Source organism: Rhodobacteraceae bacterium M385, from assembly GCA_025141835.1.
Classification (GTDB): domain Bacteria; phylum Pseudomonadota; class Alphaproteobacteria; order Rhodobacterales; family Rhodobacteraceae; genus Gymnodinialimonas.
Genome location: CP081102.1, coordinates 3012836 through 3069104, shown reverse-complemented (window position 1 = coordinate 3069104; position 56269 = coordinate 3012836). Strand labels below are relative to the sequence as shown.

The following is a 56269-nucleotide window of genomic DNA, read 5'->3' as shown; positions in this document are numbered from 1 at the left end:
TGTCTGCCAGGGTGATGCCTCAAAGACTTCAACCGTTCCGATGACCAAAAACAGGGTCACAGCCGCTCCCCAGAGCAGGGAAAGCGCGAGCCAAGCCTTAAGCAGCCCGCGCTTCCAGTGTTGCATTGAAGCGGCCATTACCAGGTGAGGGTATCCTCGCCGAACCATTCCACCAGGAGCGCGTTGAGGGAGCCGTCTTCCTTCATCGAGGTGATGGCAGCATCAAAGACGGCGATCAGCTCATCGCCTTCACGCAGGCCCATGCCAACGCCTTGGCCGAGGGTCACGGGATCGAGGATGATCATCAGGTCATCGTCTTCAGCCGCAACCTGCAAGAGGAAGTCGTTGTCGGCAAACACGGCATCGGCCTCGCCGTTGCGCACGGCGGCGACGGTTTCATCGGGGGTGGCGAATTCGATCAGTGTCACCCCTTCGAGGGTCGCCAGATAGCCCGACTGGATCGTGTTTGTTTGCGCGGCAATAACGGCGCCATCCAGTTCAAGATCTTCGTCCATGCCCATGAAAAGCGTTGGCGCGTTGGGGATATAGGCTTGGGTGAAGTCGATGACTTCGTCACGCTCATCGGTAATCGACATGCCGGCAATGATCGTGTCGTAGTTGCCGGAAGTCAGGTTGGGGATGATGCTGTCCCATTCGTTGGTGACCCATTCGCAGGTCAGTTCGGCACGGGCGCAGAGTTCATCACCCAGGGCGCGTTCCAGACCGTCCACTTCGCCATCATCGTTGATGAAGTTATAGGGAGGGTAGGCGCCTTCGGTGCCCATGCGCACGACGGAATGGCCATCGGCCAGCGCCATGCCCGCAGTCATTGTCAGTGCCGTTGTGGCTAGGATCAGTTTTTTCATTTTGGGATACTCCCTGTTGGTTAGCTTATTGGTAGGCCAATGTCGCATAGTGCGATTGGGTCGTCTACGCCCGCCCCGGTCCAGCGGGTTGTCAGGCGCGTAATGGTTCCATCACGGGATAGGTTTACCAGCTGCGCGTCAACCTCTGCCGCGAGGTCGGGACGCAACGGCGTCACGGCGATAGAGGTGCCGCCGCTTTCAATAGCCATCCCGCCCGAGGCGGTAAGAAGGCCGCGATTGGGGTAAGTCTCCACCGCCGGATCGGCGCCGAAATAGGCGGGAATGTCGCCCGCGACGACGGCATCAAGCGCGGTGTGATCGTCGGAAAACGGACGTGCCTCCAGCCCGGCAAGAGCCAGCGCGGTGGCGTGCAGCGTTTCGCGCAGCACTGCAATCGGGCCGCTGCGAGGGTCATGGGAGGGATCGAGCACATAGAACGTCCCCTGAGCGCCATCGGCTGAGCCGGGGCGATAGGGGCAGGTCATATGCACCCGCGCCGCCCGGGCCGCGGTATAGCCAAGGGAATTGGCTGCGATGTCGATCTCGCCTGCCTCCAGCGCCACAAAGATCGCATCAAAGGGCATGATTTCCCACTGGCAATCCCACCCGGCGCGGGCGCATAGGGCGGCCAGCAGATCCCCCTCGAGCCCGCTGACGGGCGACGCGCCGTTGTGGATGATCATCGGCGGATAGGCAGCTGAGGTGGCAATGCGCAGGGTTTCCGCCTTGGCGCAAAGGGGCGCGATTGCCACCAGAAGAAGGGCCAGAAAGCGCGTCATTCAGGCGGCGTCGGAATGGCTGAGGAACTGTCGCAGCCGCGCGGACTTGGCGTGGCCGAACAGCTCGGACGGGGCGCCTTGTTCCTCGATCAGCCCTTGGTGCAGGAACACAACGTGAGAGGAAATATCGCGCGCCATGCGCATGTCGTGGGTCACGAGAATCATCGTGCGGCCTTCCTCGGCCAGATCACGGATGACGCGGATCACCTCTTGCTCCAACTCAGGGTCGAGGGCCGATGTCGGCTCATCAAACAGCAGGGCACGCGGCTCCATACACAAGGCCCGCGCGATGGCGGCGCGTTGCTGTTGTCCGCCCGACAGCTCCGACGGCCAAGCGTCGCATTTCGCACCGATGCCTACCTTGTCGAGCAGGCGGCGCGCGCGGTCTTCGACCTCGGCCTTATCCTCGCCCAGAACGGTGACGGGCGCTTCCATCACGTTCTGCAAAATGGTCATGTGGGACCATAGATTAAAGCTTTGAAACACCATCGATAAATTGGTGCGGATCAGTCGGACCTGCTCGGCATCGGCGGGGCGGCGGTTGTCGCCTGTGCCCTTCCAGCGGATCGGATCGCCTTCAAAAATGATCTCGCCCTGCTGGCTGTCTTCCAGAAGGTTTGCGCAGCGCAGAAGCGTGGATTTCCCCGACCCGGAAGAGCCGATCAGCGACACCACATCGCCCGCTTGGGCCGAGAGGTCGACGCCTTTCAGCACGTCGAGCGCGCCGAAACTTTTGTGCAATCCGTTGATCTCGATCACGGGGGGGGAGGCGGTTGTCACGTGGTCTTGTCCCTGATGTTTCGCCTGAGTTGTGCCGAAATGGCCAAGAAATGCAACGGGCAAGGGGTGGGTGCCGCAGGGGAAAGAGAGGGATTCAGGCCCTGTGCCGCGCCGCCGTGCCGATTGGCGCGGCATCGGGCAGGGCCATGGCGTGGTAGGCCGCATCGGGCAGAGACACGAGGCCGCGCAGCATCAGCGTTTCACGGTGCGCAGGCGAAAGCGCCGTAAGGGCCGCGATCACGGCAAGGCGCAGGGGGGCGGGGTCTTTGCCGCGCGCGGTAATCAGGGTTTGGCCCGGCGACGTGGCGCTTTGGGCGATGATCCGCAGGCGTGGCGCGGTGTCATCGTAGCGCTCGATCATCTGCCAACTGATCGCGTCGATGCAGGCGATGTCGGCCTGTCCCGCCACAAGGGCCCGGGCCGAGGCGCTATGGGCCCCGGTCAGAACCCCACGAGAAAAGGCGAAGCCATGGGCACGGGCGTAGCTCCAGGCGGCCCCCCAACCGGAGTGGCTGTCGACCTCATTCACCGCAAGGCGCGCATTGGCGAAGGCCGCGGGCGTGTCACGGGGATCATCGGCGCGCACCACGAAATAGGAGAAGTAATGCCCCGCAGGCGCGCCCGGCAGGCCGTAGTCACAGGTGCCGATGCGGGTGGTGAGGGTATGGGCGTGGGTGCGGTAGGGCAGGTTGCAGATTTGCCCCAGCAGCAGATCGGGCCGGGTCCATGTTTGGGTATGGGGCGTGTCGTGATCCAAAGCGTCGGGGGCGAGATGGCCGTGGTCACGCAGGGCATCGCGGATCAGGGCGTAGAACGCATCATGGGCCGCCCGCGTTTGCGCACGCAGATACATCGGGAGGGTGGCGAGCATGGGGATTGGCCTTTGCGGGTAGGCGGAAAAGGCCGGGGGTGAGGGCGCGTGGAGACCTTTGGTGGAGGCCCTTAAAGGTTCGCCTCAACCCGGCGACGGGCCAAATTGCTGTCGCGGTCATTGATGCCAAGCATCGGGGCGACAAGGCGCATCAGGGCGTTTTCATCCTCGTCCCGTTCGCCATCGGCAAGGGCGATATCCCAAAGCGCCTCGACCACATCAAGGCGGTCGTCATGGTCAACCGAATCCTTGATGGCACGGGTGAAGCGGACAGTATCGGGGGCCTGAGCCTCCAGCGCCTCGGCCTGAGCGCGCAGGGTCTTGGCCTGGCCCGGCAGAAGGCCGTAGCGATCGGCCAAAAGCGCATCAATGCGGGCGATTTCTACAGCAGCGTAATCGCCATCGGAGCGGGCAACACGCACCAGAAGGGCGGCAAGCGCAAGGCGGGCATCAGCTTGGGGAAGCGGTTCAGGGGCGGGGGCCAGAAGGCGGCTGAGCAGGTCTGAAATCATAGGAAGACTATAGGCACGGCTTTGTTCAGTTGGAAGACCCCGGAGCACGCTAAAGAATTGCCCTGCGGTGCAGGACGACATTTTTTGGGCGGCGCTGGTTGAGGGGACAGCTCCGAGGAGGGGGCGGCAGCGCCCGAGGAGGCGCTTCAGGGGATACGGATTTGGCCGGAGGCCACGGGAACCGCTTGCCCCGCGACCCGAACGGCGGTGAGGGCGTTGGCTGCCGTGTCGATGGTCAGCCGAAGGTCCGAGGGGCGGCCCATTTCGACCCCTTGGCGCAGGGTGAAAGTGGTTGTGCCGGTCTCGGGCAAGCGTCCGGTCGCGTGCAGGTGGCCCGCCAGAAGGGCCGTGGCGGAGCCTGTGGCGGGGTCTTCCGCGATGCCTGCGGGGGGATCGAACATCCGACCCTGGATCGCATTGGGCCCCGTGGGCACATAGGCATAGATCGCGCCGGTGTCGCCAGCAGTCTTGCGGGTCTCCGAGAAGGCGGGTTCGGAGATTTTGCAGCGCGACAGCGCGTCGAGCGTGGTGAGTTCGACATAGAGGAAGGAGGGCCCGCCCTCAAAATTCCCCAACGCGGTGGGCGCGAGATCGTGTTCAGCCAGCCCAAGCGAGGCGGCCATGGTGGCGCGATCTGGGGTGGCCTCCAGCGCTCGGGGGATTTTCGGGGCGGTGAATTCGGCCATGCCATCGGAGATGGTAACAGGCACGAGGCCTGCGACTTCCTCTAGGGTGACGGTGGGGGCGCCCTTGGCCAGATGCAGGGCGCAGCCGATGGTGGGATGGCCCGCGAAGGGGATTTCTGCCGTGGGAAAGAAGATACGCACCTTGGCAGTGTGGGAGGGATCGTTGGGCGTTTGGATAAAGATGGTTTCCGACAGGTTGAACTGCCGCGCGATGGTTTGCATCTGCGCTGTGGTCAGGCCGTCTGCCCCTTCGACGATGGCCAAAGGATTGCCGGTAAATGGCGTGTCGGTGAAGACGTCGTAGATATGGAAATTGAGCATAAGTCCCCCTGCGCTTTGGGCACAGGATTACGCGCTTGGGCGGATGGCACAAGGGCGGGGGCCATGACCATCTGTGATGGGGGTCATTGCCGGGACGCTCTGTCTGGCGGGCGCTGCGGATTTGGTGGCAGCTGTAGTGCGGCGTAAAGAAAAGCGGGCCCGCTTTGAAACGGGATTGCCCCCACCAGCGTCACCCGGCGGGTCGGAGGAATGCGCGATCCGAGCCGTGCGCCTGCGCCCAATGAGGGGGCGGTCTGGGGCGGCACGGCCACAGGGCCGTAGAGTGGGGCGGGTGTTAACCCACGCCCGGTGAAGATCTTCGGGAGCTTCTATAGCGCAGAAAAATGGGGTGTTGCGCCAAAGGCTTATGGTGCGCGCGGTGGGGATGAGGGCATGAGGGCCCCAATATCCTTTGACTCGAGCGCGGGGGCTGTGTCATTAAATGAACAAGCGTTCAATTACCGGGAGAGATGGGCGATGTTTCTGGGTTCGATGAGTTTTGATCTGGGCGAGGATGTGAATGCCTTGCGCGACATGGTGCATGCTTGGGCGCAGGAGCGGGTGAAGCCCATGGCCGCCGCCGTCGATGCCGACAATGCTTTCCCCAACGAGTTGTGGCCCGAGATGGGCGAGCTGGGCCTTCTGGGCGTGACCGTGGAGGAGCAATTCGGCGGCGCTGGCATGGGATACTTGGCGCATCTGGTGGCGGTGGAAGAGATCAGCCGGGTCTCAGCCTCGGTCGGGTTGTCTTACGGGGCGCATTCGAACCTTTGCGTGAACCAGATTAAGTTGAACGGCTCGGTCGAGCAGAAGGAAAAGTACCTTCCGCGACTGGTGTCCGGGGAACATGTGGGTGCCTTGGCGATGTCCGAGGCGGGCGCGGGATCGGACGTGGTGTCGATGTCGTTGCGGGCCGAGAAGCGCAACGATCGCTATGTGCTCAATGGCACCAAATACTGGATCACCAACGGGCCCGATGCCGACACTTTGGTCGTTTATGCCAAGACGGACCCGGAGGCGGGCAGCAAGGGCATGACCGCCTTTATCATTGAAAAAGAGATGGTTGGCTTCAGCACCAGCGCGCATTTCGACAAGATGGGGATGCGAGGCTCGAACACGGCGGAGCTGGTGTTCGAGGACGTGGAAGTGCCATTCGAGAATGTGCTTGGCGAAGAAGGACGCGGTGTCCGCGTGCTGATGAGCGGGTTGGATTATGAGCGTGTGGTGCTGTCGGGCGTGAACATCGGCATCATGGCGGGCTGTCTGGATGAGGTCATGCCTTACATGAAGGAGCGCAAGCAGTTCGGGCAATCGATCGGGGATTTCCAACTGATGCAGGGCAAGATTGCGGATATGTATACCTCGATGAATTCGGCGCGCGCTTACGCCTATGAGGTCGCCAAGGCCTGTGACCGGGGGCAGGTCACACGCCAAGATGCGGCGGCTTGTGTGCTATACGCGAGCGAAGAGGGGATGAAGGTGGCCCATCAGGCGGTGCAGGCCATGGGGGGCGCGGGGTTTATGAACGACGCGCCCGTGAGCCGGATGTTCCGCGATGCCAAGCTGATGGAGATCGGGGCCGGAACGTCGGAGATCCGGCGCATGTTGGTCGGGCGGGAACTTATGGGAATGATGTAAGTGTGGCAGCTGTTGCGATGAGTTGTATGGCCAAGGTGAACGGGGGCGTTGTGTCTGGTTTGCGGGCTTTGCGCTTGCGGGCAGGGGAGGAAAGGCGCGCGTGATGACAAGGGGGATGATCTTGCCGTTGGCGGCGGCGCTGGCTTTGGCGGGGGCGCTCGGGTTGTACTTGGGTGTTCAGTCGGCGCCGGTCACGGAGGGGGAGATCATCGCGCGGCATGGGGCCGTCTATGTGGCGGAAACCGGGGGTGATCTGAACGATTGCTATGGTGTGCCGGCGGGTGTGGACGGTGTGAGGTTGATGGTGATCTGCGAGGCCGAGGGATCGGAGGCGTGGTTCGTGGCGGTCGATGCCCGAGGGGAGCCAGTGGATGAGGCGTTGATCTTTGGGGAGGATGCTACGTGAGGTTGTGGCTGTTGATCTGCGGGGTTCTAGCGCTGGGCACCGGGGCTGGCGCGGCGCAGTCGTGGGGAGACGGGGCACCAGAGACGCCAAGGTTCGGGGTCTGTTTGCCGGGGGCGATGGCGGAGTTTGAAAGGGCGTTGCAGGGCCCCGGATATGGGGCGGACTGGGAGATTGGGGCGATGAATGCCCATTGGGTGCAGCATTGCGGCTATCTGGCGATGGGGATTTGTGAGGTCTCGACCGATGGGCTGGCGTGTCAGCGCAGGTTGAGGGCGGCGTTTGAGGCGAGGGGCGCGCAGATGCGGGCGCTATTGCCGGAGCCGGAAGCCGTGGGAGGCGCCGGGTTGGCGGCTTTGTACGAGAGGGTTTGGGCCTTGGCCCTTGGCCGGGACGCGGGGGATTCCTGCGCGGGTTGGGACGCCCGCCGCGCCTTATGGTGCGAGAGTTTTCAGGCCGCGTTGAAGTTTGAAGAGGCGGTGCATGCCTGGCAGGTGGCGCGGTTGATGGGGGTCATGGGGCCGTTGGATTGGGCCTTGTTGAGCGACCTCGACGCCACGCAATAGCGGCGCGGCGCGGACACGGCGCAAAAGGATTTGGATTAGGAGCTGCCTTGGATCGGGCGGGCGAAAGGGAATGAAACTGTGAAACTGAACTCTCAATTCATCGGCGGCTCGGAGCAGGCCAAAGTCAACCGTGCGGCGCATTTGGAAGCGTTGAATGTGATCTCGGAGGCGGCCGGATTGGCGGCGGCGGGGGGCGGAGCGCGGTCTCGGGAAAGGCATGTGGGCCGGGGCAAGATGTTGCCGCGAGAGCGGGTGGCGAACCTGTTGGATGCGGGATCGCCGTTCCTGGAGGTTGGGGCGCTGGCGGGTCATGGGCTTTATGACGGGGCGGCACCTTGCGGCGGCGTGATTGCCGGTGTGGGGCGGGTGCATGGGCGCGACGTGATGGTGATCTGCAACGATGCCACGGTGAAGGGCGGCACGTATTACCCGATCACCGTAAAGAAGCATTTGCGCGCCCAGGAAATTGCCGAGGAATGCGGGCTGCCTTGCGTCTACCTTGTGGATAGTGGCGGGGCGAACCTGCCTAATCAGGATGAGGTGTTTCCCGATCGCGATCACTTTGGGCGGATTTTCTACAACCAAGCGCGGATGAGCGCGAAGGGGATTGCGCAGATCGCCGTGGTCATGGGCTCTTGCACCGCGGGGGGGGCCTATGTGCCTGCGATGGCCGATGTGTCGATCATCGTGAAAGAGCAGGGCACGATCTTTCTGGCCGGACCGCCTTTGGTGAAAGCGGCCACGGGAGAGGTGGTCTCGGCCGAGGATCTGGGCGGAGGCGACGTGCATACGCGCCTGTCTGGTGTGGCGGATTATTTGGCAGAGGACGACGCCCATGCGCTGGCTTTGGCGCGGCGCGCGGTGGGGTCGTTGAAAGGTGCGAGCGGCCCCGGGCCAAGGCCCGGTCTACGGGGGCGCGATCCGGCCTATGACCCGGAGGAATTGCTGGGTGTGGTACCGGCATCTCTGACGACGCCTTATGACATTCGGGAGGTCATCGCACGGGTCGTGGACGACAGTTATTTCGACGAGTTCAAGGCGCGTTTCGGAGAAACGATTGTCTGCGGTTTCGCCGAGGTCATGGGCCTGCCTGTGGGCATTATCGCCAACAATGGCGTGTTGTTCAGCGAGGCGGCGCAGAAGGCGGCGCATTTTGTGGAATTGTGCTCGGCCCGGAAGATCCCCTTGGTGTTCTTGCAGAATATCACCGGTTTCATGGTCGGGCGGAAGTATGAGAACGAAGGGATTGCACGGCACGGGGCGAAGATGGTGACAGCTGTGGCGACGACCTCGGTGCCGAAGGTGACGATGTTGGTGGGCGGCTCGTTCGGGGCGGGAAACTACGGGATGGCGGGGCGGGCTTATTCGCCACGGTTCCTGTGGTCCTGGCCGAATTCGAGGATTTCCGTGATGGGCGGGCCGCAAGCGGCGGGGGTTCTGGCCACGGTCAAGCGCGACGCGATGGAGCGCGCCGGGGAGGAATGGTCTGCGGAGGCGGAGGCCGCGTTCAAGCAGCCCACGATCGATATGTTCGAGGAGCAGTCGCATCCTTTGTATGCCAGCGCGAGGCTGTGGGATGACGGGGTTGTTGACCCGCGCAAGTCTCGGGAAGTGTTGGGCCTATCGCTGGCGGCGGCGTTGAATGCGCCGATTGAGGAGACGAAGTTTGGCTTGTTCCGGATGTAGGCGCGGGCTGAGGGTTCGGGATTGAGTTGTATGGGCCAAGGTGAAGGGGGAGCGTTGGGCGTTCCTTTGGGCCGGGCGCGGGGGCGCCGGGTCGGATTGGCGGGGATTGAGTGCTCGGAAAGGGCTGAGGATGTTTAAGAAGGTATTAATCGCGAACCGCGGTGAGATTGCGTGTCGGGTGATGGACACGGCGCGGGCCATGGGTGTGCGGACGGTGGCGGTTTACTCCGATGCGGACGCGGGCGCGCGGCATGTGCAGATGGCCGATGAGGCGGTGCATATTGGCGGGGCGGCGCCCAAGGAAAGCTATCTGCGCGGTGAGGTGATCATCGAGGCGGCGCTGCGCACGGGCGCGCAGGCGGTGCATCCGGGCTACGGGTTTTTGTCGGAGAACCCGGAGTTTGTCGATGCGGTCGAGGCGGCGGGTTTGGTGTTTATCGGGCCGTCTGCCAAGGCGATCCGGGCGATGGGTCTGAAGGATGCGGCGAAGGCCTTGATGGTGGAGGCGGGCGTGCCCGTGGTGCCGGGTTATCATGGCGCGTCGCAGGAAGGATTGGCCGAGAGGGCCAGTGAAATCGGCTATCCGGTGTTGATCAAGGCCGTGGCCGGTGGCGGCGGCAAGGGGATGCGCCGTGTCGATGCGCCGGAAGACTTCGCCGACGCGCTGGCCAGTGCCCAAGGAGAGGCGGCAACGGCCTTTGGCAACGAGGCGGTGTTGATCGAGAAATACGTCTCGACCCCACGGCACATTGAGGTGCAGGTCTTTGGTGACGGTGAAAAGGCGGTGCATTTGTTCGAGCGAGATTGCTCGCTGCAGCGCCGCCACCAGAAGGTGATTGAGGAAGCGCCGGCCCCCGGGATGACCGAAGAAATGCGCGAAGCGATGGGTGCGGCGGCCGTCCGTGCGGCGGAAGCGATTGGCTACAAGGGCGCGGGCACGGTGGAGTTCATCGTGGATGCCAGCGACGGGTTACAGGCGGATCGGTTCTATTTCATGGAGATGAACACGCGCTTGCAGGTGGAGCATCCGGTGACGGAGGCGATCACGGGCGTGGACTTGGTGGAATGGCAATTGCGCGTGGCCAGCGGAGAGGCTTTGCCCAAGGCGCAGGAAGACCTGTCGATTGATGGGCATTCCTTTGAGGCGCGCCTTTACGCAGAGGACGTGCCGAAGGGCTTTTTGCCCGCCACGGGGACGCTTACCCATCTGGCCTTCCCTGAAGGGGCCCGCGCCGACACCGGCGTGAGGGAGGGAGATGAGATCAGCCCGTGGTATGATCCGATGATCGCCAAGCTGATTGTCCATGGCCCCACACGCGCCATCGCCTTGGCGCGGTTGGAGCAGGCTTTGGCAAGCACGCAGGTGGCGGGTTCTGTCACCAACCTCAGCTTTCTGAGGGCCTTGGCAAGGCACGAAGGTTTCGGGCGCGGAGAGGTGGATACCGGCCTGATCGACCGAGAGGTCGAGGCTTTGTCGAAAGCGCCCGTGCCCTGTACGCGCTGCCGGTCCGTGGCGGCGGTGGGCGCGATGGACATGGCAGATAACGCCGTGCAGGGGTTCAGCCTATGGGCGTCGTTGGAGCATTCCGTCGTGCTCGCGTTCGAGGGGGAGCCTGAGACCCTGAAGGTTGCGATTTCGGGGCCCGGGCGGGCGGTGGTCACGTCGGAAAAAGCCAGCCATGAGGTCACTTGGTCCAAGGAAGGCAACGACACCCAATGGGCCGTAGACGGCACGCCGGTGGCGGCTGAAGTCGTGCGCCACGGGGCTGGATTGTCGGTCTTTTGGGGCAACAACTACCACTTCACGTTGCCCGATCCGTTGGATGTGACGACGGGGCCGGGGGCCTCGGCGGGGCATATCGTGGCCCCGATGCCGGGCCTTGTGAAAGCTGTCTTCGTGGAAGCAGGCGCGCAGGTAAGCGCGGGCGACCGTTTGGCCGTGCTGGAGGCGATGAAGATGGAGCATGTGTTGACCGCCGGACGAGATGGCACCGTGGCCGAGGTGATGGCTGTGGCCGGCGCGCAGGTGGACGCGGGTGCGGCCCTGATCGTGCTGGAAGACGAGGCATGAGCGACGCGGGTTTGGTCCGCCTGCATCACGTTCCGTGGGGACGCTCTTTCCGGGTGCTGTGGTTGTTGCAAGAGATGGGGATCACGCCCGAGATTGTGACCTATCAGATTGGCACCAAGGGGATGCGCGCGCCGGGATTTCTGGAGCATTCGCCGGCGGGGCGTATCCCGGCTTTGGAAATTGACGGGATCACCGTTTTCGAATCCGCCGCGATCCTGCAATACCTCTGTGAAAGCCGCCCCGAGCATGGGTTTGGCCGTGCGCCGGGCCACGCCGATCGGGTGGCCTATCTGGAGGCGATGGGGTTTGCGGAAACGATGGCCTCGCTCATCGAGCAGCTCAACCTGAACCACCTTTTCCTGCGGCCTCCGGCCAAGCCCTCGGGCACCGTAGTCAAGCTGAACACCCTGCGGTTGGCCGACACGCTGAGGGCGCTGGATGGGATGATTGCGGGGGAGTATCTTCTGCCCTCGGGCTTTTCGGCCGCCGATGCGATGTTGGGGTTCAACCTTTTTGCGGCGCCCTACTACGTGCGTCTTGATCCCTGGCCGAACCTGCAAGCCTATTGGGCACGCCTGCAAGCCCGCCCCGGTTTTCAGGCCACAGCCCAGATCGAGGGACCGCAGGCATTCTATGCAAAGGACTTCTACGAGGTGCCCCAAGATGACTGACCGCGCAGAGATATTCGAGGTCGGCCCCCGCGACGGGTTGCAGAATGAGGCGCGCATGATCTCGACCGCCGATAAGGTGGCGTTGGTCGACATGCTGTCGCGTGCGGGGTTCATCCGCATCGAGGTGGCGTCGTTCGTGTCGCCCAAGTGGGTGCCGCAGATGGCGGACGGGGCGCAGGTTTTGGCCGGGATCACGCGCGCCGAAGGGGTCAGCTATGCGGCGCTTACGCCGAATATGCGCGGCTACGGTGGGGCAGTGGCGGCGAAAGCGGATGAGATCGCGATTTTCGCCAGTGCCTCGGAAGGGTTCTCCAAGGCGAACCTGAACGCGACCATTGATGAAAGCCTTGCGCGTTTTGCCGATGTGGCCGAGGCCGCGAAGGCCGACGGGATGCGGATGCGGGGCTATGTGTCTTGCGTCACCGATTGCCCGTTTGACGGCGAAACCGAGCCCGGTGATGTGGCCCGCGTGGTGGCGGCGTTGCGCGAGATGGGGGCCTATGAGGTCTCTCTCGGGGATACGATCGGGCGCGGTCTTCCGGAACGGATGGACAAGATGCTGGACGCGGTGGTGCAGGAGATGCCCGCCGAGAAGCTGGCGGGACACTTTCACGACACCAGCGGACGCGCGTTAGAGAATGTGGACGTGGCGCTGGCCCATGGCGTGCGAGTTTTTGACGCCGCCGTGGGCGGCCTTGGCGGTTGCCCTTATGCGCCCGGCGCAGCGGGAAATGTCGCCACGGAAAAGCTGGAGGCGCATTTGCGCGGGCGCGGCTATGAGACTGGACTGAATGCCGAGATCATCGCGCAAGCCGCTGATTTCGCAAGAACACTGAGGGAGGGCTGAAAATGGAAACGTTGCAGATAAGCGTTGATGAACGAGGCGTGGCGACGCTGAGGCTGAACCGCCCGGATGTCCACAACGCCATGAACGCCGCGATGATCGCAGAGCTGACGCAGGCCGCCGCACGTTTAGGCAAAGATCCTGCCGTAAGGGTCGTTGTCCTGACCGGCACGGGCGCGAGTTTCTGCGCCGGAGGCGACCTAGGCTGGATGCGCGACCAGATGGCCGCCGATGCCCCCACAAGGGCGCGGGAGGCGCGGGCGCTGGCGGAAATGCTCGGCGCTTTGGACCGCCTGCCCAAGCCCCTGATCGGACGTATTCAGGGGCAATCTTTTGGCGGCGGGATCGGCATGATGTCGGTTTGTGATGTGGCAATCGGCGTGGAAGGGGCGAAGTTCGGCCTGACCGAGGTGCGCCTTGGGCTGATCCCGGCGACAATCGGGCCCTATGTGGTGGCCCGTATGGGCGCGGCACGGGCACGGCGGGTGTTCTTCTCGGGCCGCCGGTTCGGCGCGGCAGAGGCGGTGGACTTGGGGCTGCTGGCAAAAGTCGTGGCCGAGGACGATCTGGACACCGCGATTGAGGCCGAAGTGAAGCCCTATCTATCCGCAGCCCCCGGTGCGGTCGCGGAAAGCAAGGCGCTGGTTGCGACCCTTGGCGGACAAGTCTCTGATGCCGATATCACAGCGACGATTGACGCTTTGGTGGGCCGTTGGGAAAGCCAAGAAGCCGCTGACGGGATCGAGGCGTTCTTTGCCAAGCGCAAGCCGCGTTGGATGGAAAGCTAGCCACGCCCCTAGTCCCGCAAGCTTGCGAGCAGCGTGTGCGGCGACAAAGCCCAGTTTCGAGGCGTGGGCGCGCGCAAAACTATAGACAGGGTGCGCATTGATCGCCCATCGTAGGCCCTTACTGGCGCCAAAAGAGCTGCCGGAATGGGAGGAAGACGATGGCCATTTTCAAGAGCCGCTACGCCGATATCTCGGTGCCGGACCAATCGGTGACGCAACTTTTGTTCGAGGGCCTTTCGGGGCGAGAAGACAAGGTTGCGGTGATCGACGGCCCCTCGGGCAAGGAAACCACCGCCGGGGAATTGATGGCGCGGATCAAATCCGTGGCAGGCGGTTTGACCGCCAAGGGCGTTTTGCCCGGCGGCACGGTCGCAATTCTGGCCCCCAACATTCCCGAATATCCGGTGTTGTTCCACGGCGTGGCTTGGGGCGGCGGCACTGTCACGACGATCAACCCCACCTATACGGCCCCCGAAATCAAGCACCAGCTCAACGATGCGGGCGCGGTGATGCTTGTCACCATCAGCGCCTTTGAGGAGGCCGCCCGCACCGCCATGGTCGGCACCAACTGCCGCGATCTGGTGGTGCTGGACGGCGACGGCAAGAACGGCGCCTTGAGCGGGGCCGATATCATGGGGACAGAATTGCCCGAGCAAGTCCCCGGCAATTGGGCCGAAGACGTGGTCGTGCTGCCCTATTCCAGCGGCACCACGGGCAAGCCCAAGGGCGTGATGCTGACCCATCGAAACCTGGTGGCGAATGTTGTGCAAGCGGCCTCGATGGCGGGAATAACCGAGAAGGATAAGGCGATTGCCTTCCTGCCGTTCTTCCACATCTACGGCATGACGGTGATGATGAACCTGTTCCTGAACCAGCGCGCAGTCATTATCACCATGCCAAGGTTCGATCTGGAAATGTATCTGCGGCTGATTCAGGACCATCAGGCAACGCGCCTCTATATCGTGCCGCCGGTCGCCTTGGGCTTGGCGAAACATCCGATGGTGGAGGAATACGATGTCTCCTCGGTCACCGAAGTCTTCTCGGGCGCAGCCCCCTTGGGCGCCGAGATCGAGGCCGCCGTGGGCATGCGGTTTGGGGCGCATTCGGTGCAGGGCTACGGCATGACGGAGATGAGCCCGATCAGCCACATGACCAAGGGCGACTCGATTCGCCACGGCTCAAGCGGGCAGGCGGTGCCCTCGACCGAGTGCCGGATCGTGGACCCCGACACGCTGGAGGATTTGCCCGCAGGCCTGGAAGGGGAGCTTTGGGTGCGCGGGCCACAGGTGATGAAAGGCTACCTCAACAATGCGGAGGCGACGGCGGAATCACTGACGGAAGACGGCTGGCTGCGCACGGGCGATCTGGCAGAGATCGACGATGATGGCTTCATGTTCATCCGAGATCGTCTGAAAGAGTTGATTAAATACAAAGGTTTTCAGGTCGCCCCCGCCGAAGTGGAAGCCGCCCTTTGCGGCTGCGAAGGGGTCACCGATGCCGCCGTCATTGGCCGCACGGACGCGGAGGCAGGAGAGCTGCCGATTGCTTTTGTCGTGACCTCAGGCGCGGTGAAAGAATCCGATTTGCGCAACCATTGCGAGGGATGCCTGGCCCACTACAAGCACCCGGTGGAGTACCGTTTCGTTGATAGCGTGCCTAAAAGCGCCAGCGGCAAAATCCTGCGTCGGGAGCTGCGAGAGATATTGTAGCGCAGGCCCAAAACGGCAAATGGCGGGTGGCGCGGATGGCGCGCCCTCCCATTTCGTCGCACCGAGCGGCGTTGACCGCCTCCAATGCGCGGCGTAAACCACCCCTCGTACCGCATCCATGGAGCGACCATGTCCGAGCTGCTTACTGAATACGCCCCGATCCTGATTTTCCTTGGGTTGGCCATTGGCCTGTCCGTGGTGTTGATCCTAGCGGCAGTGGTTGTAGCGGTCAGCAACCCGGACCCTGAAAAGGTCAGCGCCTATGAGTGCGGGTTCAACGCCTTCGACGATGCGCGGATGAAGTTCGACGTACGGTTCTATCTGGTGGCGATCTTGTTCATCATCTTTGACCTCGAAATCGCGTTTCTGTTCCCTTGGGCCACGGCCTTCCCAGACCTGACGGATTTGGGCTTCTGGTCGATGATGGTGTTCCTCGCGGTTCTGACCATCGGCTTCGCCTATGAGTGGAAAAAAGGCGCGTTGGACTGGGAGTAAGCCAGTTTGGCTGCTTCCGTCATAACGCTAAGCCTTTGACGGTGCTTTCATGAGTTCAGGCGGCTCCTCCGCCAAAGGCGTCCTCGCCAGCGTGCTATTTGCGGGTGCGGCGTTTGCTGCACTGGTGCTGAGTGTCCCTGAAGCGCCCTTGCCTGAAAAATACGACAACGCGCCAGAGCCAGGCATCATCGGCCGCGACGACCGCGTGCCGCTGGCCCGATTCACCCCCGATAGCCCAGAGGACTTTCCCGGCTGGGAAGAGGTCCAAAACGCCGTTGTGCGGGTCAGTTGCAATGGCGGCGGCACCGGGGGCGGGGTGTTGATTGGCGACGGCACAAGAATGCTGACGGCGGCCCATGTGTTCTATCACGACTATGGCGATCCTGATTGGTCTCGGATCAATTGCATGGTGCTGCACCCAAGGGGCGATGCGGTCGCGATCAGACCCCAAGGGATGAAATCGGGCCGCTTTAGTATTCCTGAGGCGCTTGGCGGGCATTTCTCGATCGGGATTACCCGCCACGATTGGGCTGTTGTGCCCCTTGCGCGGGCGCCCCACGGCGCGGAGCCGTTGCCGCTGGCGGATCGTGACACGATGGCGTTGGAGCAGGGCGCAAGGGTGATCAACATCGCGGGACCGCAGGATAACCTAGAGCTTGCGGGCTTTAACGCGCAGGTCTGTCGTTATTTCGGGGTGCCGCCCACGGCCTCGCATTTGGTGGGGGACGAGATCATTGGCCGCTTGGCCGAGCCCGGAGATGAATGGCATGTGGCGCGGTACGATTGCGATTTGGGCCGCGGTGGGTCTGGGTCGGGGATCATCGGATGGCACCAGGGCACTCCCTACGTCTGGGGCATTGTCACCGATAGCTTGCGCGGCGCGGATCGTTGCCCAGAGGTGGGCTATTCATCGTGCTACAGCGCGGGGCCGTTGGTTACCACGATGGATATCCTTCCCTGAAGGGGCTGGCACAGGGCGGCCATTAACCCGGAAGTAGCGGGTAGGGTGCGACAAGGTCACGCCGACCAATTTACGCACCTGCGTTGACCCCGGCGCGTTGCAGCCGTATCTCCGAGGGCGAACGATACTGAGGGATGAGCCACGATGGGCGTAGCAACTACTCCGAACCATGCCGGTGCTGACCGTGAGGTCGCCACACAGGCCCTGAATGCAGAGCTTCAGGACAAGGGCTTCCTCGTCACGTCCTCGGAAGACATCATCAACTGGGCGCGCACAGGTTCGCTGCACTGGATGACCTTTGGCCTCGCCTGCTGCGCGGTGGAGATGATGCACACCTCCATGCCGCGTTATGACGCTGAGCGTTTCGGGATCGCGCCGCGCGCCTCCCCCCGTCAATCGGACGTGATGATTGTGGCCGGTACGCTGACCAACAAGATGGCGCCTGCGCTGCGCAAGGTTTACGACCAGATGCCCGAGCCGCGCTACGTGATCTCTATGGGGTCCTGCGCCAATGGCGGCGGCTATTATCATTACAGCTATAGCGTCGTGCGCGGCTGTGACCGGATCGTGCCTGTAGACATCTACGTGCCCGGTTGCCCGCCTACAGCCGAAGCGCTGTTGTACGGCATCTTGCAGTTGCAGCGGAAAATCCGCCGCACTGGCACCATCGCGCGCTGAGGGGAAAGACATGACCGCAGCTTTGCAAGAACTGGCAGATTTCCTGACCGAAAAACGCGGCGACGACGTGTTGTCCACGGACATCAACGCCGTGGGCGAGTTGAGCGTGACGGTGGCGCCCGCCAATCTGGTGGATTTCATCGACTTCCTGAAAACGGACCGGACCTGCCGATTCTCGACCCTGATCGACATCACGGGCGTGGATTACCCCAGCCGGGATCGCCGCTTTGACGTGGTTTACCACTTCCTGAGCATGTACCAGAATCACCGCATCCGCCTGAAAGTGGCGATCCGGGAAGAGGACACGCTGCCCTCGATCTCGTCGGTGCATCCAGGTGCGGGTTGGTATGAGCGTGAAGTCTACGACATGTTCGGTATCTTGTTCACCGGCCACGCTGATTTGCGTCGCCTGCTGACGGATTACGGTTTCCGCGGGCACCCTCTGCGCAAGGATTTCCCGACAACGGGCTACACCGAAGTGCGCTACGACGAAGAGCTCAAGCGCGTGGTCTATGAGCCGGTGAGCTTGGTCCAAGAATACCGCCAGTTCGATTTCATGTCCCCGTGGGAAGGCGCGCAATATGTGCTGCCCGGTGACGAGAAAGCGGACGAGAAGGCCGCAGATTAATGACTGACGGTGGCCAGACCCTGGCCACCGCGCCTGCCTGACCATGGCGACGCGCCCGACGTTACTGTTTGGTCTGGGTGCCCAGAAGGCCGGAACGACATGGCTGCACGCCTACTTCCGCCAACACCCTCAAATTCACGTCCCTGCCTGCAAGGAAATGCACTATTTCGATGCGCTTTGGCTGCCGCGCAGTGCCGGGTTCGCTGATCGCAGGCGAGAGCGTTTGCGGGAGCTGGAGGCGCAAGACAGCCCCGATCTTGCGGAATTGCGGGCTTTGGTGCGGATGTATGACGCGCCGGCGGGCGACCACTCGGCCTATCTGGAGGCGCTGACACAAGGGCGCACCGATGAAGCCTGCGTCGCTGATCTGACGCCGTCTTACTGCAACTTGAAAGCGGAACATTTGCAGCGCCTGTTAACGGATTTCGCCCCGGCCAAGCTGCTGTTCGTGATGCGCGACCCGGTGCAACGCATGTGGTCGCAGATCAGGATGCATTGCGAGGCGGGCTCGGCCGAGGCGACACGTGCTGCGGCGGACCGGATGATTGCGCAGATGATCAAAGGGCGGGGTCAGGTGATCTGGCAGCGGAGCGACATGGCCGCGACCCTCAAGCGCTTACGGGCCTTGCCCGCCGAGCAGGTGAAGGTGATGTATTTTGAGACTCTGTTCGAGAAGGCGCAGATAAAAGCGCTTTGCGACTTTATGCAGGTGGACTATGTGGAAGCGCCGTTGGAAAAGCGGGTGCGTGCGGGAAAGACGCTCATGATGACGCAGGCGCAGCATGCGACGCTTCGCTGGTTGAATGGGCCGACATATCGGGCGATACACGGGCTTGAAGGCGCGGCCATTCCCGAGGCTTGGGATATGGACGCGCAAACCGCGATACGGCCGGAGGCTCTGATGGGCTCCGAGATAGACGAACAGAACTTGCAAGGGCGCACGAGATGATGGACGGCGATATCCGCGTGAACACCTACGATGACGGCTCCACCGATTTCGAGACCGGTGAACAGAAGATCAGGAACTTCAACCTGAACTTCGGCCCTCAGCATCCCGCGGCCCACGGCGTGTTGCGTCTGGTGTTGGAACTGGACGGCGAGATTTGCGAACGCTGCGACCCGCATATCGGCCTGCTGCACCGTGGCACCGAAAAGCTGATGGAAAGCCGCACGTACCTGCAAAACCTGCCCTACTTCGACCGGCTCGATTATGTCGGCACGATGAACCAGGAGCACGCTTGGTGCCTGGCGATTGAGCGGATGACAGGCACCGAAGTGCCCCGCCGCGCCCAGTTGATCCGGGTTTTGTACTGCGAAATCGGCCGCATCCTGAACCACCTGCTGAACGTGACGACGCAGGCCTTGGACGTGGGCGCGTTGACACCGCCGCTTTGGGGCTTTGAAGAGCGCGAAAAGCTGATGATTTTCTACGAGCGGGCATCGGGGGCGCGTCTGCACGCGGCCTATTTCCGCCCCGGTGGTGTGCACCAAGACCTGCCACCAGAGCTGATCGAAGACATCGACACCTGGGCCCACGAGTTCCCCAACATGTTGAACGACATCGACGGGCTGCTGTCGGAAAACCGCATTTTCAAGCAGCGTAACGTCGATATCGGCGTTGTGTCCGAGCAAGACATTCAGGACTGGGGTTTCTCGGGCGTGATGGTTCGGGGCTCGGGCTTTGCGTGGGATTTGCGCCGCGCGCAGCCCTATGAGTGCTATGACGAGTTCGATTTCCAGATCCCCGTGGGCAAGAACGGCGACTGCTACGATCGCTACCTGTGCCGCATGGCCGAGATGCGCGAATCGACCAAGATCATCCATCAGGCCTGCGAGAAACTGCGCAACGAGCCCGGAGAGATCATGGCGCGGGGGAAAATGACGCCACCGACACGGGGCGACATGAAAACGTCGATGGAAGCGCTGATTCACCACTTCAAGCTTTATACCGAGGGCTTCCACGTGCCCGAGGGCGAGATTTACGCCAGCGTCGAAGCGCCCAAGGGCGAGTTCGGCGTGTATCTGGTGGCCGACGGCACCAACAAACCCTACCGCGCCAAGCTGCGCGCACCGGGTTTTGCCCATCTGCAAGCGATGGATTACCTGTGCAAGGGCCACCAGCTGGCGGATGTGTCGGCGGTTCTGGGGTCGCTTGATATCGTGTTTGGCGAAGTGGACCGCTAGTCGCTGCACGGCTTTGTGATTTGAAAGGGCAGGGGACCGGAGGGTTGCCTGCCCTTTTGCTATTTTGGGGGCGTGGTAGGGTCAGGACGACCCCAAATGAAGGACGCTTCGCTGTGACTAGATTGACCCAACCCCTCCTCGCTACGCTCCTCGCAGTTGTCCCCTTTGTGGCGACGGCGCAGGCGGTGACGCCGGAAGATCACCCCGGCTTTTTGCTGGCCGAAGCGGTAGCTGCCCAAGGCTGCGTTTTGCATCAGGATGATGTGAACGGGATGCTGGAAGAGCTTGGCCTTGAGAATGCGCAATTCCCTCAGATGGCCGTGCCGCTGATGCGCGACGGGTTTTTGATGCCGAGTGGGCAAGGCACGATGACCTTGGTGAATTGGGGTCTGTGTGTGGAGCCTGAGACGGATGCAGAGGCCAGCATGGAGCCTGCGCAATCGGGCGATGAGACCACGCCCTCAGCGACAGAGTAACTTACGGATTCCCTCCGTTGTCGCCCGCCGCCTCTCCGGACAGATTGGTGTCACGAATACGTGAGCCTGAGTGACTGACCAAGACGCCTCTATCCTCGCTGCACCTCGCGCGTCGAGACACGTCTTAGCCAGAAAACGCGCCGCAGCGGCGCGGCTTGCACCAGTTAGCCCGGCGGAAAGAAGGGGTCCGGCCCGGGCGAGGGCGTTTTTCTTGCATTAAACCCAAGAAAGACGCCCTACTTCTTTCAGAACCCTGTTTCGTTGGTTTCGACCAGATAAATGCCACTACAGGAGACCCTCCCGATGAAAGCAATTCTCAGCGCCGGTCTGATTGGGGTCGCATCGTTTTGGGCCGCGCCTACCCTTGCGCAATCGGCGGAAGCGTTGGCCATGATGGATGCCATTGCGGACCTGGGGTGTGCTGTAAATTAGGGCAACCAAGAGGCGTTTCTGGCGGCAATGGGCCAAAGCTCTGCGGCGTTGGAAACAGCGGGTAACGAGTTGATAAATGCGGGAATCCTGCAACTCCAAGGCGGCGAATTGGTGATGGTTGGCGGGGCCTGTGCCGGGGCAACGGAAACGGTAACGCCAGCGCCGGAAAGCTTGGTGGCAACAATGCGCGCCATTCGTGACAACGGTTGCGTCGTGACCGAAGCTGGGGCGGATGCGCTGTTCCTGTCCCTTGGTCCCAGAGAAGAAGTCATGGGGCAATTGCAGGACTTGGACACGGTGAACCTGATCCACATGAGCCGGTCTTTCTCCGGCGCTGTGATGGCGGACCGAGTTTGCGACGCCGATGATACGGTGCTTGAGAGCTTCGCCGCACAGGTCGAGGAAATGCTGACATTGCCCGAGAACAACCAGCTTAGCTTCACCGCCAGCCGCCGGGGCGCAAGGACTATGTTCGTGGAATGGATCGTGTCACAGGGCTGCCGAACGCCACAAGCCGGAGCCATGGCCGGAATGGGGGCATTCGGATTCGAAAACACGCTGGCGTCGGTTGTGGTGCCGCTGCTGGACGGTGGCATGGTAGAAAGCGGAGAGGCCTATTTGTCCGTGCCAGAGCCCCTTTGCGCCGCAACTTTTGCTGAACGCCGCGCCCAGATTGAAGCTCTTCCCCCCGGAGATGCGCAATTTGAGTGAAGGAACCGCCCCTGCGGCCCTCCCGCGCATGGACAACCGGGCCGGATTGCGCGAAACCCTGCACAACAGATGAACGCCAGGGACGATACCGATGCTCCGACGCCTCCACCCCGAGCAGCCTTCAAGCTTTGCCTTCACGCCTGACAATCAGGTGTGGGCTGAGGCTCAGATCACGAAATACCCCGAGGGGCGCGCGGCTTCCGCGATCATTCCCCTGTTGTGGCGCGCTCAAGAGCAAGAGGGATGGTTGACCCGCCCCGCGATTGAGCACGTGGCCGATATGCTGGGTTTGGCGTATATTCGTGCGTTGGAAGTGGCGACCTTCTACTTCATGTTCCAACTGGCCCCCGTGGGCTCGGTCGCGCATATCCAGATTTGCGGCACCTTGTCGTGCATGATCTGCGGCGCGGAAGATTTGGTTGCCGTGGCGAAAGAGAAAATCGCCCCCAAGGCGCATCAGATCAGTGCGGATGGCAAGTTCAGCTGGGAAGAAGTCGAATGCTTGGGCGCGTGCTCTAACGCGCCGATGGCCCAGATCGGCAAAGATTATTATGAAGACCTGACGGCGGAAAGTTTCGCCGGCATCATCGACGCCATGGCGCGCGGTGACGTGCCGACGCCGGGGCCGCAAAACGGGCGCTATGCCTCGGAACCTGCGGGCGGTCTGACATCGCTTACCGAATATGAAGCAGGCCGGGACGAGCTGAACATCTCTGCCCGGATGGCTGTGGATATTGGCGATACGATCAAGCGGATCGACGGCACCGAAGTGCCGATGCTGGCCCCTTGGGGGCGGCAGTCCGGTGAGGGCCTTCCGGCTGAGCCTGAGCGGCCCAAGCCGGCGAACCGGGCCAAGGGCAAACCAGCCGACGCGACCGGGATCACCAAGGCCGAAGCGCCTGCGAAATCCAAGGCGAAGCCTGCCTCCAAGGACGAACCTGCCAAGAAGGCTGAGCCTAAGTCCAAAGCCAAAGCGGCCTCCAAACCAAAGGCGACACCTGCGGCACCAGCGGCAGCGCCCGCCGCTGCGGTAGAAGAGCAAACACCCGAGCTGCTGACAGCCGCCCGCGAGGGGGGCGCCGATGACCTGAAGCGGATTTCCGGCGTGGGACCGAAGCTGGAGGGCGTGTTGAACGACCTTGGTTTCTACCACTTCGACCAAATCGCTGCCTGGGGCCCGGCAGAGGTCGCATGGGTCGATGCCCGCCTTAAGTTTAAAGGCCGGATCGAGCGGGACGATTGGATCAGCCAAGCCGCTGCTTTCGCTGCTGAGGGGTAATCCCCCTTGCGGCTGTGAACTTCCCGAGGGGGATTACCCCTTGGGAGATGCTTCGAATCGAGTGCGAAGCCCACGAAGTGTGACCCCATTTGCACAGGTCAAATGCCCCCTGCGGCATCATGTCAACTCGGTGGAAGACACCGGGGGTTTGGTGCGTTAAGACTATGCGCAACACACAACAAATGACGAACTTGGGGGTTCAAACATGAATAATTCCGCTGGAGCCGAGTGCCGTAAATGGACATGGGGCATCGCCATCGTGACGGGCATTGTCCTGTGGCTGGTGCTGTGGGGATTGGGCGACTGGTCGTTCATCTCGGGCTTATTGTTGGGCGCCTTGTGTGCGGTGATATTGGGCGCGTTGCTGACGTGGATGATGTGCCGTGACCAGGTGGGGGCGGGCCAGGGCTCCGCGGCTGCCACATCTTCCGCTGCATCCACGCCTGCTGCCGCGCCTGCGCCTGCTGCAACGATTGAACCAGCCGCTGCGTCCGAAGAAACGCACCCGGTTGTGGAAGAAGTAGCGGCTGCTGCCGAAGAGGCAGAGGAAACCGCTTTGCGCGCGTCTGAGGATGCTGCCGCTGCCGAAGCGGAACTGGCCCATGCAGAACAGGTCGAGCTGGACCGCGCCGCCGATGCAGCCACTGAGCAGACGGAAGAAGCAGTGGGCGAAGCCGAGCGCGCGGCTGAAGCCGCGGCGGTTGCACAAGCAGAGGCCGACGCCGCCGCGCGCGTGGAAGCGCAAGCTGCCGCAGAGGCGAATGCCGCCAGCGCGGCCGCAGAAACAATCGCGGCGGCTCCGCCCCCCGCAGAGATGGAAGGCACTCGCCCCGCCGCGCTCGACGGTCCACGGGGCGGCATGGCCGACGACCTGAAGCGGATCAAGGGCGTTGGCCCGAAAATGGAGCAGATGTGCAACGCGCTCGGCTTCTACCACTTCGACCAAATCGCCGCTTGGACACCGGAAGAAGTGCGGTGGGTGGATCAGAACCTGAAGGGCTTCAAAGGCCGGGTGACACGGGACACTTGGGTTGAACAGGCTCAACTTCTGGCCTCCGGCGGTGAGACCGAGTTCTCCAAGAAGGTCGATGACGGTAACGTCTACTGATCTGACCGCGCCGCCTTCGGGCACAATATAGGTTGGGATGTGCGGCCAAGTCGCGCATCCTTTTTCATGACACCACAGCCGCCACGGGCCACCTAAACATGCCAAACGCCCCAAAAATCTCGGAAGCAGAGCGCCGCAGGGTCCGCCAAATCAGGCGTGCGGCGGCCGTGATGGCGATCACGATGGTGGTGTGGATGGGCGCTCAATTCATCGGGGGCCAGCAAGGTTGGCAACCGCGCTTCGCGTTTCTCTTCGACCTTGCGGCGTTTGCGGCACTGGTGTGGGCGCTCGTGGTGACGTATTGGGTGTGGAAAGAGCGAAAGCGCGACCCGGATCACCGCTAAGATCTATCGCGCGCACCGACCAAGGACTTGAGCACATGTTGCAAGATAAAGACCGGATCTTCACCAATATCTACGGCATGCACGACCGGACGCTTGCGGGCGCCAAGGCGCGCGGCCATTGGGATGGCACCAAGGATTTGATCGGCTTGGGCCGTGACAAGATTGTCGAGATCATGAAAGCCTCGGGCCTGCGCGGACGTGGTGGTGCGGGTTTCCCGACCGGTCTCAAGTGGTCGTTCATGCCCAAAGAATCGGACGGTCGCCCGGCTTATCTGGTCGTAAACGCGGACGAATCTGAGCCCGGCACCTGCAAAGACCGCGAGATCATGCGCAATGATCCCCATACGCTGATTGAAGGCTGCCTGATCGCGTCGTTCGCGATGAACGCAAACGCCTGCTACATCTACATCCGCGGTGAATACATCCGCGAGCGTGAAGCGCTGCAAGCCGCGATCGACGCGGCCTATGACGATGGGCTTCTGGGCAAGAACGCCGCCGACAGCGGGTGGGACTTCGACCTTTACCTCGCCCACGGCGCGGGCGCCTACATCTGCGGTGAAGAAACCGCGCTGCTCGAATCGCTGGAGGGTCGCAAGGGCATGCCCCGCATGAAACCGCCGTTCCCGGCGGGCGCGGGCCTTTATGGCTGCCCCACCACGGTCAACAACGTCGAATCAATCGCCGTTGTGCCCACGATCCTGCGCCGTGGCGCTGAGTGGTTCGCCGGTTTCGGTCGCCCCAACAATGCGGGCACCAAGCTGTTCGCGATTTCGGGCCACGTGAACCAGCCCTGCGTCGTCGAAGAAGCGATGAGCATCACCTTCGAAGAACTGATCGACAAGCACTGCGGCGGTATTCGCGGCGGGTGGGACAACCTCAAGGCGGTTATCCCCGGCGGCTCGTCCGTTCCTTGCGTGCGCGGAGAGCATATGCGCGAGGCGATCATGGACTTCGATTACCTGCGCAATGATTTGCAGTCCGGTCTGGGTACGGCGGCGGTCATCGTGATGGATAATTCTACCGACATGATCAAAGCGATCTGGCGCTTGGCCGCGTTTTACAAGCACGAAAGCTGCGGCCAGTGTACGCCGTGCCGCGAAGGCACGGGCTGGATGATGCGCGTGATGGAACGTCTGGTGAAGGGCGAGGCGCGGGTCGAGGAAATCGACATGCTGTTCGACGTCACCAAGCAAGTCGAAGGCCACACGATCTGCGCCCTCGGCGATGCGGCGGCCTGGCCGATCCAAGGTCTGATTCGCAACTTCCGTGACGAGATCGAAGACCGCATCCGTGTGAAACGGAATGGCGCGGTGGAAATCGCTGCCGAATAATCGCGGCGATTTAGGCTAAACTTGCCAAACATGGCCCAAGGGGGCGCGCGAATGGGGATAGCTCCCGTCGCGCGGCCTGTGGCGCGGCGGACTCACCAATGGGCAACAACGCCGCTGCCCTTCTTGCTGAAAACCCCAGTTTTTCTTACTCTGCCCACAAAATGATCAACCGCGCATTGTGTGACGGATTGGCGTGGTAAGGGCAAAGGGCGGCACTATGGTGCGTGTTTACTGGTATTCTCTGGCGTTGATTTATTTGGCTTGCGCGGTGCTTGGCGCGACGTTGGGCTACGGGCAATGGGGTGTCGGCGGCGCCATTTTGGGCGCGGTCATGGGCGGCATGGTCGCTTCGGGGGTGGCGATCATCCTGAATACACCGGAACGGATGGAGTCGGCGATCTACATCGTATTGGCGCTGCTGTTCATGACGTTGCTGGTTTGGCTGATCGTGACGTTTTGGGGCGTTCGGATATGAAAGCCCATTGGGCGGCGCCGCTGTTACTGGCTGCCTGCGTTACACCTCAGGTCTATGTGACCTCCATCGGGCCGCTTCGCGTCGTGCCTGAACCGGACGTGACGATTTTTAATCCTGTGGCATTGCCTGACGGCAGCGTAATCGAACCAACCCCGATTCAAGGCGGTCTTGCAGTGCGCACGATCAATGGCCGCGCCGTGCCGTTTGAGGCCCGGGATGCCGCGTTAGAAGCGCTGGAGGCCCATTGCCGGGATTTGCCGGTGCCTCAGGTGCCGTTGTTTTTCGGCTGGAGAGAGGCCGCAGACGAAGGGGTTTGGTCCGCGGCTGGTTGCGACATGCCTGCCCAGAATATTTCCGCCTATTCCGGGGCGGAATGACGCCGAAAGCGCGGATAACTCCTTTGTGACATTGAATAACCGTCACCAAAGCGCCCATGTATGCAGCCGGGAAACGGACTTACCTTTTATGGGACGACGACAAAAATGATTACCCCCTTCCGTATTGTGGCCACCGCAGGCGTGGTGCTTGCCTTGGGCCTGTTCACAACCATGAGCCACGCACAAAGTGAAAACTGGCAAGTGCTACGCGATGACCCTGAAATTCACGAAGGCCTGACGGTGATTGCCGTGGGGCGGCAGATGCAGAATGTCTGCGATGATATCAGCCCCCGGATGATGCGCGCCCTCGGTTTTGCCGAGAATTTGGGCGACCGGGCCTTGGAACTGGGCCTGACCCGGCGCGAGGTCTATGCCTTCATCGAGAATCGGGAAGAACAGCAACGCTATGATAGGGTTATGCAGGCCTGGTTTGCCGAGCGGGGCGTGGCCCATGACGATGCCGAAGGCGTCTGCCGGCTAGGCCGCGACGAAATTACCACCGGCTCTCAGATTGGCAGATTGCTCCGGTAGGGGTAGAAGCGGGTCAAACGACTGCTTGCGCGTGTCCGCGCGAGCCAAAAAAGGGACCGACCCATGAGTGATCTGCGCACGATTATCATCGACGATACAGAGGTAGAGGTTGATCCCGCCATGACCTTGATCCAGGCCTGCGAGCAGGCCGGGGTTGAGATCCCTCGGTTCTGTTATCACGAGCGTCTGACGATCGCGGGCAACTGCCGGATGTGTCTGGTGGAAGTCGTGGGCGGCCCGCCCAAACCCGCCGCGTCCTGCGCGATGCAGGTGAAGGATTTGCGCCCCGGTCCCGAGGGCGCGCCACCGGTCGTGAAAACCAATTCGCCCATGGTAAAAAAGGCCCGCGAGGGCGTGATGGAGTTCCTTCTTATCAACCACCCGTTGGATTGCCCGATCTGTGATCAGGGCGGCGAGTGTGATTTGCAGGACCAGGCCATGGCCTACGGCGTGGACTTTTCGCGCTTCCGCGAACCCAAGCGTGCCGTGGATAATTTGGAATTGGGCCCCCTTGTCGGCACCGCCATGACCCGCTGCATTTCCTGCACGCGCTGTGTGCGTTTCATCAGCGAAGTCGCGGGCATGCCCGAGATGGGCCAGACAGGCCGCGGCGAGGATGCAGAGATCACCAGCTATCTTGGCGCGACGCTCGAATCAGAGATGCAGGGCAATATCGTTGATCTGTGCCCCGTGGGCGCGCTGACCTCCAAACCCTACAGCTTCACGGCTCGCCCGTGGGAGCTGACCAAGACCGAGTCGATTGACGTGATGGATGCGCTCGGCTCCAACATCCGCGTGGATACTAAAGGCCGCGAAGTGATGCGTATTCTGCCACGCAACCATGACGGCGTGAACGAAGAATGGCTGAGCGATAAGTCCCGCTACGTTTGGGACGGGTTGAAGCGCCAGCGTTTGGACCAACCCTACATCCGCGAAAACGGCAAACTACGCCCTGCCACATGGGGTGAGGCGATGGGCCTTGCGGCTGAAAAGATCAAAGGCGCCACGAAAGTGGCCGGTCTGGTGGGCGATCTGGCCTCGACCGAGGCGACATTCGCGCTGAAATCTCTGGTCGAGGGGCAAGGCGGCAACGTTGAGTGCCGGACCGATGGGGCGAAACTGCCCGCCGGTAACCGCGCCGCTTACGTGGGCACTGCAAGCGTCGAAGATATCGACGACGCGCAGGCGATCATGTTGGTCGGCACGAACCCCCGCGCCGAAGCACCGGTGTTGAACGCCCGCATCCGCAAAGCTTGGACGAAGGGTGCCGTCGTGGGCCTGATCGGCGAAGCGGTTGATTTGACGTACGAATATTTCCACCTCGGCACGGACCGTAAGGCGCTGGCGGACCAGTTGGGTGTCGATCACCCCTCGGTCAACGGCAAGGCGAGCCTTGTGATTGTCGGCCAAGGCGCATTGACGGGCGAGGACGGCGAAGCGGTTCTGGCCCATGTGCAGAAGTTCTGTGAGGAAACGGACTCCAAGTTGCTGGTGCTACACACCGCTGCCGCACGGGTCGGCGCGATGGACTTGGGCGCAGTGACCGAAGGCGGCGTGGATGCGGCGTTGGATGGGGCTGATGTGGTCTACAACCTTGGCGCGGATGAAATGGCTGTGCCTGCCGGGCCCTTCGTGATCTATCAAGGCTCCCACGGGGATCGCGGCGCGCACCGCGCCGACGTGATTCTGCCCGGTGCAGCCTACACGGAAGAAACCGGTATCTTCGTGAACACCGAAGGGCGGGCGCAATTGGCGCAACGCGCAGGCTTCCCCCCCGGCGACGCGCGGGAGAACTGGGCGATTCTACGGGCGCTGTCCGCAGAAGTTGGTGCCGTGCTTCCCTTTGATTCGATTGCCGCTTTGCGCCAGTTGATGTCGGCGGATGCCGCGCATCTGAAATTGATCGACGAGGTGATCGAGAACGAAGGCGAGGCTTTGGCCTTGGCCGATATGGGGCAGGGGGGCTTTACCTCGGCCGTGGCAGATCACTATCTGACCAACCCAATCGCTCGGGCCTCGACCTTGATGGCGGAGCTGGCCGCGGCGGCGAAAGCGCGTCGCCAAGAACCAATCGCGGCGGAATAAGGGAATGGGCGTCGCGTTGCGACACTCAAACGGCTTATCCACCCTGATGGGTGTCTGCGCCGCTGTCGTTGTGGCGGGCTGCGCGCCCGCCGCAGACGGCCCGACGCTGAACGAGGCGCCGCCCGCGACTTATGATGGGGTAGAGACCCGTCTATTGGATGAAGATCTGGTTAATTTCCGGGCACAGATGACGGGTGTGGCCACACGCGCCGATCTTGACGCCTATGCCCGGTGTGCGGCAGCACAATATACACTGATCCGAGGATATTCTTTTGCGCGACATGTGCGCACAAGTATTACGGAAGAGGGTGGCGTTTGGGCGGCAGATGCGGTTTACACCATCTCGCCGGACCTGCCACGAGGGTTACAAACCCTGGAAGCAGAAATAGTTGCGGCCGATTGCGCAGAGCAAGGGATACCGACGGTTTAAGGGACGCCCCATGGTAGAGTTTTTCACCGAGACAACATTGGGCATGGGCCTGTTGATCCTGTTGCAGTGTTTGCTGCTGGTTGTGCCACTTCTGGTCGCTTTGGCGTTCCTGATGTATGCCGACCGTAAGATCTGGGCCGCTGTCATGATGCGGAAGGGGCCCAACGTCGTTGGCGTCTTTGGCCTGCTGCAAAGTTTTGCAGACTTCCTGAAGTATATCGTCAAGGAAATCGTCGTGCCTGCGGGTGCGGACCGGGCGGTCTATTTCCTTGCGCCGATTGTCAGCCTTGTGATGGCGTTGATCGCTTGGGCGGTTATCCCGTTCAACGACGGTTGGGTGCTGTCGAGCCTGAACGTCGCCGTTCTTTACGTCTTCGCGGTTTCCTCTTTGGAAGTGTACGGCGTGATCATGGGCGGTTGGGCGTCCAACTCCAAATACCCGTTTCTGGGCTCGCTGCGGTCTGCGGCGCAGATGATTTCTTACGAAGTGTCCATCGGGTTGATTATCATCGGTGTGATTATCTCCACCGGGTCGATGAACTTCACCGCGATTGTCGAAGCGCAGGACGGCAGCTTTGGCCTGCTGAACTGGTACTTCCTGCCGCACTTCCCGATGCTGTTCCTGTTCTTCATCTCGGCCTTGGCGGAAACCAACCGCCCACCGTTCGACCTGCCCGAAGCAGAAGCCGAATTGGTTGCCGGGTATCAGGTGGAATATTCCTCCACCCCGTTCCTGCTGTTCATGATCGGCGAACTTGTCGCTGTCGTTCTGATGTGCGCGCTGACCACGCTGTTGTTCTTCGGCGGCTGGCTGTCGCCCATCCCCGGCCTGCCCGACGGCGTGCTATGGATGATCCTGAAGATGCTGGCCGTGTTCTTCATGTTCTCGATGGTGAAGGCGATTGTCCCGCGCTACCGCTACGATCAGCTGATGCGTCTGGGGTGGAAAGTGTTCCTGCCGTTCAGCCTGTTCTGGGTTGTGTTTGTGGCCTTCATGGCCCGTTACGAAGTGCTTGGCGGCTTCTGGGCCCGCTTCGCTGTTGGAGGTTAATTCATGACGCAGATCGACTATACCCGCGCCGCGAAATACTTCCTGCTGGCGGATTTCTTCAAAGGCTTCAAACTGGGCTTCAAGTACTTCTTCTCGCCCAAGGTGACGATCAACTACCCGCACGAAAAGGGGCCTTTGTCGCCTCGGTTCCGCGGCGAACACGCCCTGCGTCGTTACCCCAATGGGGAAGAGCGTTGCATTGCCTGTAAACTGTGTGAGGCCGTTTGCCCCGCGCAGGCGATCACGATTGATGCAGAGCCGCGCGAAGATGGCTCTCGCCGCACCACGCGCTATGACATCGACATGACCAAGTGCATTTACTGCGGCTTCTGCCAGGAAGCCTGCCCAGTGGATGCCATCGTGGAAGGTCCGAACTTCGAGTTTGCCACCGAGACCCGCGAAGAGCTGTACTACGACAAGGAAAAACTGCTGGCCAATGGCGAGCGTTGGGAATCGGCGATTGCCCACAACCTTGAACTGGACGCGCCGTACCGATGATCGACGCCCCCAACCCATTTGAGGCGCTGCTTAAGCAGACCCAGGACATGACAGAGGCGTGGATGAAGGCCGCCGCGCCCGCCCTGTCGTCGGGCAAGATGGATATGCAATGGCCGCAAGTGCCGCCAGAAATGCTCGAGGCGTTTTTGGGCAAGCAGTTCAACCCCGAAGGGTTAGACGCGAAATCGCGCCTTTTGCTAACCTTGCAGGGGCTGACCATTCAGGGTGCCGTGGCCGAGGCGCAGATCAAGATCACCGTGCGCCACGCCCTTTCCATGGGCGCCACGCCACAAGAGATTGCAGAGACCATCGGTCTCGCCAGCCTGTTCGGCGGCTTGCCCGCGATGAACAAGGCGATGAATTTGGCCAAAGAGGCCATGGACGATGACGGTGCCGCACAGCGCACCGGAGAGGACGACTGATATGACCATCGCGGATTTCACCTTCTACCTCTTTGCGCTGTCTGTGATTGCAGGCGGTCTGTTCACCGTGACGTCAAAAAACCCGGTGCATTCGGTGCTGTGGCTGATCCTCGCGTTCTTGTCCTCGGCCGGGCTGTTCGTTTTGTTGGGCGCAGAGTTCGTGGCGATGCTGATGATTATCGTCTACGTGGGCGCCGTTGCCGTGCTGTTCTTGTTCGTGGTGATGATGCTGGACGTGGATTTCGCCGAACTGAAGGCCGAGATGGCAAAGTATGTGCCAATGGCGGGCCTGATCGGGGTCATCTTGTTGATGCAACTGACGTTGGCGTTCGGGTCGTGGACCTATTCCGACGGTGTCGATAGCCGCCTCGGCAACCCGGCCCCTGCGCTGGATGAGGCTCATAACACGCAAGCCTTGGGTCAGATCGTATATGACGATTACTTCATGGCATTCCAAATCTCGGGCCTGATCCTTCTGGTCGCCATGGTTGGCGCGATCGTTCTGACGCTGCGCCACCGGGTGGACGTGAAGCGCCAAGATATCGTGGCGCAGATGATGCGCGATCCGGCGAAAGCGATGGAATTGAAAGACGTGAAACCGGGGCAGGGTCTGTAAGGGACACGCTTTGTGACGGGCGCTGTGACGCGCTGCAAAACCTACGATCCCCGCGCGCTATCGCGTTGGGTTACTAAGTAAGGACGACGCCATGACCATTGGCTTGGAACATTACCTGACAGTAGCCGCCGCGCTATTTGTCATCGGCATTTTCGGGATCTTCCTGAACCGTAAGAACGTCATCATTATCTTGATGTCGCTGGAATTGATGCTGTTGTCGGTGAACATCAACATGGTCGCGTTTTCCTCGTTCCTTGGCGATCTCACGGGGCAGGTGTTCACGCTGTTCATCCTGACGGTTGCCGCGGCCGAGGCGGCCATCGGCCTCGCCATTCTTGTTTGCTACTTCCGCAACCGCGGCACGGTCGACGTTGAAGACGTCGCCAATATGAAGGGTTAAGGGCACATGGAAACGATCCTTCTCTTCTCGCCCCTCGTTGGCGCATTGATCTGCGGTTTCGCTTGGCGCTTGATCGGCGAACAGGCCGCATGCGTTGTCGCCACCGCGTTCCTGTTCTTGGCTTGCCTGCTGTCGTGGATCGTCTTCCTCGGCTTCGATGGAGAGACCTACACACGCTCCATCATGACATGGATCGAGTCCGGCACGCTCTTCACCGATTGGGCGATCCGGGTGGACCGTTTGACGGCGATCATGCTTATCGTGATCACCTCAGTCTCGGCGCTCGTGCACCTGTATTCCTTCGGCTACATGGCCCACGACGAGAACTTTAAAGAGGGCGAAAGCTACCGCCCCCGGTTCTTCGCCTACCTGTCGTTCTTCACCTTCACCATGCTCATGCTGGTGACAGCCGATAACCTTCTGCAATTGTTCTTCGGTTGGGAAGGCGTGGGCGTCGCGTCCTACCTGTTGATCGGTTTCTACTACCGCAAGCCTTCCGCAGGGGCGGCCGCGATGAAAGCGTTCATCGCCAACCGTGTGGGTGACTTCGGCTTCCTTCTGGGCATCTTCGCTTTGTTCTGGATGACGGACAGCATCCAGTTCGACGTGATCCTGCCCATGGGCGCCGAACTGGCGACCATGACGATTTCGTTCTTAGGCATGGAGCTGAACGCGGCAGAGACCATCGCCTTCCTGCTGTTCATCGGCGCGATGGGTAAATCGGCGCAGCTTCTGCTACACGTCTGGCTGCCCGACGCGATGGAAGGCCCGACGCCCGTTTCGGCGCTGATCCACGCCGCGACCATGGTGACCGCGGGTGTCTTCCTTGTCTGCCGCATGTCGCCAGTGATCGAATACGCGCCCATCGCGGGCAACTTCATCATCATCGTGGGCGCACTTTCGGCCTTTGTGGCGGCAACCATCGGCCTCGTGCAGAACGACATCAAACGCGTGATCGCCTATTCGACCATGTCGCAGCTTGGCTATATGTTCGTGGCCGCAGGCGTCGGCGTCTATTCGGTCGCCATGTTCCACCTGCTGACCCACGCCTTCTTCAAGGCGATGCTGTTCCTTGGGGCCGGTTCGGTCATCCACGCGATGCACCACGAGCAGGACATGCGGAATTACGGCGGTCTGCGCAAAAAGATCCCCTACACCTTTGCCGCCATGATGATCGGCACGCTCGCGATCACCGGCGTCGGTATCCCGCTTCTCTACTTTGGCTTCCCTGTCGGTTTCGCTGGCTTCGTGTCCAAGGATGCAGTCATTGAGTCCGCCTATGCCTTCGGCGGAGACCTTGGCCAATTCGCCTTCTGGGCGCTGGTCGTGGGCGCATTGTTCACCAGCTTCTACAGCTGGCGTTTGATGTTCATGACTTTCTACGGAGAGGCGCGCGGCAACAAGCACACCCATGAACATGCCCATGAAAGCCCGATGACCATGCTCGTGCCCCTTGGCGCGCTGGCCGTTGGCGCGGTGCTGGCCGGTATGGTCTGGTACGGCAGCTTCTTTGGCAAAACCAACTATGTGGCGCAATTCTTCGGCGTGCCCTATGCAGCGGAAGAGCACCACGAAGAGCATGCGGATGCGGGCCACGGCGAGGACGCGCATGGCGCGGAGGAGCAGGCTGAGGAAGCGCACGGCGATGAGGCTCATGCTGATGAGGCTCATGCCGAAGAAGCAGATAGCCACGCAGAGACCCACTACGTCTTCACCGGCGCGCCGGGCGAGGGGGCCATTCACCACGCTCCTGACAACCACGTCCTGAATGACGCCCATTCGGTTCCCACTTGGGTCAAGCTTGCACCGTTCTTTGCGATGCTGATCGGCTTCGGCACTGCGTTCGTGTTCTACATCGTGAACCCGTCGATCCCCGGACGCCTCGCCAAGCAGCAAAGCCCGCTTTACAACTTCCTGTTGAACAAGTGGTACTTCGATGAGGCCTATGAGTTCCTCTTCATCAAGCCCGCCCAAGCCATCGGTCGCTTCCTTTGGAAGCGCGGCGATACCGACACGATTGACGGCGGTATCAACGGGTTGGCCATGGGGATTATTCCCTTCTTCACACGCCTCGCGGGCCGCGCCCAATCTGGCTACATCTTCCATTACGCGTTCGCGATGGTCTTGGGGCTTGTCGCCCTGATCACCTTCGTCACGTTGAGCGCAGGGTAAGGCATCATGGATAACCTGATCTCCATCGTCACATTCCTGCCGCTGGTGGCAGCGGTCATCATGGCTGTTTTCCTGCGCGGCGATGATGAAGCGGCGCAATTTAATGCCAAACGTCTGGCGTTTGCGGCCACGGCGGCGACGTTCCTCGTGTCCATCTTCCTTCTGGTGCAGTTCGACACCGCCAACACCGGCTTCCAACTGGTGGAAGAGCGGGAGTGGATGTTCGGCATGACTTACAAGGTCGGCGTGGACGGCATCTCGATCCTCTTCGTGCTGCTGACAACGTTCCTTATGCCGATTACCATCGCCGCATGTTGGGGCGTCACGCACCGCGTGAAAGAATACATGATCGCGCTGTTGATCCTCGAGACGCTGATGATCGGCGTCTTCGTGGCCCTCGACATGGTACTGTTCTACCTGTTCTTCGAGGCGGGCCTGATTCCGATGTTCCTGATCATCGGCATCTGGGGTGGGGCGAACCGGATCTACGCGTCCTTCAAGTTCTTCCTCTACACCTTCCTCGGCTCGGTCCTGATGCTGGTCGCCATGGTGGCGATGTATGTGGACGCAGGCACGACAGATATCCCCACGCTGTTGAACCACACCTTCGGCACGGAAACCTTTAGTGTCATGGGCTTCACTGTTGTCGGTGGCCTCCAGACAATGCTGTTCCTCGCCTTCTTCGCCAGCTTCGCGGTGAAAATGCCCATGTGGCCGGTTCACACCTGGTTGCCAGACGCGCACGTCCAGGCCCCCACAGCGGGTTCCGTGGTCCTTGCGGCGATCTTGCTGAAGATGGGCGGCTACGGCTTCCTGCGCTTCTCGCTGCCGATGTTCCCTGTCGCCTCTGACCTTCTGGCACCGCTGATCCTGTGGCTGTCGGTCATTGCGATTATCTACACCTCGCTGGTGGCGATGGTCCAAGAGGACATGAAAAAGCTGATCGCCTATTCGTCGGTTGCGCATATGGGCTTTGTCACCATGGGTATCTTCGCGGCCAATCAGAACGGCGTCGATGGGGCGATCTTCCAGATGATCTCTCATGGGTTTATCTCGGGCGCGTTGTTCCTTTGCGTTGGCGTGATTTACGACCGGATGCACACCCGTGACATTGACGCCTACGGTGGCCTTGTGGTGCGGATGCCAGCATATGCGGCGGTGTTCATGCTGTTCACCATGGCCAACGTGGGCCTGCCCGGTACGTCGGGCTTCGTAGGTGAATTCCTGACACTGATCGGCGTCTTCCAAGTCAACACATGGGTCGGCCTGCTGGCCTGTACCGGCGTCATTCTGTCGGCCTCCTACGCCTTGTGGCTGTACCGCCGTGTGGTCTTTGGCGACCTGATCAAGGAAAGCCTCAAATCCATCACCGACATGACGACGAGAGAGAAGGCGATCTTTGCGCCGCTTATCATCATGACGATCCTTTTGGGCGTTTACCCCAGCCTTGTGACCGATGTGATCGGCCCCTCGGTTGCCGCCCTTGTTGAAAACTACGACGTGGCCGTGGCGGCATTCGAGCCCCACACTGCCGTCGCCGCCAGCCACTGAAGCCGTTCGATTTCGCCATTGAACGCACTGACTAAGGACGAACCGCTATGATCTCCGCTGATCTTGCCATTCTGACGCCCGAGATTGTCCTGTCGCTGTTCGCGATGGCGGGGCTTTTGGGCGCTGTCTACACCACCAAAGATGCGCTGGCCTCGGTCATGTGTTGGGCCACGGCGGCGCTGTTTGTCGTGATGGCCTTCTACATCGGCGTCACTGGGTCGGGCGCTCACGAGGCCTTCAACGGCATGTTTGTGGATGATGCGTTCTCTCGCTTTGCCAAGGTCGCGATTCTGTTGTCAGCCGCCGCGATTCTGGCGATCAGCCAAGAGTTCATGGCCAAGGCAGACCTGCTACGGTTCGAATTCCCGATGCTGATCGTTTTGGCAGTTGTGGGCATGATGATCATGGTCTCCGCCGGAGATTTGATCGCGCTTTACATGGGGCTAGAGCTGCAATCCTTGGCGCTTTACGTCGTGGCCGCGATGCGTCGCGATTCGGTCCGGTCCACGGAAGCGGGCCTGAAATACTTCGTCCTTGGCGCTTTGTCCTCTGGCCTTCTGCTTTACGGTTCCTCGCTGGCCTATGGCTTCGCGGGCACCACGCAATTCGCCGGTATCATCGAAGCGGCACAGGGCGGCGACATGCCCCTTGGCCTGCTGTTCGGCCTTGTCTTCATCACTGCGGGCCTTGCGTTCAAAGTATCCGCTGCGCCGTTCCACATGTGGACACCAGATGTGTACGAGGGCTCTCCCACACCGATCACCGCCTTGTTCGCCACCGCGCCGAAAGTTGCTGCCATGGCGCTGTTCGCCCGCGTTGTGCACGATGCCTTCGGCGGCGTGATTGGCGATTGGCAGCAGATCGTGGCCTTCCTTGCTGTGATCTCCATGTTCCTTGGCGCGATTGCCGCTATTGGGCAGACGGATATCAAACGCCTGATGGCCTATTCCTCGATCTCGCACATGGGTTTCGCGCTCATGGGCCTGTCGGCGGGCACCGCACAGGGTGTTGAGGCGATGTTGATCTATATGGCGATCTATGTGGCGATGAACATCGGAACATTCGCCTTCATCCTGTCGATGGAGCGTGATGGCCGCCATGTCACAGAAATCTCGTCCTTGTCGGGCTATGCCAGCAAAGAGCCGACCAAAGCGCTGGCGATTCTTGTCCTAATGTTCTCGCTGGCCGGTGTTCCGCCTCTGCTTGGCTTCTTCGGTAAATACGCCGTGCTGGTCGCGGCCGTTGAATCTGGCCTCGTCTGGTTGGCGGTTGCAGGCGTCATCGCCTCGGTCATCGGCGCGTTCTACTACATCCGCATCGTCTACCTGATGTATTTCGGGGAAGAGCGTGAGGGCTTGGACGGCAAGATGGGGCTGGTTCCCTATATCGGCCTGATCGGCATGGCTGCAATCATCGGTTTGGGCTGGATTCCCGGCGTGAACCTTTTTGGGATCGAGGCCCCGGCAGAAACTGCCGCCGCGATGCTTACCCGTTAAATGATGGATTGGCCCCAAGGCGTGGGCCGCCGTATGGTGTTGTCGACAGACAGTACCATGAAAGAAGCTGCCCGTTCCGCCCCCTTCATCAGTGGGCCGGAATGGGTCTTGGCCCTGCGCCAGACCGCAGCCGTGGGCCGACGGGGCCGGGCGTGGACGATGCCCGAAGGCAACTTCGCCGCGTCCTTGATCATGCAACCAACCGGCCCTGTGGCGGAAATTGCGTTACGCTCTTTCGCGGCGGCAACGGCTCTTCGCGAAGCGCTCATCGCCGTTGGCTGCCCGTCAGAGGCATTATCGCTGAAATGGCCCAATGACGTTTTGTATAACGGCGGCAAGCTGGCGGGTATTCTGCTTGAAAGTCTTGGCGATGGACGGGGCGGCGTATCGCATCTGATTATCGGGATCGGCGTCAACCTGGCCGAAGCACCTGATCCGGGGCAGGTAGAGCCCGGCGCGCTGCGCCCCGTGGCCCTTCCGCAAGATGTCACGCCAGAAGCACTGCTTGATGCGCTGGCCCCGGCCTACGCCAAGCGCGAACACAGCCTGTCGACCTATGGTTTTGGCCCCACACGGACCGAGTGGCTATCCCATGCTGCCCGGTTGGGAGAGGTCATCACTGCACGCTTGCCCAATGAAGAAATCACCGGGACGTTCCGTGACGTGGACGAGACAGGCAATCTGATCCTAGAGACCGCCAAGGGCCCTCGGGCTATCTCGGCGGCTGATATCTATTTTTGAACGGAGGCATCCATGCTCCTGTGTATCGACTGCGGCAACACCAACACCGTCTTCAGCGTTTGGGACGGCGCAAAATTCATCGCCACCTTCCGCACGGCCACGGAACATACTCGCACGGCGGATCAATATTTCGTCTGGTTTTCAACCTTGATGGACCACGAAAAGCTAGCTGTGGACGTGTCCGAATGCATCATCTCGTCTACGGTGCCGCGCGTCGTGTTCAACCTGCGCGTGCTGTGCGACCGTTACTTCGGCACCCGTCCGTTAGTCGTGGGGAAACCGGAATGCCTGCTTCCCGCAGAATCGCGCGTGGATGATGGCACGATCGTGGGGCCAGACCGCTTGGTGAACACCGCTGGCGCCTATGACCGACACGGGGGCGACCTGATCGTGGTCGATTTCGGCACAGCCACCACCTTCGACGTTGTGGCCACGGATGGCGCTTATATTGGCGGCGTCATTGCGCCCGGCGTAAACCTGTCGCTGGAGGCGCTTCACCAAGCAGCCGCCGCGCTTCCCCATATCGACGTGACCAAGCCGCCCGTGGTGATCGGCACCAATACGGTGGCCTGTATGCAATCGGGCGTGTTCTGGGGCTACATCGGTCTTGTGCGCGGGATCTGTGACCGAATTCGCGCGGAATACGCAGCGTCATGGGGCAGTGACATGCGTGTGATCGGCACAGGGGGCCTCGCCCCGTTGTTCTCCAGCGGAGATGTGCTATTTGACCAAATCGAAGATGATCTGACGATGCACGGGCTGACCGTCATCCACAAATACAACAAGGATAAAAACCCCACATGAGTGATCGCAACCGCCTCATCTACCTTCCCATCGGCGGCGCCGGGGAGATTGGGATGAACTGTTATGTTTACGGCTATGGGCCGGAAGGGCAGGAGCGGTTGATCGTTGTGGATACAGGCGTTGCCTTCCCCGACATGGATGGCCAGCCCGGCGTGGACCTGATCCTGCCCGACGTTGAATGGCTGGAAGACCGTAAGGACCGGATCGAGGGGATTTTCATCACCCACGCCCATGAAGACCACGTGGGGGCAATCGGTCACCTGTGGGGACGACTGGAAGCGCCCGTCTATTGCCGCAAGTTCACGGCCATCCACGCGATGCGGAAGATGGACGAAGCGGGCCATGACCCGGCGCAGGTGCGTGTGGTTGAGGCCTATCCAGAGGTTGTGGAATTGGGGCCGTTTAAGGTGTCTTTCGCGCCTGTCTCGCACTCGATCCCCGAGGCGTCTGGTCTTGTGATTGATACGAAAGCCGGCCGCGTGATCCATTCGGGTGACTTCAAGATTGACCGCACTCCGGTTGTGGGCGAGGCATTTGACGAAGACATGTGGCGCCAAATCGCGTCAGACGGCGTGTTGGCCTATGTCTGCGATTCGACAAATGTGTTTTCGCGCAATCCGGGCCGCTCGGAATCCGAGCTGCCGCCGCAGATCACCGAATTGGTGGCCAATGCACGCGGCATGGTTGTCGCAACGACCTTCGCCTCCAACATCGCGCGCTTGCAAACGCTGGCCGATGCGGGCATCGCGGCGGGCCGTTCCATCTGTCTGATGGGTCGTGCCATGCAGCGCATGGTGAAAGCGGGCAAGGAAGCAGGCGTTCTGACGGATTTCCCCTCGACCGTGTCGCCGGAAGAAGCCCTTGATATCCCACGCGAAAGCCTGATGCTGATCGTGACCGGATCGCAGGGGGAACGTCGTGCCGCATCGGCGTCACTCTCTCGGGGCAAGTATCTGGGGCACGAGCTGAAAGAAGGTGATACCTTCTTGTTCTCGTCCAAAACGATCCCCGGAAACGAGGTTTCTGTGGGCTACATCCAGAATTCTCTGGCTGAAATTGGCGTTGAGATTGTCGATGACAACTCTGGCTTCTACCACGTTTCGGGCCACGCGAACCGCCCCGATATCGAGCTGATGCACGAAGTTCTGAAACCCCAGATCGTGGTGCCCTGCCACGGTGAATACCGCCATCTTCGCGAACACGCGCGTCTTGCGATGTCCAAGGGCATGGCAGGCGTGGTCGCGGCGAATGGGATGATGGTGCAGCTGTCGGGCAATGCGCCTGACGTGGTCGAGCACGTGGACGTGGGCCGTACCTACCTGGATGGCGATGCCTTTGTGGGCCAGTACGATGGTGTAATCCGCGAGCGGATGAAGATGGCGCTGAACGGCATGGTCGTGGTCTCCCTCATCGTGGACGAAACCGACGAAGTGCTTGAAGACGCTTGGGTTTCCCTGAAGGGCTTGCCTGAAAAGGGGTCTTCCGGCGTCGATCTGCAAGAGCTGGTCGAAGACGAAATCTCGCGTCTGCTGCCGCGTTTGGATGCGAAGATCATCGACGACGACGACAAGCTGGAAGAGGCGGTGAAGCGCGTTGCCCGGAAGACTTGCTTGCAGGAAATTGGCAAAAAGCCAGAAGTTACGCTGCTGGTGAGCCGTCTGATGGCTGAGTAAACTCCGCCACTGCCTGAAACGAAAACGCCGCGCGGGGCTGAATGCTCCGCGCGGCGTTTTGGTGTTTTGGGGCAGGGGGAATCCCCGGCCTGAAGGGTTACTCCGGTGCCGGGGTGTCTTCCGCTGCCGGTGCCGGGGCGTCAGCGGCCTCGACCGGAGCTTCCTCTGCGACCTTCTTCTTGCGTGGCGCACGGCGGCGCTTGGGCTTTTCTTCCACCGCTTCGGCTTCAGGCGCGGCCTCGGCAGGGGTTGCTTCTGCCTCCGGCGTGGCTTCCGCCTTCGGCTTGCGGGTACGGCGACGCTTGGGCTTTTCCTCTGGCGCGGCTTCCGCCTCCGGCGTTGCTTCGGCTTGCGCCTCCGCTACGGGCTCCGCCGCCTCCGGCGCGTCGGCTGTCGCCTCAGGCTCGGCCTTCGGCTTGCGGGTACGGCGGCGCTTGGGCTTTTCAGCGGGAGCCTCCTCGGCTTGAACCGCAGGCTCTGCCTCGACCTGAGGCGCTTCTACAACGGCGGCCTCGTCCTCTTCCATGTTCATTTCACGGGCAGGGCCACCACGGCGTTCATCAAAGCTCAAGCCGATGAAATCAGGGGTGAATTCCCCCATGCCGACGATGCGCGGACCGCGATCAGCACCGCGGTCACGACCGCCGCGACCCCGGCCACCGCGTTCGCCACGCTCGCGGCGAGGCTGCTGCTGCTGAGGCTGCTGTTGAGTCTGTGGATCAGGAATGGCCTCGGGCGTTGCCTCCACTTTCGGCTCTTCGGTTTTGGGTTGCTCTGCCTTGGGTTCTTCGGAACGACGACGCCGGCTCCGGCGTGGCTTATCCTCGGTCGCGGCTGCTGGCGCGGCGGGTGCATTAACGGCCATGGGTGGCTCGGCGCGCGGGATTGGTTGCTTAATCAGCCCTTCAATCGCCCCGAGGTATTTCTCGTCCGAGGGCACACAAAGCGTGATCGCAACACCGGTTTTCCCGGCGCGACCTGTGCGGCCGATGCGGTGCACATAATCCTCGGCATGGCTTGGAACGTCATAGTTAAACACGTGACTTACGTTCGGGATATCAAGCCCGCGTGCCGCCACATCGGAGGCGACAAGGAAGGTGATCGTCCCATCGCGGAAGCCCGCAAGGGTCCGCATTCTGTGGGATTGGTCAAGATCCCCGTGGATTGGCTCGGCGTTGAGGCCGTGCTTTTTCAGGGACTTAGCGACGATATCTACGTCCACCTTCCGGTTGCAGAAGATGATCGCGTTGCGGAACGCTTCGCCCTCGGCAGTGATCGCGGCGCGCAGCATGTCGCGCTTCATCTTGGCCTGCGCGTCGCGGCGCGGCGCTTTGAATTCGATCAGCCGCTGCTCGATCGTGTCGGAGGTCGTTGATTGACGCTCAACCTCAACCTTTTCGGGGTTGGACAGGAACGTGTTGGTGATCCGCTCAATCTCTGGTGCCATAGTGGCCGAGAAAAACAGCGTCTGACGTGTAAATGGCACGAGGCCGAAGATTTTTTCGATATCGGGAATGAACCCCATGTCGAGCATCCGGTCCGCCTCATCAACGACCATGACCTTCACGTCGTTAAGAATCAGTTTGCCGCGTTCAAAATGGTCCAGCAAGCGGCCGGGCGTGGCGATCAGAACGTCCACGCCTTTGTCGATAGCGGCTTCTTGTTCCTTGAACGACACGCCACCGATCAGCAGCGCTTTGGTTAGCTTCACATGCTTGGCGTAGATGTCGAAGTTTTCGGCCACCTGAGCGGCAAGTTCGCGTGTGGGGCAAAGAACCAAGGACCGAGGCATGCGCGCACGGGCGCGGCCACGGGCCAGCATGGTAATCATTGGCAGCGTGAAAGACGCTGTTTTGCCGGTGCCGGTTTGGGCGATGCCCAGAACGTCGCGGCCCAAAAGCGCGGGCGGGATGGCGCCGGCTTGGATGGGGGTGGGGGATTCGTATCCCGCCTCCGCAATGGCTTTTTGTACTTTGGTATTGAGATCGAGATCAGCGAAAGTCGTCATGGGCGTCCAATCTTGCCGAGGCCTATTGCCGTTCGGCGGGGTGATGGAGCGCAAAATTTGCCAGCGCGCTCCGCGAGACTCGTCCGCGCGGATCGCGGACAGGGAACGCATTATTGCATTCCCGCAGAGTCGTCAAACTATGCCCGCTGGTGCTGGGACTTAGCGGTGCCGATGTGTCACGGCTGGGGCAGGTGGAAAAGCGTTGCCGGGGCAAAGATCGACACGTTGTCGGTGCCGGAAATCAGGCGTGCATGTAGCCCGTGACGTTGGGCAAGGGCAAACAGCGGGGCTGACAGGAAAATCAGGCCGACGTGGGCGTTTCGGCAGTGGCCGTGGCTACAGCCATCCATCCCGCCCGCGCGCCGGAAGGGGAGTTCTACGCCACCGCTCCACGCCTCCTGAAAGCGGAGGTTATGAACCCCGTCGCGCCGTTGTGACACGACGAGGGCGCGGGCGGTTTCGCCGTTACGTTCGGCCACGATGACATGGCCGAGAAGGACATGGTGCAAGTGGTCCGAGATCACGACTTGATCGGAGAATTGCCCCGTTAGCCCGGTATCAGAGGCCACAAGTTCACCCGAGTGAGGCACGCAAGCCGCCGTGAACAAAGCAAAAAAGAGGGTTAAGCGCCACATTGCCTCAAAGTAGACGCGTCTGGTTAAGGGAGGGTTAAGAATTTGACCCCGGTGCAGCTGAGGCGTGCAGGGCCGGCGCGTATCCCTCGGACAGGACCGCAAGCGTGCTTGGTGGGGTCAGCGCCATGGTGACGCCTGCGGGGCGCGGGATTGCGGGGCCGTAGCCTTGTGGATTGTAGGGCAGCAGGTGGTCGCCGTGCACCAAATGAGCTGCCCCAAGATGGTTTACAAACGCCCCGTCCGGGAGGGCATCCATGTCCACCGGATGCAGGCGCTTTTCGCGGCCATTCAGGCGTTCGCCATGCATCACGGCGTCCATTTCCACGGCCTTCGGAGCACCGGGGAAACGATCCCGAAACGCTGTGTAATTGGCCCGCCGACAGTAGGCGCAGGGGCGGTGTCCGGCGGCGAAGGCAACGGCCTCATCAAGAAAAAACAGCTCGGTCCAAGTGCCCGGTTGCGCTACGGCGCGTCTGCGACCACGGAAGTCTAACACACAGGTAATCCACGCTTTTCCCGCCCATTGGCGGTTCATCATGCGGCCATCTTTGTGCACCAGGATGCCTCGGTTTCCTGTCAGGGTGCCACGGGCGGGGTCGGTGACGATGCGGCCATCGGGAAGAACGCGATTACGTAGGGTCAATTGCGCCTCACTTCTGTCAAAGCGCGGCGCGTTCCCCAGAAATTGACGCTTTTCGGCGAACAATCTTCACAGTTCGCGGCAATTGTCTTTGAACGACGAAAACAAGAAATGTGTAAACCGAGCAGAAAGTGTAACCAGTGACACAGAGATTAAGCGATTTTAGTGGCTACGCCTATGGTAACGCCCGATTCCCCTCCTCTTTTTCGGAGGTTTCAGCATATTTAGCCAACCTCGATCCGATGACTGCGGGCTTGATCCTGCTGGCAGCTTGTGCGGCCTACCTTGTGTGGTCTGGCAGCGCGGACGAGCGGGCCCGCCACAGCGCCCGCCAGCGATCAGGCAAAGCCATTACAATGCCGCCTCCGATCGTGCCGAAGGGATCCCTCGATCGCGCCAACCGGACCGCGCGCGACTGAAAACAACTGTCCCGCCCCTGCATCATCTGAATAGTCCGGGGGTGGGAATCAGGTTCTTGAAGCGGCCAGTAAATGGTCGATCCGGCCTCGTGACAGCCGCTGATTGCCAATCGGACCAGCCGTGCGGCTTCCAAACAGTCCGCCATCTTCTCCGGACATTTCCTCATCCGTGCGTTGGGAAAGCCACGTCACGAACGCCTCTCGGTCCTCGCAGAGGTGCAGAACCGTCGTGGGATAGCCGTCCGTGGACAGGGCCAGGAAATAGCCATTGTGATCCCGAAACAAGCCATGCCCGCAGTAATCGCGGTGGTAATTGATCAGGCCGGCGAAGGCCGCATCTGATCGGTCCGATCTGGCAAATTCCTGATCTAGGTGATCGCACACGCGGCTCGCCCGGTCTCGGCCCACGGGCGGCCCGTGGTGGATGACGGGCCGCTTGCGAAACCAGCGGATCACACCATCAGCTCTTTCGTGGCCGACAGGTTGATATCGGGATAGTCGCGACCGACACGGTCGATGTCCCATTGCAGGCGCGTCAGGTAGACCGGGTCGCCGTCGTTATCGGTGGCGATGTGCTGTTTGTTGGCGTTGGCGAAGGCATCGACAGCGTCCTTGTCACCGTGAACCCAACGGGCCGAGGTGAATTGAGACGCCTCGAACCGCACGGGCAGGCCGTATTCCATCTCGATCCGCGATGCTAAGACCTCAAACTGCAACGCCCCCACAACGCCCACGATGAAGCCAGAGCCGAAGGTAGGTTTGAACACCTTGGCCGCGCCTTCTTCTGCGAATTGCATCAATGCCTTATCCAGATGCTTGGCTTTCAATGGATCACCAGCGCGGCAGCTTTGCAGCAGTTCCGGCGCGAAGCTGGGGATGCCAGTGAAGCGCAGGGCCTCACCTTCCGTCAGGGCGTCACCGATGCGCAACTGGCCGTGGTTAGGGATGCCGATGATATCGCCTGCCCATGCCTCCTCCGCCAATTCCCGGTCGGACGCCAGGAACATCACAGGGTTGGAGATCGCCATCGGCTTTTTGGACCGCACATGAGTCAGCTTCATGCCCCGGTTGAAGTGGCCAGAGACCATTCGCACAAAAGCCACCCGGTCGCGGTGCTTCGGGTCCATGTTGGCCTGCACTTTGAAAACAAAGCCGGAAACCTTCTCTTCATCGGGCGAGACCTGGCGCGGATCGGCGTTTTGCACCTGCGGTTCGGGGCCGTATTCGGCGATGCCGCTCATCAGTTCCTTCACCCCGAAAGAGTTCATCGCAGAGCCGAACCAGATCGGCGTCAGCGTGCCTTCCTGGAAGGCCTCGATATCCATGGCGGGCAACAATTCGCGCGCCATCTCGACCTCTTCCAGCAGCTTTTCCAACAACTCGGCGGGCACGTGATCGGCCAGCGCCGGGTCGTCCAACCCCTTGAGTGACACCGTTTCCGCCACCTTGTTGCGGTCGGCGCGATCCATCAGTTCTAGCCGATCGTGCAGCAGATCGTAGCAGCCCAGGAAATCGCGCCCGACACCGATGGGCCAAGAGGCAGGGGTGACGTCAATCGCAAGGTTCTCTTGGATTTCGTCAATGATCTCAAATGTATCGCGGCTTTCGCGGTCCATCTTGTTACAGAACGTCAGGATCGGCAGATCGCGCAGACGGCACACTTCGAACAGCTTTTGCGTTTGGCTTTCCACGCCTTTCGCGCCGTCAATCACCATGATCGCGGCGTCCACCGCCGTCAGGGTGCGGTAAGTATCTTCTGAAAAGTCACTGTGGCCGGGCGTGTCCACCAGATTGAAGCGGAAGTTCACATCGGGGGTCGCGAAGTCGAACGACATGGCCGAGGCGGAAACCGAAATGCCCCGGTCCTTTTCCATCTGCATGAAGTCCGAGCGCGTGCGCCGCGCCTCGCCTTTGGCACGGACCTGACCAGCCATCTGGATCGCGCCACCATAGAGAAGGAATTTCTCGGTCAGCGTCGTTTTACCGGCGTCAGGGTGCGAGATGATCGCGAACGTACGGCGACGTGCGATTTCCGGGGGCAGGGTGGGGCGATTGTCCAACATGCCCCCGCATATATTGGGCGCGGGCGGCAGGGACAATCGCCATCATGCGTCAATCGTAGTCACAGCCGTATTGACGTGTGCCGTCGATCTCGTTTCCGTTGGCATCTTCTTCGTACCAATAGAACATTTCGCCATTCCCGCAGAAGTCGGAATTATCTCCGGCAGCGGTGCCCGCCGCAGATGCCGCACGCAGGCCGGGCGCGGGAGAGGGGACTTCTATCTCGATCAAACGCGGCGGTTCTTGCACGCGGATGTTGGGGCGAAGCTCATAGTCCTGCACCGGCACGTATTGGGCAGAGGCGGTTATGGGCGTAAGCAGCACAAACGCTGCGCAGGTCAGTTTCATCAGTCGGGTCATCGGTAATACTCCTTGGTGTCGATGATCCCATTTCCCACCTACAGGCTGCCCGACGATGGCGGGCCAAGACATGGGGGATATCCGCAATGGTCAGCAACGCTCCGCCGACGTGCCCGCCGTGGAGGCAGATGGCACAACGCGAGTTCGGTGGCATGGTGTGAACATTACCGGGACATATTTAGGGGGAGTTAACCGATGGATCTTAAAACGATCGCAATTACCTTGGTCGAAGCTTGCCGCTCCCAAGGCGAAGCGGCACTTTTGAACGACCACTATCACCCAGAGGCGGTGTCTGTGGAGGCCGCGGATTTCTCGGGTATGGGGCGCGAGACCAAGGGCGTTGAAGGCATCCGCGGCAAACACGCTTGGTGGGCCGAAAACTTCGAGGTTCACGGTGGCGACGTAGGTGGCCCGTACCTGCATGGGGCTGATAAGTTCGCCGTCACCTTCACAATAGACGCCACCCACAAGGCCAGTGGGGAACGCAGCAAGATGAACGAGATTGCGATTTACACGGTCGAGAACGGCAAGATCGTCCGTGAAGAATTTTTCGGGACCGAATAGGCGTTAGCCCTCACTTCGGCCCTTGGACGCGCGCGACAGGCGCTCCACCACATCTTCACCCGCGTCGTCACCGATCTCCATCGCGGCGGCGCTGGCGGCAGCCTCAGCCGATCCGGTAACGGCCATGTCTTCCGGTAAAAGCGCGCGGGTTTGGCCCGTCACAAGCAGGGATTCCACGGCAATGCCTTCGGCGTAGATGATCTCATGGCCATCAAATACGATCTGATAACTATCCACATGGCCGCCTTCTTCGCGCACCACGGTATCACCGTTCACAAGCAGTTCGGCCTTCACCATGACCTCGGCCCGCCCCGTGCCCAATTCATCGCGGCGCTGCCAGATGAACAGGCGGTGTTGCGGTGACAGGCGCAAATCGCGTGAGGTGTTCAGCGTGCCTTCCGCAATGCGCACCGGCGCCGCCGCCCCCACCGCGCGGCGGGTCTGAAAGCCGATCCATCGCACCGGCTGCGGCCCGTTTTCGCGCGTGAGCAGCACGTCGCCGACGCTTAGATGCTCCACCGGGATTTGCTTGCCATTGGCCAGCGTCAGATGGGTGCCCGCCAGAAAACTGACGCTGGCGATATCTGCAAAACGCTCGGGCGCAGAGGCGACTTCGGTGCCCACAAGCTCATATTCGGTATCCGGCTTCAGGGTCGATAGCGGCAGGATATGCAACTGCTCTGTACCGCCGGAATTGAGGGTCAGGATCAAGACCTCTACCACCTCGCCCGAAGGGCCCATCAACATGTGGCAGGCCGAAATTGCCAGTGCGTCGCCGGGCTGCCCCACAGCGGAACCATCGGCCACACAGGGCTGCCCGCCTTCGCCTGCGTCTGAAATCGCCAGCTTTTCAGTGTTAAAACCCGAGGCGAGGCGGTAGATATCGCCCGGAAGCGCATCATCCTCCAGCCCTATGCCGTCGCCCATATTCGCCCCAGAACTGACGCGCAGCGCTTGAGAGGAGTAGGTTTGGAAACGAAACAGGGGCGGGTGGGCTGACAAGGCAATCGTCCTTCGAAATGTGTCCTTCGCTTAGACAAGCGCAGGGCGGTTCGGTCAAGGCTGGTGGCGCAGGAGGGCGGCTGCTAGGCAAGGCGCAACAGTTTAATTGGAGGGAACTTTCATGGATTTGGGAATCAAAGGTCGCCGCGCGTTGGTATGCGCGTCATCAAAGGGTCTGGGGCGCGGTTGTGCCGAAGCTTTGGCCGAAGCCGGTGTTGATCTGGTGATGAACGCCCGCGGCGCAGAGGCGTTGGAGGCCACCGCGCAAGAAATCCGCGACACCTACGGCGTGTCGGTCACCACTGTTGCAGCCGATGTCACCAGCGAAGAGGGCCGGGCCGAGGTTCTGGCCGCAGCGGGCAGCGTTGATATCCTGGTGACCAACGCAGGCGGCCCCCCTCCGGGCATGTGGTCGGACTGGAACCGCGACGATTTCATTGCGGCGCTTGATGCCAACATGCTGGCCCCCATCGCGCTGATGACCGCCTTGATGCCCGCGATGATCGACAAGGGATGGGGACGGGTCGTCAACATCACCTCGCAATCGGTGAAGGCGCCAATCCCGGTGTTGGGCCTGTCGAATGCAGCCCGCACGGGCCTGACAGGGTATGTGGCGGGCACGGCCCGGCAGGTAGCCCCGTTCGGCGTGAACGTGAACAACATACTGCCCGGCATCCACGCCACGGATCGCGCAATCCAACTGGATGGCGGCGTTTCCCAAAAAGAGGGAATCACCATGGACGAGGCGAAGTCCCGGCGCGAGCAGACGATTCCCGCCCGCCGCTACGGGACACGGGCCGAGTTCGGCGCGATGTGTGCGTTCTTATGTTCGGAACATGCAGGGTTCATCGTGGGCCAGAACATCCTGTGCGACGGCGGCGCGACCAACGCCACCATCTAGGCGCCCCTTCGGTGCGGGCGCTCAACGCACCTTCGGTGCTGAAGGGCGGTCGCACCTACGGTGCGCGGATTAGACGATTGCACCTACGGTGCATCTTGGCGGGCGGGGACGAACCTGTTACGTCCCGAACCCGATTGAAATGATCGGAATTCGCTTTGCCATCTGCGGCCTCACCAGCTTCGCGTCTCGACCTTGATCGGGTTTCTTGCCGTTTCGATGGTAGGGACGTGGTGCGCGATGTGACGCTAAGCGTAGGCGCGGGCGAAGTTTTGTGCCTGCTTGGCCCCTCGGGCTGCGGTAAATCCACGACCCTGCGCCTGATCGCGGGGATCGAGCGCCAAAGCGCCGGCGTCATCAGCGCCGATGGCGACGTATTGTCAGATGTGGACATTCACATGCCGCCTGAGGCGCGCGGTGTCGGCCTGATCTTTCAGGATTTCGCGTTGTTTCCCCATTTATCGGTGGCGCAAAACGTCGCGTTTGGCCTGCACGGCTCGAAAACCGAGGTGGCGGATCGGGTGGCTGAACTTCTCGACCGGGTGGACCTGAAGGGCTACGGCGACACGCCGCCCCATATGTTGTCGGGCGGCGAACAGCAGCGTGTGGCGCTGGCGCGGGCCTTGGCGCCTCGGCCTCGGATCATGCTGATGGACGAGCCGTTCTCGGGCCTCGATAACCGCCTGCGTGACGGTATTCGAGACGACACGCTTGCGCTTCTGAAGGAGGAAGGGACCGCCGTTGTTCTGGTCACTCATGAGCCTGAAGAAGCGATGCGCATGGCCGACCAGATTGCGCTGATGCGCGATGGCGAAGTGGTGCAAACCGGCGCGCCCTACAACATCTACCACACGCCTGTGGATAAAGATGCGGCGGCATTTTTCAGCGATATCAACTTGATAAGGGGCGAGGTTCATGGGGCGTTGACCGATACGGCCTTTGGCCAGTTCCTTGCCCCCGGCGTGCCCAACGGCACCCCTGTGGATATTGTGTTCCGCCCTCAACACGTGAAGATCGACTTTGACAGGGGCGGGCGTGGCCCCAATCCGACACCCCAGGATGGCACGCCCGCCCGCGGCATTGTCAAACGTGCTCGGTTCATGGGGCATGAAAGCCTTGTCGAGTTCCAGATGGACTTTGACGGCGGCATCGTGAAGGCCACCGTGCCCGCCGTTTTCCTGCCCAAACCCGGCACGCCCCTGTGGCTGACAATCCGTCGGGATCGGTGTTTTGTGTTCCCCGAGCGGGGCGAAGCGAAAAAAATTCCTGCGTAGAAACAGGGCGCAAGGTTAAGGAAATGCGATTTTGGGCTTTGATCCTGCGCTGCAAGATCATACCTATGTTCCAGCTTTAAAGATCCACGGGCGTTGAACCGTCCGACAGAGGGAGAACATCATGCTCAATAACATCGGACCAGCCGGTCTTATCCTGATCGCCGTCGTCGTGCTCGTGCTGTTTGGCCGTGGCAAGATTGCCGGTCTCATGGGCGAAGTCGGCAAGGGCATCACAGCTTTCAAAGACGGTGTGAAATCGCCTGACCCTGAAATCGAAGACGCATCGGCCACCGCAGACGCATCGACGGCCCGTGACGTGACGCCAGAAGAGCGCGCAGAGCGCGACAACGCCTGATCGCAGGATCAATCGGCTAAGGGGTTAACGGCGTATGCCTGACATTGGCGGTATGGAACTATTGGTCATTGGGATCGTGGCGTTGATCGTCGTGGGCCCAAAGGACTTGCCTGGGATGTTCAAGAAACTCGGGCAGATTGTCGGGCGCGTGCGTGGCATGGCGCGTGAGTTCACCCATGCGATGAACGAGGCCGCAGACGGCACCGGCATGACCGAGATGAACCGCGATCTGCGTGCCGCCACCAAATTCACCAACCCCAAAGCGATGGCGAAAGAGATGATGGGCGATGTCATGGATGACATTGACCCGTCGAAGTACGAAGAAGGCTCGGCCACCCGCGTGATCGCGGAGAAGAAGGCCACGGCGCAGCAAGAGGCCAAGGAATTGGCCGCCAAAGCCCGCCAAATTCGCGCTGAGAAAGCCGCGAAGGCCGCGGAATTGAGCGGAGAGCCCGAAGAAGCCCCCGCTGATACCGCCCCCGCAACGGAAGCCGAAACACAAGAAGCGGCCCCAGAGCCACAGGCAGAGCAGCGCACATGACCCAGAGTGACGCACAGGCGGGCGCCCAGAAAGCGGCGCAGATCGAAAGTGAGCTGCCTGAGGAAGAATTGGAAGGCGGTGCGGCCCCATTGGTGGAGCATCTGGCGGAACTGCGAACCCGTCTGATCCGGTCCGTTCTTGCCTTCGTTGTCGGCATCATCGTGACCTTCACGGTCGCCGAGCCGATCCTGAATTTCGTGTCGCAACCGCTGGCCGATGTGCTGCGCGACAGGGGCGAAGACGCCAGGCTGATCTTCACCGCACCGCAAGAGAAATTCTTCGTGTTGATCCGTATCTCGATCATCATGGGGTTCGCGGTGTCTTTTCCGGTCATCGCGCACCAGTTATGGCGCTTCGTGGCGCCCGGTCTTTACAAGGCCGAAAAGAACGCCGTTTTGCCGTTCCTCGTGGCCTCGCCCGTCTTGTTCATCATCGGCGCGTCTTTCGCCCATTACGTGGTCACGCCGCTGGCGATGAACTTCTTCATTGGCTTTTCCGACGCGATCCCGGCGCTTGCGAACCTGATCGCGGGTGACGGCACGTTCGAGAACCCCGCCAACGACGGGGAATTGCAGACGATCTTCTTGGGCTCGGTGAAAGAATCCCTCGATCTGGCGCTGAAGTTCATCTTTGCCTTTGGCCTGTGTTTCCAGCTTCCAGTGTTGCTGACCCTTATGGGGAAAGCGGGCCTTGTGACAGCACAGGGCTTGGGCGATGTGCGCAAGTGGGCGGTGGTTGGTATCCTGACCCTCGCCGCTTTGGTGACGCCACCGGATGTGATTACGCAGGTGATCTTGTTTACGGTGGTCTACGGCTTGTACGAGATATCGATTCAATTGGTGCGGTGGGTTGAATATTCCCGCAACAAGCGCCTGCGGGCTGAGGGCATCCTCGACGAGGGTGAGGAACTTTAACCCGTGTCGGACCCGAACAATCTGACTGAAACGGCCCTGACCCGTATCGCGGATGCGTTAGAGCGGTTGCGTCCGCCGCCCGCGACCACGCCTGACCTCTCCATGGCCGAGGCCTTTGTTTGGCAAACGGACCCCGATGCGTTGGAACCGGTGGCCAAGGTGAATCGCGTAGAATTGTCCCTGCTGCACGGCATTGATCGGGCAAGGGACACGTTGATGGCCAACACGCGCCAGTTCGCCCAAGGATTGCCCGCCAACAACGCCTTGTTGTGGGGCGCGCGGGGGATGGGGAAATCCTCGCTTGTGAAGTCCGTACACGGCGCGATTGCGGGGGAAGAGACCGGGCTGAAACTGGTGGAGATCCAACGGGAGGATCTGCCGTCCGTTGGGCGCTTGCTGGCGCTGCTGCGCGGGGTTGATGCGCGGGTCATCCTATATTGCGATGACCTGTCGTTTAGCCACGACGACCAGCACTATAAGTCTTTGAAGGCGGTGCTGGATGGCGGCGTGACCGGGCGTCCCGATAATGTGGTGTTCTATGCCACGTCGAACCGCCGCCACCTGATGCCCCGCGACATGATTGAGAACGAGCGCGGATCGGGGATTAACCCGGCCGAGGCGGTGGAAGAGAAGGTGTCACTGTCGGACCGTTTCGGCCTGTGGCTGGGGTTCCATAGCTGCGACCAAGACGCCTATTTGGCGATGATCCGGGGCTATTGCGACGCCCATGGTGTGCAGATCGCTGACGAACAATTGCGGGCTGAGGCGATTGAGTGGCAAGCAACCCGTGGGTCCCGTTCTGGCCGGGTGGCGTGGCAATTCTTCACCGATTTAGCGGGCCGTCGCGGCGTTACTTTGAACGGCTAGCGTTGTCAGGGGGCCAGCCCCCTCTGCGCATCCAAGAGATGCGCAACACTCCCGGAGGTGTATTTACCAAGATGAAGGAGGCAGCCGCTATTGAGTGGCGGCGCGGATTGCCTTGAGCAGGTTGGCGTCTTCGGGGTCGTCTTGGTCTTGGTCTTGGTCTTGGTCTTGGTCTTGGTCTTGGGGTTCGGGTGCGGAGGGTTGATCGGGTGGCGGGGCTGTTGCGGCCGTACGGTCGGCCATCGCGACAGGGACGGGAGCAGGGCGGCGCGGCGCTGGCGTTTTGGGCGGTTCTGCATAGGCGGCCTGAGCTGCTTCCATGACTTTGAGAGCGCGGCGGTCCATCATCCGGGCCCAAAGGCTTGGGATCAGGGCGATGCTGGCCATAACAGGCATGGAAAGGGGTAGCGTGGGGACCTTAGCCTCGGGGTTGAGGCGTTCATAGGGGCGGTCGGGGTGCATGTGATGTTCGGAATGGGCCGGGGCATTCATCATCAGGTAGCTGGAGAACCCTTTTGGCGCGTTCCAGCTGTGGTGGGCGGCGACGGGCTCAAAGCGGCCATTGGGCAGCAGTAGCCGTTGCAGGCCGTAGTGCTGCACGTAGTCAGACATCAGGATTTGCGCCCCTGTAAGACCGGCGAGGCCAAGGAAGACGGGTATCCCCCCAAGGCCCGCGGCGAGGGTAACCAGGATGAGAGACAAGATCGCGCCGCCGAGCCAGATCCAATATGGGTTGGTAATGTGATTTGGGCTCCGGCCTTTGCGATCAAGCCTGTCTACCTCGCATTCCGCTCCAGCCTCGAAGGAGCCACGCCAAGCGCGGGGGAGGTAGGCCCAAAAGCTTTCCCCCGGAAGGGGCGTGTTTGGATCAGCATCGGTACCAACATGGCGGTGATGAACCAAGCGATGCGCCGAGACGTGGTGCCCGAAGCCTACGCTGGTGTAGACTGCCGCCCCCAAGGCACGCAGAGCGACAGGCGTGCGGTGGATTAGCTCATGGGCGTTGGGGTGGCTGACCTGGCCAAAGAAAGACGCCGTGGCGAAGAACAGCGCGATGGACTGGCCAAAACTCAGATCGCCTGAAGTTATCGCAGAGGCGGTGGAGAGCAGGATCAGCAAATGGCCGAACGCGAGGCCCACCGACAATGTATCGGACCATGGCACGGTTTCCTCTTCGGCTGGCGTCGCCTCGGGCGGGGCCAAGAGGCGGTCGGCCACGGCGGTCACGACCGTTAGCCAGAGAAGCGCGACCCAGGCAAAGCCGCCCCAAGCGGTGCCTGCCAGAAGAAGCAGGAACATCGGGGGCAATGTGATCGCGGCATAGCGGGCGATAACGGGCATGATGGGGCGGGTCCTTTTGTCGAAAATGCGTTTCGCAGCGGGTAACAAAGCAATCTGGCGAAAGAATGGCGCAGCGCCTTGGCCTTTCCAAGCGCGGCTTTGGGTATTAGGTGGGTTGTATAGGCTAAACATAGGGTGCCCATGTCATTTTTCCGCAAAATGAAGGATCGCATGTTCAAGTCCTCGTCAAAGTTGGACGAAGGGCTGGATGCGATCATTGAAGAGGGTGCTGACACGGCGGAGGTCGTGCCCGAGGTTGAGGCGCCAGAGGTTGAGGCTGAGGTTGCGCCGGAAGAGGTGGCAGTTGAGCGGGAGCCGACTGAGCCCCCCGAGCCAGAGCCGGAAGTTGCCGGTGATGCGGCCCCTGTTTCCGAGCCTGAACCTGCGCCGGTTGCTGCACCGGAACCTGAGCTTACTCCCTCACCCAAAAAGCCCGGCATCCTCGGGCGTCTTATGGGGCGCTCGGCCGAGCCCAAACGGGCGCTGGACGATGAGATGCTGGAGCAGTTGGAAGAGCTGCTTATCGCCTCGGACATGGGGGTGGATATCGCTCTGCGTGTCACGGCTAACATGGCTGAGGGCCGTTACGGCAAGCTGATGTCCGCAACCGAGATCAAGACGCTTCTGGCCGCGGAGATTGCTGGCGTGATGCAGCCCGTCGCCCGGCCCTTGCCGATATATCCCAAGACGCCTCAGGTTGTGCTGGTGGTTGGGGTCAATGGCTCGGGCAAGACGACGACGATTGGAAAGCTATCCAGCCAGTTCCGCGCGGCGGGCAAGAAAGTGGTGATCGCGGCGGGTGACACGTTCCGCGCTGCGGCGGTGGAGCAATTGCAGGTGTGGGGCGACCGGGCGGGCGTGCCCGTGCTAACCGCGCCCGAGGGGTCAGATCCCGCCGCGCTGGCCTATGATGCGATGGTCAAAGCCGAGGCCGACGGTGCCGATCTGTTGATGATCGACACGGCGGGAAGGTTGCAAAACCGCGCTGACCTGATGGAAGAACTGGCAAAGATTGTCCGGGTGATCCGCAAGAAAGACCCCGACGCGCCGCATAACACGCTGCTGGTTCTGGACGCTACGACGGGGCAGAACGCCCTGCGACAGGTGGAGCTTTTCGGGCAGATGGCGGACGTCTCGGGCCTTGTGATGACCAAGCTGGACGGCACCGCTAAGGGCGGCGTTCTGGTGGCGCTAGCCGATAAGTTTGGCCTGCCGATCCATGCCATTGGTGTTGGGGAGCAGATTGATGATTT

59 protein-coding genes and 1 pseudogene (2 of these 60 cut by a window edge) are annotated in these 56269 nt (G+C 61.3%); 45 read left to right on the top strand and 15 right to left on the bottom strand.

Annotated features, from left to right (window positions below):
• From K3728_15010 to K3728_14980, 7 genes are all read right to left on the bottom strand, one after another.
• Positions 1-60, bottom strand: the 5' portion of a protein-coding gene (locus tag K3728_15010) for a hypothetical protein (protein UWQ94986.1). Its footprint begins 138 nt before the window's first position; 60 of the gene's 198 nt are visible here — the first part of the coding sequence; it begins with the start codon at positions 58-60; the stop codon falls past the left edge of the window.
• Positions 61-137: 77 nt separating this feature from the next.
• Positions 138-866, bottom strand: coding sequence for a transporter substrate-binding domain-containing protein (locus K3728_15005; GenBank protein UWQ94985.1), 729 nt, complete (start codon positions 864-866; stop codon positions 138-140).
• 20 nt (positions 867-886) lie between these two features.
• Entirely contained in the window at positions 887-1645 is a 759-nt protein-coding gene (locus tag K3728_15000; GenBank protein UWQ94984.1) for a transporter substrate-binding domain-containing protein, read from the bottom strand.
• Positions 1646-2425, bottom strand: a complete 780-nt coding sequence (locus K3728_14995; GenBank protein ID UWQ94983.1) for an ATP-binding cassette domain-containing protein — start codon at positions 2423-2425, stop codon at positions 1646-1648.
• 94 nt (positions 2426-2519) lie between these two features.
• Positions 2520-3296 carry a PhnD/SsuA/transferrin family substrate-binding protein gene (locus tag K3728_14990; protein ID UWQ94982.1) on the bottom strand — a complete coding sequence of 259 codons (777 nt, stop codon included), beginning with the start codon at positions 3294-3296 and terminating at the stop codon, positions 2520-2522.
• 71 nt (positions 3297-3367) lie between these two features.
• Complete coding sequence (locus K3728_14985; GenBank protein UWQ94981.1) at positions 3368-3808, bottom strand: TerB family tellurite resistance protein; 441 nt, start codon at positions 3806-3808, stop codon at positions 3368-3370.
• Positions 3809-3954: 146 nt separating this feature from the next.
• Entirely contained in the window at positions 3955-4815 is an 861-nt protein-coding gene (locus K3728_14980) for a PhzF family phenazine biosynthesis protein (protein ID UWQ94980.1), read from the bottom strand.
• Positions 4816-5292: 477 nt separating this feature from the next.
• Between K3728_14980 and K3728_14975 the strand changes: the two genes are divergently transcribed.
• The 37 genes and pseudogenes from K3728_14975 (at position 5293) to K3728_14795 (ending at position 41140) form a co-directional block, all read left to right on the top strand.
• Entirely contained in the window at positions 5293-6453 is a 1161-nt protein-coding gene (locus tag K3728_14975) for an isovaleryl-CoA dehydrogenase (GenBank protein ID UWQ94979.1), read from the top strand.
• A gap of 103 nt (positions 6454-6556) precedes the next feature.
• Positions 6557-6859 carry a hypothetical protein gene (locus tag K3728_14970; protein ID UWQ94978.1) on the top strand — a complete coding sequence of 101 codons (303 nt, stop codon included), beginning with the start codon at positions 6557-6559 and terminating at the stop codon, positions 6857-6859.
• 116 nt (positions 6860-6975) lie between these two features.
• Positions 6976-7422 carry a hypothetical protein gene (locus K3728_14965; GenBank protein ID UWQ94977.1) on the top strand — a complete coding sequence of 149 codons (447 nt, stop codon included), beginning with the start codon at positions 6976-6978 and terminating at the stop codon, positions 7420-7422.
• A gap of 78 nt (positions 7423-7500) precedes the next feature.
• Positions 7501-9108: a methylcrotonoyl-CoA carboxylase gene (locus K3728_14960; GenBank protein UWQ94976.1), complete on the top strand. Its 1608-nt coding sequence runs from the start codon at positions 7501-7503 to the stop codon at positions 9106-9108.
• Between the two features lie 130 nt (positions 9109-9238).
• Positions 9239-11179, top strand: coding sequence for an acetyl/propionyl/methylcrotonyl-CoA carboxylase subunit alpha (locus K3728_14955; GenBank protein UWQ94975.1), 1941 nt, complete (start codon positions 9239-9241; stop codon positions 11177-11179).
• 11 nt (positions 11180-11190) lie between these two features.
• Entirely contained in the window at positions 11191-11850 is a 660-nt protein-coding gene (locus tag K3728_14950; GenBank protein UWQ97578.1) for a glutathione S-transferase, read from the top strand.
• A complete protein-coding gene (locus K3728_14945) occupies positions 11843-12697 on the top strand; it encodes a hydroxymethylglutaryl-CoA lyase (protein ID UWQ94974.1) in 855 nt (284 codons plus the stop codon). Before K3728_14950 ends, K3728_14945 begins: the two co-directional genes overlap by 8 nt.
• 2 nt (positions 12698-12699) lie before the next feature.
• Positions 12700-13482 (top strand): crotonase/enoyl-CoA hydratase family protein, encoded by a 783-nt coding sequence (locus K3728_14940; protein ID UWQ94973.1) that lies wholly within the window; start codon positions 12700-12702, stop codon positions 13480-13482.
• 158 nt (positions 13483-13640) lie between these two features.
• Positions 13641-15191, top strand: a complete 1551-nt coding sequence (locus K3728_14935; protein ID UWQ94972.1) for an AMP-binding protein — start codon at positions 13641-13643, stop codon at positions 15189-15191.
• Positions 15192-15320: 129 nt separating this feature from the next.
• Positions 15321-15686 (top strand): NADH-quinone oxidoreductase subunit A, encoded by a 366-nt coding sequence (locus tag K3728_14930; protein UWQ94971.1) that lies wholly within the window; start codon positions 15321-15323, stop codon positions 15684-15686.
• A gap of 49 nt (positions 15687-15735) precedes the next feature.
• Positions 15736-16647 carry a trypsin-like peptidase domain-containing protein gene (locus tag K3728_14925; protein UWQ94970.1) on the top strand — a complete coding sequence of 304 codons (912 nt, stop codon included), beginning with the start codon at positions 15736-15738 and terminating at the stop codon, positions 16645-16647.
• A gap of 144 nt (positions 16648-16791) precedes the next feature.
• The gene (locus K3728_14920) at positions 16792-17325 is read left to right on the top strand and encodes an NADH-quinone oxidoreductase subunit B (GenBank protein ID UWQ94969.1); all 534 of its coding nucleotides are present in this window, start codon (positions 16792-16794) and stop codon (positions 17323-17325) included.
• Between the two features lie 10 nt (positions 17326-17335).
• Positions 17336-17953: an NADH-quinone oxidoreductase subunit C gene (locus K3728_14915; protein UWQ94968.1), complete on the top strand. Its 618-nt coding sequence runs from the start codon at positions 17336-17338 to the stop codon at positions 17951-17953.
• Positions 17954-17996: 43 nt separating this feature from the next.
• On the top strand, positions 17997-18902 hold the full coding sequence (locus K3728_14910) for a sulfotransferase (GenBank protein UWQ94967.1): 906 nt from the start codon (positions 17997-17999) through the stop codon (positions 18900-18902).
• Positions 18899-20137: an NADH-quinone oxidoreductase subunit D gene (locus tag K3728_14905; GenBank protein ID UWQ94966.1), complete on the top strand. Its 1239-nt coding sequence runs from the start codon at positions 18899-18901 to the stop codon at positions 20135-20137. Before K3728_14910 ends, K3728_14905 begins: the two co-directional genes overlap by 4 nt.
• 113 nt (positions 20138-20250) lie before the next feature.
• Complete coding sequence (locus K3728_14900; protein ID UWQ94965.1) at positions 20251-20613, top strand: hypothetical protein; 363 nt, start codon at positions 20251-20253, stop codon at positions 20611-20613.
• Positions 20614-21072: 459 nt separating this feature from the next.
• Positions 21073-21756, top strand: coding sequence for a hypothetical protein (locus K3728_14895; protein UWQ94964.1), 684 nt, complete (start codon positions 21073-21075; stop codon positions 21754-21756).
• A 91-nt stretch (positions 21757-21847) separates the two neighbouring features.
• Positions 21848-23035: an NADH-quinone oxidoreductase subunit E gene (locus K3728_14890; protein UWQ94963.1), complete on the top strand. Its 1188-nt coding sequence runs from the start codon at positions 21848-21850 to the stop codon at positions 23033-23035.
• 805 nt (positions 23036-23840) lie between these two features.
• Positions 23841-24143 (top strand): annotated as a pseudogene (locus K3728_14885) (hypothetical protein).
• A gap of 98 nt (positions 24144-24241) precedes the next feature.
• Positions 24242-24487 carry a DUF5337 domain-containing protein gene (locus K3728_14880; GenBank protein ID UWQ94962.1) on the top strand — a complete coding sequence of 82 codons (246 nt, stop codon included), beginning with the start codon at positions 24242-24244 and terminating at the stop codon, positions 24485-24487.
• A 35-nt stretch (positions 24488-24522) separates the two neighbouring features.
• Entirely contained in the window at positions 24523-25818 is a 1296-nt protein-coding gene (gene nuoF, locus K3728_14875; protein UWQ94961.1) for an NADH-quinone oxidoreductase subunit NuoF, read from the top strand.
• 217 nt (positions 25819-26035) lie between these two features.
• On the top strand, positions 26036-26293 hold the full coding sequence (locus K3728_14870; GenBank protein ID UWQ94960.1) for a hypothetical protein: 258 nt from the start codon (positions 26036-26038) through the stop codon (positions 26291-26293).
• Positions 26290-26670 (top strand): hypothetical protein, encoded by a 381-nt coding sequence (locus K3728_14865; protein UWQ94959.1) that lies wholly within the window; start codon positions 26290-26292, stop codon positions 26668-26670. Before K3728_14870 ends, K3728_14865 begins: the two co-directional genes overlap by 4 nt.
• A 105-nt stretch (positions 26671-26775) precedes the next feature.
• Complete coding sequence (locus K3728_14860) at positions 26776-27201, top strand: DUF5333 domain-containing protein (GenBank protein ID UWQ94958.1); 426 nt, start codon at positions 26776-26778, stop codon at positions 27199-27201.
• Positions 27202-27264: 63 nt separating this feature from the next.
• Positions 27265-29286, top strand: a complete 2022-nt coding sequence (gene nuoG, locus K3728_14855) for an NADH-quinone oxidoreductase subunit NuoG (protein ID UWQ94957.1) — start codon at positions 27265-27267, stop codon at positions 29284-29286.
• Between the two features lie 4 nt (positions 29287-29290).
• Positions 29291-29716, top strand: coding sequence for a hypothetical protein (locus K3728_14850; GenBank protein UWQ94956.1), 426 nt, complete (start codon positions 29291-29293; stop codon positions 29714-29716).
• A 10-nt stretch (positions 29717-29726) separates the two neighbouring features.
• Positions 29727-30767, top strand: a complete 1041-nt coding sequence (gene nuoH / locus K3728_14845) for an NADH-quinone oxidoreductase subunit NuoH (protein ID UWQ94955.1) — start codon at positions 29727-29729, stop codon at positions 30765-30767.
• A 3-nt stretch (positions 30768-30770) separates the two neighbouring features.
• Positions 30771-31265 carry an NADH-quinone oxidoreductase subunit NuoI gene (nuoI, locus tag K3728_14840; protein ID UWQ94954.1) on the top strand — a complete coding sequence of 165 codons (495 nt, stop codon included), beginning with the start codon at positions 30771-30773 and terminating at the stop codon, positions 31263-31265.
• Positions 31262-31687, top strand: coding sequence for a carboxymuconolactone decarboxylase family protein (locus tag K3728_14835; GenBank protein ID UWQ94953.1), 426 nt, complete (start codon positions 31262-31264; stop codon positions 31685-31687). Before nuoI ends, K3728_14835 begins: the two co-directional genes overlap by 4 nt.
• 1 nt (position 31688) lies before the next feature.
• Complete coding sequence (locus tag K3728_14830) at positions 31689-32303, top strand: NADH-quinone oxidoreductase subunit J (GenBank protein UWQ94952.1); 615 nt, start codon at positions 31689-31691, stop codon at positions 32301-32303.
• A 91-nt stretch (positions 32304-32394) separates the two neighbouring features.
• On the top strand, positions 32395-32703 hold the full coding sequence (nuoK, locus tag K3728_14825) for an NADH-quinone oxidoreductase subunit NuoK (protein UWQ94951.1): 309 nt from the start codon (positions 32395-32397) through the stop codon (positions 32701-32703).
• A gap of 6 nt (positions 32704-32709) precedes the next feature.
• Entirely contained in the window at positions 32710-34875 is a 2166-nt protein-coding gene (gene nuoL / locus K3728_14820; GenBank protein ID UWQ94950.1) for an NADH-quinone oxidoreductase subunit L, read from the top strand.
• A gap of 6 nt (positions 34876-34881) precedes the next feature.
• Positions 34882-36426, top strand: a complete 1545-nt coding sequence (locus K3728_14815) for an NADH-quinone oxidoreductase subunit M (protein ID UWQ94949.1) — start codon at positions 34882-34884, stop codon at positions 36424-36426.
• Between the two features lie 47 nt (positions 36427-36473).
• A complete protein-coding gene (gene nuoN, locus K3728_14810) occupies positions 36474-37922 on the top strand; it encodes an NADH-quinone oxidoreductase subunit NuoN (protein ID UWQ94948.1) in 1449 nt (482 codons plus the stop codon).
• Entirely contained in the window at positions 37923-38663 is a 741-nt protein-coding gene (locus tag K3728_14805) for a biotin--[acetyl-CoA-carboxylase] ligase (protein UWQ94947.1), read from the top strand.
• Between the two features lie 12 nt (positions 38664-38675).
• Positions 38676-39467, top strand: a complete 792-nt coding sequence (locus K3728_14800; protein UWQ94946.1) for a type III pantothenate kinase — start codon at positions 38676-38678, stop codon at positions 39465-39467.
• Complete coding sequence (locus K3728_14795) at positions 39464-41140, top strand: ribonuclease J (GenBank protein UWQ94945.1); 1677 nt, start codon at positions 39464-39466, stop codon at positions 41138-41140. The genes K3728_14800 and K3728_14795 overlap by 4 nt, the downstream gene beginning before the upstream one ends.
• A 97-nt stretch (positions 41141-41237) precedes the next feature.
• Here the strand turns inward: K3728_14795 and K3728_14790 are convergent, their stop codons facing one another.
• The 6 genes from K3728_14790 to K3728_14765 form a co-directional block, all read right to left on the bottom strand.
• Entirely contained in the window at positions 41238-43148 is a 1911-nt protein-coding gene (locus K3728_14790) for a DEAD/DEAH box helicase (GenBank protein UWQ94944.1), read from the bottom strand.
• Positions 43149-43324: 176 nt separating this feature from the next.
• Positions 43325-43717 (bottom strand): hypothetical protein, encoded by a 393-nt coding sequence (locus tag K3728_14785; protein UWQ94943.1) that lies wholly within the window; start codon positions 43715-43717, stop codon positions 43325-43327.
• 100 nt (positions 43718-43817) lie between these two features.
• Positions 43818-44426, bottom strand: a complete 609-nt coding sequence (locus K3728_14780) for a hypothetical protein (protein UWQ94942.1) — start codon at positions 44424-44426, stop codon at positions 43818-43820.
• A 464-nt stretch (positions 44427-44890) separates the two neighbouring features.
• Entirely contained in the window at positions 44891-45298 is a 408-nt protein-coding gene (locus tag K3728_14775; protein UWQ94941.1) for a hypothetical protein, read from the bottom strand.
• Positions 45295-46905, bottom strand: coding sequence for a peptide chain release factor 3 (locus K3728_14770; protein ID UWQ94940.1), 1611 nt, complete (start codon positions 46903-46905; stop codon positions 45295-45297). Before K3728_14770 ends, K3728_14775 begins: the two co-directional genes overlap by 4 nt.
• 49 nt (positions 46906-46954) lie before the next feature.
• The gene (locus K3728_14765) at positions 46955-47263 is read right to left on the bottom strand and encodes a hypothetical protein (GenBank protein ID UWQ94939.1); all 309 of its coding nucleotides are present in this window, start codon (positions 47261-47263) and stop codon (positions 46955-46957) included.
• Positions 47264-47458: 195 nt separating this feature from the next.
• Between K3728_14765 and K3728_14760 the strand changes: the two genes are divergently transcribed.
• Complete coding sequence (locus tag K3728_14760; protein ID UWQ94938.1) at positions 47459-47827, top strand: nuclear transport factor 2 family protein; 369 nt, start codon at positions 47459-47461, stop codon at positions 47825-47827.
• Positions 47828-47830: 3 nt separating this feature from the next.
• On the opposite strand, the gene K3728_14755 is transcribed toward K3728_14760, so the two are convergent.
• Positions 47831-48829 (bottom strand): Hint domain-containing protein, encoded by a 999-nt coding sequence (locus K3728_14755; GenBank protein ID UWQ94937.1) that lies wholly within the window; start codon positions 48827-48829, stop codon positions 47831-47833.
• 121 nt (positions 48830-48950) lie between these two features.
• Here K3728_14755 and K3728_14750 point away from each other — a divergent pair, with 121 nt between their 5' ends.
• The 6 genes from K3728_14750 (at position 48951) to K3728_14725 (ending at position 53678) form a co-directional block, all read left to right on the top strand.
• Complete coding sequence (locus tag K3728_14750; GenBank protein ID UWQ94936.1) at positions 48951-49730, top strand: SDR family oxidoreductase; 780 nt, start codon at positions 48951-48953, stop codon at positions 49728-49730.
• A 155-nt stretch (positions 49731-49885) separates the two neighbouring features.
• Positions 49886-51001: an ABC transporter ATP-binding protein gene (locus tag K3728_14745; protein ID UWQ94935.1), complete on the top strand. Its 1116-nt coding sequence runs from the start codon at positions 49886-49888 to the stop codon at positions 50999-51001.
• Positions 51002-51122: 121 nt separating this feature from the next.
• A complete protein-coding gene (locus tag K3728_14740; GenBank protein ID UWQ94934.1) occupies positions 51123-51356 on the top strand; it encodes a twin-arginine translocase TatA/TatE family subunit in 234 nt (77 codons plus the stop codon).
• Positions 51357-51390: 34 nt separating this feature from the next.
• Positions 51391-51897, top strand: coding sequence for a Sec-independent protein translocase protein TatB (tatB, locus tag K3728_14735; protein ID UWQ94933.1), 507 nt, complete (start codon positions 51391-51393; stop codon positions 51895-51897).
• Positions 51894-52811 (top strand): twin-arginine translocase subunit TatC, encoded by a 918-nt coding sequence (gene tatC, locus K3728_14730; GenBank protein ID UWQ94932.1) that lies wholly within the window; start codon positions 51894-51896, stop codon positions 52809-52811. Before tatB ends, tatC begins: the two co-directional genes overlap by 4 nt.
• 21 nt (positions 52812-52832) lie before the next feature.
• Positions 52833-53678 carry an ATP-binding protein gene (locus K3728_14725; GenBank protein ID UWQ97577.1) on the top strand — a complete coding sequence of 282 codons (846 nt, stop codon included), beginning with the start codon at positions 52833-52835 and terminating at the stop codon, positions 53676-53678.
• Positions 53679-53765: 87 nt separating this feature from the next.
• On the opposite strand, the gene K3728_14720 is transcribed toward K3728_14725, so the two are convergent.
• A complete protein-coding gene (locus K3728_14720; GenBank protein UWQ94931.1) occupies positions 53766-55016 on the bottom strand; it encodes an alkane 1-monooxygenase in 1251 nt (416 codons plus the stop codon).
• A 141-nt stretch (positions 55017-55157) separates the two neighbouring features.
• On the opposite strand from K3728_14720, the gene ftsY reads away from it, so the two are divergent.
• Positions 55158-56269, top strand: partial view of a signal recognition particle-docking protein FtsY gene (gene ftsY / locus K3728_14715; protein ID UWQ94930.1) — the 5' portion only. It continues 58 nt past the right edge of the window; the window shows 1112 of its 1170 coding nt (coding positions 1-1112); the start codon lies at positions 55158-55160; its stop codon lies off the right edge, out of view.

Excerpts from the sequence above, each read along its gene's own strand:
- K3728_15005 (UWQ94985.1), bottom strand. The coding sequence starts at position 866 with ATGAAAAAACTGATCCTAGCCACAACGGCACTGACAATGACTGCGGGC.
- K3728_15000 (UWQ94984.1), bottom strand. The coding sequence starts at position 1,645 with ATGACGCGCTTTCTGGCCCTTCTTCTGGTGGCAATCGCGCCCCTTTGC.
- K3728_14990 (UWQ94982.1), bottom strand. The coding sequence starts at position 3,296 with ATGCTCGCCACCCTCCCGATGTATCTGCGTGCGCAAACGCGGGCGGCC.
- K3728_14985 (UWQ94981.1), bottom strand. The coding sequence starts at position 3,808 with ATGATTTCAGACCTGCTCAGCCGCCTTCTGGCCCCCGCCCCTGAACCG.
- K3728_14980 (UWQ94980.1), bottom strand. The coding sequence starts at position 4,815 with ATGCTCAATTTCCATATCTACGACGTCTTCACCGACACGCCATTTACC.
- K3728_14975 (UWQ94979.1), top strand. The coding sequence starts at position 5,293 with ATGTTTCTGGGTTCGATGAGTTTTGATCTGGGCGAGGATGTGAATGCC.
- K3728_14970 (UWQ94978.1), top strand. The coding sequence starts at position 6,557 with ATGACAAGGGGGATGATCTTGCCGTTGGCGGCGGCGCTGGCTTTGGCG.
- K3728_14965 (UWQ94977.1), top strand. The coding sequence starts at position 6,976 with ATGGCGGAGTTTGAAAGGGCGTTGCAGGGCCCCGGATATGGGGCGGAC.
- K3728_14955 (UWQ94975.1), top strand. The coding sequence starts at position 9,239 with ATGTTTAAGAAGGTATTAATCGCGAACCGCGGTGAGATTGCGTGTCGG.
- K3728_14945 (UWQ94974.1), top strand. The coding sequence starts at position 11,843 with ATGACTGACCGCGCAGAGATATTCGAGGTCGGCCCCCGCGACGGGTTG.
- K3728_14940 (UWQ94973.1), top strand. The coding sequence starts at position 12,700 with ATGGAAACGTTGCAGATAAGCGTTGATGAACGAGGCGTGGCGACGCTG.
- K3728_14935 (UWQ94972.1), top strand. The coding sequence starts at position 13,641 with ATGGCCATTTTCAAGAGCCGCTACGCCGATATCTCGGTGCCGGACCAA.
- K3728_14930 (UWQ94971.1), top strand. The coding sequence starts at position 15,321 with ATGTCCGAGCTGCTTACTGAATACGCCCCGATCCTGATTTTCCTTGGG.
- K3728_14925 (UWQ94970.1), top strand. The coding sequence starts at position 15,736 with ATGAGTTCAGGCGGCTCCTCCGCCAAAGGCGTCCTCGCCAGCGTGCTA.
- K3728_14920 (UWQ94969.1), top strand. The coding sequence starts at position 16,792 with ATGGGCGTAGCAACTACTCCGAACCATGCCGGTGCTGACCGTGAGGTC.
- K3728_14915 (UWQ94968.1), top strand. The coding sequence starts at position 17,336 with ATGACCGCAGCTTTGCAAGAACTGGCAGATTTCCTGACCGAAAAACGC.
- K3728_14910 (UWQ94967.1), top strand. The coding sequence starts at position 17,997 with ATGGCGACGCGCCCGACGTTACTGTTTGGTCTGGGTGCCCAGAAGGCC.
- K3728_14905 (UWQ94966.1), top strand. The coding sequence starts at position 18,899 with ATGATGGACGGCGATATCCGCGTGAACACCTACGATGACGGCTCCACC.
- K3728_14895 (UWQ94964.1), top strand. The coding sequence starts at position 21,073 with ATGGGCCAAAGCTCTGCGGCGTTGGAAACAGCGGGTAACGAGTTGATA.
- K3728_14890 (UWQ94963.1), top strand. The coding sequence starts at position 21,848 with ATGCTCCGACGCCTCCACCCCGAGCAGCCTTCAAGCTTTGCCTTCACG.
- K3728_14880 (UWQ94962.1), top strand. The coding sequence starts at position 24,242 with ATGCCAAACGCCCCAAAAATCTCGGAAGCAGAGCGCCGCAGGGTCCGC.
- nuoF (UWQ94961.1), top strand. The coding sequence starts at position 24,523 with ATGTTGCAAGATAAAGACCGGATCTTCACCAATATCTACGGCATGCAC.
- K3728_14870 (UWQ94960.1), top strand. The coding sequence starts at position 26,036 with ATGGTGCGTGTTTACTGGTATTCTCTGGCGTTGATTTATTTGGCTTGC.
- K3728_14865 (UWQ94959.1), top strand. The coding sequence starts at position 26,290 with ATGAAAGCCCATTGGGCGGCGCCGCTGTTACTGGCTGCCTGCGTTACA.
- K3728_14860 (UWQ94958.1), top strand. The coding sequence starts at position 26,776 with ATGATTACCCCCTTCCGTATTGTGGCCACCGCAGGCGTGGTGCTTGCC.
- nuoG (UWQ94957.1), top strand. The coding sequence starts at position 27,265 with ATGAGTGATCTGCGCACGATTATCATCGACGATACAGAGGTAGAGGTT.
- K3728_14850 (UWQ94956.1), top strand. The coding sequence starts at position 29,291 with ATGGGCGTCGCGTTGCGACACTCAAACGGCTTATCCACCCTGATGGGT.
- nuoH (UWQ94955.1), top strand. The coding sequence starts at position 29,727 with ATGGTAGAGTTTTTCACCGAGACAACATTGGGCATGGGCCTGTTGATC.
- nuoI (UWQ94954.1), top strand. The coding sequence starts at position 30,771 with ATGACGCAGATCGACTATACCCGCGCCGCGAAATACTTCCTGCTGGCG.
- K3728_14835 (UWQ94953.1), top strand. The coding sequence starts at position 31,262 with ATGATCGACGCCCCCAACCCATTTGAGGCGCTGCTTAAGCAGACCCAG.
- K3728_14830 (UWQ94952.1), top strand. The coding sequence starts at position 31,689 with ATGACCATCGCGGATTTCACCTTCTACCTCTTTGCGCTGTCTGTGATT.
- nuoK (UWQ94951.1), top strand. The coding sequence starts at position 32,395 with ATGACCATTGGCTTGGAACATTACCTGACAGTAGCCGCCGCGCTATTT.
- nuoL (UWQ94950.1), top strand. The coding sequence starts at position 32,710 with ATGGAAACGATCCTTCTCTTCTCGCCCCTCGTTGGCGCATTGATCTGC.
- K3728_14815 (UWQ94949.1), top strand. The coding sequence starts at position 34,882 with ATGGATAACCTGATCTCCATCGTCACATTCCTGCCGCTGGTGGCAGCG.
- nuoN (UWQ94948.1), top strand. The coding sequence starts at position 36,474 with ATGATCTCCGCTGATCTTGCCATTCTGACGCCCGAGATTGTCCTGTCG.
- K3728_14805 (UWQ94947.1), top strand. The coding sequence starts at position 37,923 with ATGATGGATTGGCCCCAAGGCGTGGGCCGCCGTATGGTGTTGTCGACA.
- K3728_14800 (UWQ94946.1), top strand. The coding sequence starts at position 38,676 with ATGCTCCTGTGTATCGACTGCGGCAACACCAACACCGTCTTCAGCGTT.
- K3728_14795 (UWQ94945.1), top strand. The coding sequence starts at position 39,464 with ATGAGTGATCGCAACCGCCTCATCTACCTTCCCATCGGCGGCGCCGGG.
- K3728_14790 (UWQ94944.1), bottom strand. The coding sequence starts at position 43,148 with ATGACGACTTTCGCTGATCTCGATCTCAATACCAAAGTACAAAAAGCC.
- K3728_14770 (UWQ94940.1), bottom strand. The coding sequence starts at position 46,905 with ATGTTGGACAATCGCCCCACCCTGCCCCCGGAAATCGCACGTCGCCGT.
- K3728_14765 (UWQ94939.1), bottom strand. The coding sequence starts at position 47,263 with ATGACCCGACTGATGAAACTGACCTGCGCAGCGTTTGTGCTGCTTACG.
- K3728_14760 (UWQ94938.1), top strand. The coding sequence starts at position 47,459 with ATGGATCTTAAAACGATCGCAATTACCTTGGTCGAAGCTTGCCGCTCC.
- K3728_14750 (UWQ94936.1), top strand. The coding sequence starts at position 48,951 with ATGGATTTGGGAATCAAAGGTCGCCGCGCGTTGGTATGCGCGTCATCA.
- K3728_14740 (UWQ94934.1), top strand. The coding sequence starts at position 51,123 with ATGCTCAATAACATCGGACCAGCCGGTCTTATCCTGATCGCCGTCGTC.
- tatB (UWQ94933.1), top strand. The coding sequence starts at position 51,391 with ATGCCTGACATTGGCGGTATGGAACTATTGGTCATTGGGATCGTGGCG.
- tatC (UWQ94932.1), top strand. The coding sequence starts at position 51,894 with ATGACCCAGAGTGACGCACAGGCGGGCGCCCAGAAAGCGGCGCAGATC.
- K3728_14720 (UWQ94931.1), bottom strand. The coding sequence starts at position 55,016 with ATGCCCGTTATCGCCCGCTATGCCGCGATCACATTGCCCCCGATGTTC.